Source organism: Anaerobacillus sp. QJM3NY_17, from assembly GCF_056173665.1.
Genome location: NZ_CM149685.1, coordinates 2,471,813 through 2,529,483 on the forward strand (window position 1 = coordinate 2,471,813; position 57,671 = coordinate 2,529,483).

Annotated in this window: 64 protein-coding genes (2 of these 64 running past the window's edge); 7 read left to right on the top strand and 57 right to left on the bottom strand. The window is 39.3% G+C overall.

Features of this window, described 5'->3' with window-relative positions:
• The 15 genes from AC0VYV_RS12940 to aroC form a co-directional block, all read right to left on the bottom strand.
• A protein-coding gene (locus tag AC0VYV_RS12940; protein ID WP_194221913.1) for a ReoY family proteolytic degradation factor crosses the window boundary here: on the bottom strand, positions 1-115 show its beginning. Its footprint begins 422 nt before the window's first position; the window shows 115 of its 537 coding nt (coding positions 1-115); it begins with the start codon at positions 113-115; its stop codon lies beyond the left edge, outside the window.
• Positions 116-182: 67 nt separating this feature from the next.
• On the bottom strand, positions 183-1,457 hold the full coding sequence (locus tag AC0VYV_RS12945) for a tetratricopeptide repeat protein (protein ID WP_303530994.1): 1,275 nt from the start codon (positions 1,455-1,457) through the stop codon (positions 183-185).
• Positions 1,427-2,386: a hypothetical protein gene (locus AC0VYV_RS12950; protein WP_475365375.1), complete on the bottom strand. Its 960-nt coding sequence runs from the start codon at positions 2,384-2,386 to the stop codon at positions 1,427-1,429. The genes AC0VYV_RS12945 and AC0VYV_RS12950 overlap by 31 nt, the downstream gene beginning before the upstream one ends.
• Positions 2,387-2,830: 444 nt before the next feature.
• Positions 2,831-4,117 carry a 3-phosphoshikimate 1-carboxyvinyltransferase gene (gene aroA / locus AC0VYV_RS12955; RefSeq protein ID WP_475365376.1) on the bottom strand — a complete coding sequence of 429 codons (1,287 nt, stop codon included), beginning with the start codon at positions 4,115-4,117 and terminating at the stop codon, positions 2,831-2,833.
• Positions 4,118-4,130: 13 nt separating this feature from the next.
• Positions 4,131-5,237, bottom strand: a complete 1,107-nt coding sequence (locus tag AC0VYV_RS12960; protein ID WP_430243068.1) for a prephenate dehydrogenase — start codon at positions 5,235-5,237, stop codon at positions 4,131-4,133.
• Complete coding sequence (gene hisC / locus AC0VYV_RS12965; protein WP_430243070.1) at positions 5,234-6,337, bottom strand: histidinol-phosphate transaminase; 1,104 nt, start codon at positions 6,335-6,337, stop codon at positions 5,234-5,236. The genes AC0VYV_RS12960 and hisC overlap by 4 nt, the downstream gene beginning before the upstream one ends.
• Positions 6,338-6,346: 9 nt before the next feature.
• Positions 6,347-7,174 (bottom strand): tryptophan synthase subunit alpha, encoded by an 828-nt coding sequence (gene trpA, locus AC0VYV_RS12970; protein ID WP_194221919.1) that lies wholly within the window; start codon positions 7,172-7,174, stop codon positions 6,347-6,349.
• The gene (gene trpB / locus AC0VYV_RS12975) at positions 7,167-8,354 is read right to left on the bottom strand and encodes a tryptophan synthase subunit beta (protein ID WP_430243072.1); all 1,188 of its coding nucleotides are present in this window, start codon (positions 8,352-8,354) and stop codon (positions 7,167-7,169) included. Before trpB ends, trpA begins: the two co-directional genes overlap by 8 nt.
• Positions 8,355-8,356: 2 nt before the next feature.
• Positions 8,357-8,995, bottom strand: coding sequence for a phosphoribosylanthranilate isomerase (locus tag AC0VYV_RS12980; RefSeq protein WP_194221921.1), 639 nt, complete (start codon positions 8,993-8,995; stop codon positions 8,357-8,359).
• Entirely contained in the window at positions 8,982-9,752 is a 771-nt protein-coding gene (gene trpC / locus AC0VYV_RS12985) for an indole-3-glycerol phosphate synthase TrpC (RefSeq protein ID WP_430243074.1), read from the bottom strand. The genes AC0VYV_RS12980 and trpC overlap by 14 nt, the downstream gene beginning before the upstream one ends.
• The gene (gene trpD / locus AC0VYV_RS12990) at positions 9,745-10,770 is read right to left on the bottom strand and encodes an anthranilate phosphoribosyltransferase (RefSeq protein ID WP_430243076.1); all 1,026 of its coding nucleotides are present in this window, start codon (positions 10,768-10,770) and stop codon (positions 9,745-9,747) included. Before trpD ends, trpC begins: the two co-directional genes overlap by 8 nt.
• Positions 10,763-12,214, bottom strand: coding sequence for an anthranilate synthase component I (trpE, locus tag AC0VYV_RS12995; protein WP_242057404.1), 1,452 nt, complete (start codon positions 12,212-12,214; stop codon positions 10,763-10,765). The genes trpD and trpE overlap by 8 nt, the downstream gene beginning before the upstream one ends.
• A 340-nt stretch (positions 12,215-12,554) precedes the next feature.
• Complete coding sequence (aroH, locus tag AC0VYV_RS13000) at positions 12,555-12,917, bottom strand: chorismate mutase (RefSeq protein ID WP_430246211.1); 363 nt, start codon at positions 12,915-12,917, stop codon at positions 12,555-12,557.
• Positions 12,914-13,990: a 3-dehydroquinate synthase gene (gene aroB, locus AC0VYV_RS13005; protein ID WP_430246209.1), complete on the bottom strand. Its 1,077-nt coding sequence runs from the start codon at positions 13,988-13,990 to the stop codon at positions 12,914-12,916. Before aroB ends, aroH begins: the two co-directional genes overlap by 4 nt.
• Before the next feature lie 2 nt (positions 13,991-13,992).
• On the bottom strand, positions 13,993-15,165 hold the full coding sequence (aroC, locus tag AC0VYV_RS13010; protein ID WP_194221926.1) for a chorismate synthase: 1,173 nt from the start codon (positions 15,163-15,165) through the stop codon (positions 13,993-13,995).
• Positions 15,166-15,445: 280 nt separating this feature from the next.
• On the opposite strand from aroC, the gene AC0VYV_RS13015 reads away from it, so the two are divergent.
• A complete protein-coding gene (locus AC0VYV_RS13015; RefSeq protein ID WP_430246207.1) occupies positions 15,446-16,864 on the top strand; it encodes an amidase in 1,419 nt (472 codons plus the stop codon).
• Positions 16,865-16,944: 80 nt separating this feature from the next.
• On the opposite strand, the gene ndk is transcribed toward AC0VYV_RS13015, so the two are convergent.
• The 17 genes from ndk to AC0VYV_RS13100 all read right to left on the bottom strand — a co-directional run bounded on the left by ndk (position 16,945) and on the right by AC0VYV_RS13100 (position 30,041).
• Positions 16,945-17,388, bottom strand: coding sequence for a nucleoside-diphosphate kinase (gene ndk, locus AC0VYV_RS13020; RefSeq protein WP_194221928.1), 444 nt, complete (start codon positions 17,386-17,388; stop codon positions 16,945-16,947).
• Between the two features lie 103 nt (positions 17,389-17,491).
• A complete protein-coding gene (gene hepT, locus AC0VYV_RS13025) occupies positions 17,492-18,460 on the bottom strand; it encodes a heptaprenyl diphosphate synthase component II (protein WP_430246204.1) in 969 nt (322 codons plus the stop codon).
• Positions 18,461-18,502: 42 nt separating this feature from the next.
• Positions 18,503-19,216, bottom strand: a complete 714-nt coding sequence (locus AC0VYV_RS13030; RefSeq protein ID WP_430246202.1) for a demethylmenaquinone methyltransferase — start codon at positions 19,214-19,216, stop codon at positions 18,503-18,505.
• Between the two features lie 3 nt (positions 19,217-19,219).
• Positions 19,220-20,047: a heptaprenyl diphosphate synthase component 1 gene (locus AC0VYV_RS13035; protein ID WP_430246200.1), complete on the bottom strand. Its 828-nt coding sequence runs from the start codon at positions 20,045-20,047 to the stop codon at positions 19,220-19,222.
• Positions 20,048-20,260: 213 nt separating this feature from the next.
• Entirely contained in the window at positions 20,261-20,482 is a 222-nt protein-coding gene (gene mtrB / locus AC0VYV_RS13040; RefSeq protein WP_098443979.1) for a trp RNA-binding attenuation protein MtrB, read from the bottom strand.
• Between the two features lie 23 nt (positions 20,483-20,505).
• Complete coding sequence (folE, locus tag AC0VYV_RS13045; RefSeq protein WP_194221932.1) at positions 20,506-21,072, bottom strand: GTP cyclohydrolase I FolE; 567 nt, start codon at positions 21,070-21,072, stop codon at positions 20,506-20,508.
• A 118-nt stretch (positions 21,073-21,190) separates the two neighbouring features.
• Entirely contained in the window at positions 21,191-21,463 is a 273-nt protein-coding gene (locus AC0VYV_RS13050; protein WP_048309232.1) for an HU family DNA-binding protein, read from the bottom strand.
• A gap of 390 nt (positions 21,464-21,853) precedes the next feature.
• A complete protein-coding gene (gene spoIVA / locus AC0VYV_RS13055; protein ID WP_194221933.1) occupies positions 21,854-23,332 on the bottom strand; it encodes a stage IV sporulation protein A in 1,479 nt (492 codons plus the stop codon).
• Positions 23,333-23,552: 220 nt separating this feature from the next.
• Positions 23,553-24,272 (bottom strand): hypothetical protein, encoded by a 720-nt coding sequence (locus AC0VYV_RS13060; protein WP_194221934.1) that lies wholly within the window; start codon positions 24,270-24,272, stop codon positions 23,553-23,555.
• Between the two features lie 32 nt (positions 24,273-24,304).
• The gene (locus AC0VYV_RS13065; RefSeq protein ID WP_194221935.1) at positions 24,305-24,502 is read right to left on the bottom strand and encodes a DUF2768 domain-containing protein; all 198 of its coding nucleotides are present in this window, start codon (positions 24,500-24,502) and stop codon (positions 24,305-24,307) included.
• A 319-nt stretch (positions 24,503-24,821) separates the two neighbouring features.
• The gene (locus AC0VYV_RS13070; RefSeq protein WP_194221936.1) at positions 24,822-25,073 is read right to left on the bottom strand and encodes a stage VI sporulation protein F; all 252 of its coding nucleotides are present in this window, start codon (positions 25,071-25,073) and stop codon (positions 24,822-24,824) included.
• Positions 25,074-25,142: 69 nt separating this feature from the next.
• A complete protein-coding gene (locus AC0VYV_RS13075) occupies positions 25,143-26,198 on the bottom strand; it encodes an NAD(P)H-dependent glycerol-3-phosphate dehydrogenase (RefSeq protein WP_475365381.1) in 1,056 nt (351 codons plus the stop codon).
• Between the two features lie 12 nt (positions 26,199-26,210).
• Positions 26,211-26,810, bottom strand: coding sequence for a glycerol-3-phosphate 1-O-acyltransferase PlsY (gene plsY / locus AC0VYV_RS13080; RefSeq protein ID WP_283154049.1), 600 nt, complete (start codon positions 26,808-26,810; stop codon positions 26,211-26,213).
• Positions 26,811-26,861: 51 nt separating this feature from the next.
• The gene (der, locus tag AC0VYV_RS13085; protein ID WP_430246194.1) at positions 26,862-28,175 is read right to left on the bottom strand and encodes a ribosome biogenesis GTPase Der; all 1,314 of its coding nucleotides are present in this window, start codon (positions 28,173-28,175) and stop codon (positions 26,862-26,864) included.
• Between the two features lie 197 nt (positions 28,176-28,372).
• Positions 28,373-28,558 (bottom strand): capping complex subunit for YIEGIA, encoded by a 186-nt coding sequence (locus AC0VYV_RS13090; RefSeq protein WP_226613787.1) that lies wholly within the window; start codon positions 28,556-28,558, stop codon positions 28,373-28,375.
• Positions 28,555-29,445, bottom strand: a complete 891-nt coding sequence (locus AC0VYV_RS13095; RefSeq protein WP_475365382.1) for a YIEGIA family protein — start codon at positions 29,443-29,445, stop codon at positions 28,555-28,557. Before AC0VYV_RS13095 ends, AC0VYV_RS13090 begins: the two co-directional genes overlap by 4 nt.
• A complete protein-coding gene (locus AC0VYV_RS13100) occupies positions 29,442-30,041 on the bottom strand; it encodes a YphA family membrane protein (protein WP_475373903.1) in 600 nt (199 codons plus the stop codon). Before AC0VYV_RS13100 ends, AC0VYV_RS13095 begins: the two co-directional genes overlap by 4 nt.
• Before the next feature lie 130 nt (positions 30,042-30,171).
• Here AC0VYV_RS13100 and AC0VYV_RS13105 point away from each other — a divergent pair, with 130 nt between their 5' ends.
• A complete protein-coding gene (locus tag AC0VYV_RS13105) occupies positions 30,172-30,309 on the top strand; it encodes a YpzI family protein (protein WP_430246187.1) in 138 nt (45 codons plus the stop codon).
• A 69-nt stretch (positions 30,310-30,378) separates the two neighbouring features.
• Here AC0VYV_RS13105 and rpsA read toward each other — a convergent pair whose 3' ends face one another.
• The 7 genes from rpsA to prsW all read right to left on the bottom strand — a co-directional run bounded on the left by rpsA (position 30,379) and on the right by prsW (position 36,255).
• Positions 30,379-31,524 carry a 30S ribosomal protein S1 gene (gene rpsA, locus AC0VYV_RS13110; protein WP_226613796.1) on the bottom strand — a complete coding sequence of 382 codons (1,146 nt, stop codon included), beginning with the start codon at positions 31,522-31,524 and terminating at the stop codon, positions 30,379-30,381.
• A gap of 182 nt (positions 31,525-31,706) precedes the next feature.
• Positions 31,707-32,291, bottom strand: coding sequence for a lysophospholipid acyltransferase family protein (locus AC0VYV_RS13115; protein WP_430246185.1), 585 nt, complete (start codon positions 32,289-32,291; stop codon positions 31,707-31,709).
• Between the two features lie 4 nt (positions 32,292-32,295).
• Complete coding sequence (gene cmk, locus AC0VYV_RS13120) at positions 32,296-32,967, bottom strand: (d)CMP kinase (RefSeq protein WP_194221946.1); 672 nt, start codon at positions 32,965-32,967, stop codon at positions 32,296-32,298.
• A gap of 151 nt (positions 32,968-33,118) precedes the next feature.
• Positions 33,119-33,286 carry a DUF5359 family protein gene (locus tag AC0VYV_RS13125; RefSeq protein ID WP_194221947.1) on the bottom strand — a complete coding sequence of 56 codons (168 nt, stop codon included), beginning with the start codon at positions 33,284-33,286 and terminating at the stop codon, positions 33,119-33,121.
• A 13-nt stretch (positions 33,287-33,299) separates the two neighbouring features.
• The gene (gene ypeB / locus AC0VYV_RS13130; RefSeq protein ID WP_475365383.1) at positions 33,300-34,649 is read right to left on the bottom strand and encodes a germination protein YpeB; all 1,350 of its coding nucleotides are present in this window, start codon (positions 34,647-34,649) and stop codon (positions 33,300-33,302) included.
• Positions 34,650-34,663: 14 nt separating this feature from the next.
• Positions 34,664-35,395 carry a spore cortex-lytic enzyme gene (gene sleB, locus AC0VYV_RS13135; protein ID WP_475367491.1) on the bottom strand — a complete coding sequence of 244 codons (732 nt, stop codon included), beginning with the start codon at positions 35,393-35,395 and terminating at the stop codon, positions 34,664-34,666.
• Between the two features lie 173 nt (positions 35,396-35,568).
• Positions 35,569-36,255, bottom strand: coding sequence for a glutamic-type intramembrane protease PrsW (prsW, locus tag AC0VYV_RS13140; RefSeq protein ID WP_475365384.1), 687 nt, complete (start codon positions 36,253-36,255; stop codon positions 35,569-35,571).
• A gap of 125 nt (positions 36,256-36,380) precedes the next feature.
• Between prsW and AC0VYV_RS13145 the strand changes: the two genes are divergently transcribed.
• Complete coding sequence (locus AC0VYV_RS13145) at positions 36,381-37,352, top strand: asparaginase (protein WP_226613812.1); 972 nt, start codon at positions 36,381-36,383, stop codon at positions 37,350-37,352.
• Between the two features lie 45 nt (positions 37,353-37,397).
• Here the strand turns inward: AC0VYV_RS13145 and AC0VYV_RS13150 are convergent, their stop codons facing one another.
• The 3 genes from AC0VYV_RS13150 to AC0VYV_RS13160 form a co-directional block, all read right to left on the bottom strand.
• The gene (locus AC0VYV_RS13150) at positions 37,398-38,393 is read right to left on the bottom strand and encodes a YpdA family putative bacillithiol disulfide reductase (RefSeq protein WP_475373904.1); all 996 of its coding nucleotides are present in this window, start codon (positions 38,391-38,393) and stop codon (positions 37,398-37,400) included.
• 119 nt (positions 38,394-38,512) lie between these two features.
• Positions 38,513-39,793 carry a Glu/Leu/Phe/Val family dehydrogenase gene (locus AC0VYV_RS13155; RefSeq protein WP_194221953.1) on the bottom strand — a complete coding sequence of 427 codons (1,281 nt, stop codon included), beginning with the start codon at positions 39,791-39,793 and terminating at the stop codon, positions 38,513-38,515.
• 285 nt (positions 39,794-40,078) lie between these two features.
• Positions 40,079-40,993 carry a D-alanine--D-alanine ligase family protein gene (locus tag AC0VYV_RS13160; RefSeq protein WP_475373905.1) on the bottom strand — a complete coding sequence of 305 codons (915 nt, stop codon included), beginning with the start codon at positions 40,991-40,993 and terminating at the stop codon, positions 40,079-40,081.
• 204 nt (positions 40,994-41,197) lie between these two features.
• Between AC0VYV_RS13160 and AC0VYV_RS13165 the strand changes: the two genes are divergently transcribed.
• Positions 41,198-41,911 carry a PIG-L deacetylase family protein gene (locus AC0VYV_RS13165; RefSeq protein ID WP_475373906.1) on the top strand — a complete coding sequence of 238 codons (714 nt, stop codon included), beginning with the start codon at positions 41,198-41,200 and terminating at the stop codon, positions 41,909-41,911.
• 103 nt (positions 41,912-42,014) lie between these two features.
• On the opposite strand, the gene AC0VYV_RS13170 is transcribed toward AC0VYV_RS13165, so the two are convergent.
• From AC0VYV_RS13170 to AC0VYV_RS13190, 5 genes are all read right to left on the bottom strand, one after another.
• A complete protein-coding gene (locus AC0VYV_RS13170; RefSeq protein ID WP_194221956.1) occupies positions 42,015-42,605 on the bottom strand; it encodes a genetic competence negative regulator in 591 nt (196 codons plus the stop codon).
• Positions 42,606-42,744: 139 nt separating this feature from the next.
• Complete coding sequence (locus AC0VYV_RS13175) at positions 42,745-43,668, bottom strand: MerR family transcriptional regulator (protein WP_194222323.1); 924 nt, start codon at positions 43,666-43,668, stop codon at positions 42,745-42,747.
• Positions 43,669-43,761: 93 nt separating this feature from the next.
• Entirely contained in the window at positions 43,762-44,520 is a 759-nt protein-coding gene (locus AC0VYV_RS13180; protein ID WP_430246174.1) for a metallophosphoesterase, read from the bottom strand.
• Complete coding sequence (locus AC0VYV_RS13185; RefSeq protein WP_430246172.1) at positions 44,517-44,915, bottom strand: hypothetical protein; 399 nt, start codon at positions 44,913-44,915, stop codon at positions 44,517-44,519. Before AC0VYV_RS13185 ends, AC0VYV_RS13180 begins: the two co-directional genes overlap by 4 nt.
• 58 nt (positions 44,916-44,973) lie before the next feature.
• The gene (locus AC0VYV_RS13190) at positions 44,974-45,609 is read right to left on the bottom strand and encodes a CBS domain-containing protein (RefSeq protein WP_430246170.1); all 636 of its coding nucleotides are present in this window, start codon (positions 45,607-45,609) and stop codon (positions 44,974-44,976) included.
• Between the two features lie 210 nt (positions 45,610-45,819).
• Between AC0VYV_RS13190 and AC0VYV_RS13195 the strand changes: the two genes are divergently transcribed.
• Positions 45,820-46,035 (top strand): hypothetical protein, encoded by a 216-nt coding sequence (locus AC0VYV_RS13195; RefSeq protein WP_226613832.1) that lies wholly within the window; start codon positions 45,820-45,822, stop codon positions 46,033-46,035.
• 3 nt (positions 46,036-46,038) lie between these two features.
• On the opposite strand, the gene AC0VYV_RS13200 is transcribed toward AC0VYV_RS13195, so the two are convergent.
• The 5 genes from AC0VYV_RS13200 to AC0VYV_RS13220 form a co-directional block, all read right to left on the bottom strand.
• On the bottom strand, positions 46,039-46,488 hold the full coding sequence (locus AC0VYV_RS13200; RefSeq protein ID WP_194221961.1) for a DUF2663 family protein: 450 nt from the start codon (positions 46,486-46,488) through the stop codon (positions 46,039-46,041).
• Between the two features lie 83 nt (positions 46,489-46,571).
• On the bottom strand, positions 46,572-46,757 hold the full coding sequence (locus AC0VYV_RS13205) for a hypothetical protein (protein ID WP_475365388.1): 186 nt from the start codon (positions 46,755-46,757) through the stop codon (positions 46,572-46,574).
• A 27-nt stretch (positions 46,758-46,784) separates the two neighbouring features.
• Positions 46,785-47,363 carry a lysostaphin resistance A-like protein gene (locus tag AC0VYV_RS13210; RefSeq protein WP_475365389.1) on the bottom strand — a complete coding sequence of 193 codons (579 nt, stop codon included), beginning with the start codon at positions 47,361-47,363 and terminating at the stop codon, positions 46,785-46,787.
• Entirely contained in the window at positions 47,344-48,882 is a 1,539-nt protein-coding gene (locus AC0VYV_RS13215; RefSeq protein ID WP_475365390.1) for a RecQ family ATP-dependent DNA helicase, read from the bottom strand. Before AC0VYV_RS13215 ends, AC0VYV_RS13210 begins: the two co-directional genes overlap by 20 nt.
• A complete protein-coding gene (locus tag AC0VYV_RS13220) occupies positions 48,882-49,931 on the bottom strand; it encodes a YpbB family protein (protein ID WP_475365391.1) in 1,050 nt (349 codons plus the stop codon). Before AC0VYV_RS13220 ends, AC0VYV_RS13215 begins: the two co-directional genes overlap by 1 nt.
• A gap of 217 nt (positions 49,932-50,148) precedes the next feature.
• Here AC0VYV_RS13220 and AC0VYV_RS13225 point away from each other — a divergent pair, with 217 nt between their 5' ends.
• Positions 50,149-50,397 (top strand): ferredoxin, encoded by a 249-nt coding sequence (locus AC0VYV_RS13225; protein WP_194221965.1) that lies wholly within the window; start codon positions 50,149-50,151, stop codon positions 50,395-50,397.
• A gap of 165 nt (positions 50,398-50,562) precedes the next feature.
• Complete coding sequence (serA, locus tag AC0VYV_RS13230) at positions 50,563-52,143, top strand: phosphoglycerate dehydrogenase (protein WP_475365392.1); 1,581 nt, start codon at positions 50,563-50,565, stop codon at positions 52,141-52,143.
• A gap of 112 nt (positions 52,144-52,255) precedes the next feature.
• On the opposite strand, the gene AC0VYV_RS13235 is transcribed toward serA, so the two are convergent.
• The 5 genes from AC0VYV_RS13235 to resB form a co-directional block, all read right to left on the bottom strand.
• Entirely contained in the window at positions 52,256-53,065 is an 810-nt protein-coding gene (locus tag AC0VYV_RS13235; protein ID WP_194222325.1) for a histidinol-phosphatase, read from the bottom strand.
• A gap of 176 nt (positions 53,066-53,241) precedes the next feature.
• Positions 53,242-55,032 (bottom strand): ATP-binding protein, encoded by a 1,791-nt coding sequence (locus AC0VYV_RS13240; RefSeq protein WP_430246158.1) that lies wholly within the window; start codon positions 55,030-55,032, stop codon positions 53,242-53,244.
• Entirely contained in the window at positions 55,032-55,748 is a 717-nt protein-coding gene (locus AC0VYV_RS13245) for a response regulator transcription factor (RefSeq protein ID WP_194221968.1), read from the bottom strand. The genes AC0VYV_RS13240 and AC0VYV_RS13245 overlap by 1 nt, the downstream gene beginning before the upstream one ends.
• A 131-nt stretch (positions 55,749-55,879) precedes the next feature.
• Positions 55,880-57,079: a c-type cytochrome biogenesis protein CcsB gene (gene ccsB, locus AC0VYV_RS13250; RefSeq protein ID WP_194221969.1), complete on the bottom strand. Its 1,200-nt coding sequence runs from the start codon at positions 57,077-57,079 to the stop codon at positions 55,880-55,882.
• Positions 57,080-57,108: 29 nt separating this feature from the next.
• Positions 57,109-57,671, bottom strand: the 3' end of a protein-coding gene (gene resB, locus AC0VYV_RS13255) for a cytochrome c biogenesis protein ResB (RefSeq protein ID WP_475365393.1). 1,063 nt of this gene lie beyond the right edge of the window; 563 of the gene's 1,626 nt are visible here — the last part of the coding sequence; its start codon lies beyond the right edge, outside the window — the gene reads right to left on this strand; its stop codon occupies positions 57,109-57,111.

Sequence of the window (57,671 nt, forward strand, 5' to 3'; positions counted from 1 at the left end):
CATCGCTTATTAAATAATTTAACAGCCAGACACATTCACGTTTCTTCACCTGGTATTTCTTCAAAAACCATTTCAGAAAGTCTTTCTTTTCAACGACAGAAACGGAGCTGCTCATAGCGATTCCTCCCTGAGATTTTCCTAATTTAACAATTCGTCATTGAACATAAATTTCCTTCTTCGCCTTACTCCTCTTTAAATGTTTCTTCTTCAAAGCGCAGTACTTCTTCCTCAAGATGAACGAGCGTTGGGTCCAACTCCAAAGCTAGCTTAAATGCATTAACAGCTTCTTCACGCCGACCCTCTTCAAACAAAAATCCTCCATACTCTTCTAAAAAGATCGGATCGTTTCTGAAATAAGTATATGCGTTTTCATAACGTTTTATGGCATCTTTATACTCTTCTACCTGCGCATAAGCAGTTGCAGCAGACCAATCTAAGTAAGGATCGCTTTGATCTCCTTCTTCAATATTACGTAGTAGATCAAGGATGTCTTCATATCTTTCTTCTGTTCTAAGATACGTTGCAAGCGTCTTCGCTGCTTCAATGTGCGTTGGATTAATAGCTAGTAATTCGCGTAAGTACTGTTCACCGCTTGCGTTATCATGAGTTTTATAACTTAACCTGCTCGCTTGCAAATAGAGCTCTTCGTTAAATTCATCCACCTTTATTCCGTCTGCTAGTACTTGAATTGCTTCACTAGTAGCGCCCTCTTCTTCATAGGCTTTTGCGAGGTATGGATAAAGCGTGCTGTATTGTGGATCAACTTCCTTCAGTTCGTTAAATGCGTTAATGGCTTTACGGTATTCACTTATTTGTAACGCTGTGAAAGCATATCCAAAGAGTGCATTAATTTCGCGAGCATTCTCAAGGCCTTTCTCATAGTAAGTAAGCGCCTCTTCAAATTGTCCGCTTCCACTTAGGGCTTCAGCTAACCTCAGTTCAATGTTCTCATTCGCAAGCTCTCCCTTAGTTCCGAGTACTGATTCATAGTAAGGTACAGCTTTTAAATGATGCCCTTGAGTGAGATAAAACTCACCTAGTCCAAAATCAATGATTGGCTCATCAGGTGAAAGACGCTTTGCTTCCATTAATTTTTGTTCCGCAACCTCTTCCAAGCCTTCTGTTTGATATAGATCCGCAAGCAAGAGAAGCGCCGGCGGATAAGCAGCATCACTTTCATCTATTTTATTTAATGCGGCAATAGCCTCCTGCTCTTGTTCAAGATCAACATAGCATTCAGCTGCCTGTACAAGTAATTCTCCTTCATTTGGATAGTGTATTAACAGTTCCTCTACTACATCTCTAGAATCTTCAATCAGTCCAAGACTATAGTAAATGTTTGACAGATCATATAATGTTTCATGATCTGCATCTTTTCGTACTTCTTTCAATTCTGTTAAACCTTTTTCAAAGTTCCCCGACTCAATTAATGAGACAGCCTGCTTAAGACGCTCCACGTTCCAAAACTCCTTCTAACACTACTTTTTTTATTTCGATGACTCGCAGTAAAAAACGATGGTCTGTGAATTTTCAAATGTTGACCATATCCTGGTTTTAGGAAAACATGATGATTCACTTTCAGTAATTCACCACGAAGTCCTGAAATGATTGGGTCTCTTCCATCATAATCAAGAAATAGTTCATCTTCAACTTGATTGCCTGAATTCGTTCGATAGAGATTAAAATCAAAATCCGTTCCTGTAAGGATTCCACCTTTTTGAGGATAAAAACCAATCCGCATTAATATTGGTTTAGGAAGCTGTCTCCTTCTCAATAATTCAGGATAGTGGAATGCGTCTAGCCCTTTGAGTACCGCTTCATCAAGCAATTGTGGAAGCTTAAGTTCTATAGCATCAGAATTCCACGTTTCGATAAATGAAAACAAAGGCACAAGCATGGCATGATAAGGAAAATTCGCTTGAACGATCCATTCAGATACGAATTCTTTCCATTCTTCCTCACGTTTAAAATCAATTACAATGAACGGAACCTGGTAACGTGCACACTTCCTAATAACATCTGGAGTCACTTTTGTGCTGTCCATTCGTAAACCAAGAGCATAGTCAATAGGAGAATTCACTAGGTATGATAACGAACGACTGATCTCTTCTTCAAATGTATAAGCATGTTTTATCTCGGTTAACGCTAGAATCGAAGTGACGCCTTGTAACATGTATTCTCTCATTAATTCGATAAATCCACTCTCTGGTTCTCTATTGTTTATTTCTGAAAGATAAACTTTCCCAGCCATCATTGAAAAACCGTTCAAGTTGCAACGGACTCCTTTATTAAGCTTTCCAACCTTCGTCTTATAAGATAACAATTCATCCGCAACCAACTTATAATCAGTGCCATCTATAGATGCATTTTCATAAAGACGTTTCAAACAAGCGCCCCCCTGCCATTTTGTTTATGACAGGCTATGTTTTAAAGAACTTGTTTATGTTATAAAAGCACCAATGAAAAAAATTCCCTGTGCCGAAAGCCTTTGTTAGCGCTTTCAAAACACAGGGACAAAATAAATATGGATAGGAGTGGAGAGAAACCATTACTATTCTTAGTATAACAGGGTATTCCAGAAAATCAACAGATTCTTTAGAAAATTTCGGTTTTTATCCAAAAAGCGTAAGCGCCCGTTTAGAGCCGACTAGCGCTGGAAACTTTCACTCTGAACACGCCCTTTGTGTTCAGAGTGAAAGGCGAAGCGTCTCGAGGCTCTGGGCGCTGAAGCTGGACACCGAATAGCGTAAGCGCCCGCTTAGAGCCGACTAGCGCTGGAGACTTTGTGCGCCAAAAGATGGGATGTGTTGTCACATAAAAAAGCAGGTTCCTAGGAACCTGCTCTTAGTTGTTTCAAATGTTCAAAGAAATCAGGATATGAAACTTTGATTGCTTCAGGTAATTCAAGCTGGACAGACCCCTCTGTAATGCAACCTGCGACTGCAAGCATCATTCCAATACGGTGATCACCTAAACTTGAAACCTGTCCACCATGGAGGCTTGTAGGGCCTTCTATAACCATTCCATCTGGTGTTCCTGTTACAGATGCTCCCAACGTTTGTAATGCTTCAACGACTGCATCGATACGGTTTGTTTCTTTTACTTTTAATTCTTCCGCATTTCGAATAACCGTTTTTCCATTAGCCTGCGTAGCAAGTAAAGCAATAACTGGAAGCTCATCAATCAATCTAGGGATCATCTCCCCTTCGATCGTTGTTCCCGAAAGATCGCTAGTACTAATTGTTAAATCAGCCACTTCTTCCTGATTCACAACCCGCTTGTTTTTAATGGACAAAGAAGCTCCCATCTGTTCAAGAACATCTAATATACCTGATCTTGTCTCGTTAATCCCTACGTTTAATAGGGTTAAGGTGCTATTAGGAACGATTGCTCCTGCTACTAGGAAAAATGCAGCTGAGGAGATATCACCTGGTACTTCTACATTTGTAGCGGTTAGATGCTGTCCCCCTTCAACGCTGACAGATAAACCGTCTCTCTTCACTTTGACACCAAAACTTTCTAACATATTTTCAGTGTGGTTTCGTGAACGATGAGTTTCTGTAACCGTTGTAACGCCATCAGCTTGAAGACCCGCAAGAAGAATACCTGATTTCACTTGGGCACTCGCTACAGGTGAATCATATGTAATACCACTAAGATTACCGCCTCTAATCGCTATCGGAGCAAACGTGCCATTCTCTCTCCCATCAATTGCTGCACCCATTTGACTTAATGGAACTGTTACGCGATTCATTGGTCGCTTTGCAATTGACTCATCTCCAGCTAATACAGAATGAAATGGTCTTCCAGCGAGTAAGCCCATCATTAAACGAAAGGTCGTTCCAGAATTCCCTACGTCGAGAAGCTCTGATGGCTCACGAAGACCTTCGATACCTTTCCCTTCTACCACTACTGAAGCTCCGTCTTGTTCAATCTGAACACCCATTTGTTTAAAGCAAGAAATCGTACTTAAACAATCTGCCCCAGGAAGAAAATTTGTAATTCGAGTTGTACCTTTTGCAATGGAACCAAACATAATGGCACGATGAGAAATTGATTTATCTCCAGGAATTGTAACTGTTCCTTTAAGACTTTGTGCTTGCACAATCGTTTCCATAGTCACTTACTCCTTATTTATCATCTACATACGTATCGAAGTCATGATCAAGGACCACTTTTGCATTGTCACGGTCTTTTTCTGAGCGAAAACTCACTCTAAGAACACCCATAATATCTTCTCGTGTCTCGATGATTCGAATATTTGTTATTGAAATTTCTTCAGTTGCAAGTTTTTGTGTAACGCTAGCGATGACACCAGGCTGGTCTTGAACGTCGAGAAACAAATCATAAAAAGCAGGGATAGCTCCTCTAGATCGAACAGGTAACCCATCTCGAAAGTCCTTAGCGTCTGAGAAGTAATCGTAAATACGATCTCCGTCTTCTTTTTTAATATAACCTTGAATTCGATCTAACTCGAGCTTCAAGTCTTCAGTCATCTGCAGTAAGACAGATTTGTTTCTTAGAAGAATATCACGCCACATCACAGGACTAGCTGATGCTATACGGGTAATATCCCGAAACCCTCCTGCCGCAAACCTCGCTACATTATAGCTCTGATTATTATTTCGATCACTAACAAAGTTAACCAGACTTGCTGCTAATATGTGAGGGAAATGACTAATTAATCCTACTAAATAATCGTGCTCTTCAGCGTCTAATTCAACAAATGTAGCATTAGTTGAACTTAGTAATGCTATTAGAGCATCTAATTTTGATTTGTTGACCGATTCATCAGGTGTCAAAATATAAAAAGCATTCTCAAACAAATGTGATTTTGCTGCTGTTACGCCGGTTTTGTGAGAACCAGCCATTGGGTGACCACCGATAAAGGTAACGGAAGGACTTAAGATTTTTTTAGCATGAGTTACAATCGAATGCTTCGTGCTACCCACGTCAGAAATAATCACATTGCTCTTCAAATTGATTTTGGCTAATTGTTCTAAAATTTGTTCTGTTTGAACAACCGGGGCAGCAATCATAATAAAATCAGCGGTTTGAACGGCTTCTTCAAGCGAAGAAGCCGTTTGATCTACAACCCGAAGTGCCATAGCTAGATCCAACTGATTCTGGTTTACATCATACCCCGTAATGACAGCATCGTGATGCCCTGCTTTTATGGCTAGAGCAATTGACCCTCCTATTAATCCAAGGCCAATAACCGCAACATGTTTACTCATGACTGTTCCTTTCTCTTTTCATCAAGAAATTGAGAAAGACAGCTAATGATTTCTTTGTTTTGCTCCTCTGATCCAACTGTTATTCTAGCTGAAGTTGGAAAACCAAGCGCAGAACCAGAACGGACGATGTATCCTTGTTTCATCAAGTATTCAAACACTTCGTCTGCAGGTATACCAAAATCAATTAATACAAAGTTCCCTTGAGAAGGATAAATGGATAAATCGTATTGCTCACAAAAAGCATAATAAAGCTCTCTGCCTTTTTCATTTTCTATTCGACACATATCAATAAACTGCTGATCCTTGAGAGCAGCAATTGCCGCAGCTTGCGCCACACGTGAAGTGTTAAACGGCTCTCGTGAAGGTTCAATTGAGGCGATTACTTCCGGGTTAGCTACTCCATAACCGACGCGAAGAGCAGCAATCCCATATGCTTTAGAAAACGTTCGTAAAACTACAAGGTTTTTATACTCTGAGAGCGCTGATAGCGTATCAGGAAAATTCTTCGCAGTAACATATTCTTTGTAAGCCTCATCCATGACAACTAGAACGTGATCTGGAACCTTTTTCAAAAATGAAAATAGTTCTTCTTCTGGAATATGCTCTCCTGTAGGGTTATTTGGTGAACACACCCAAATGATGCGCGTATTCTCATCAATGGCTTTTAGCATCTCTTCTAGTTGATGCTTTCCTTCAGTCAGTGGAACCTCACGAATTTCTGCATCTTCAATAACTGCGTTATGGCGATATTGCGGAAAAGTTGGTGTAGCCATCACTGTATTAGTTCCTTTTTCAAGATAAGTTCTGCAAAGGATTTGAACGACTTCGTCTGATCCATTACCGAAAACAAGCTGATCTTCATTTACATTAAGATGCTTTGCTACCTCAGTCCGAAGAGAAGCTGCATAGCCATCTGGATAAATGTGTAATTGCGACAGTTCCTTTTCAATGGCTTCTTTCACTGTTTGGGAGGAACCATATGGATTCTCGTTTGAAGCGAGTTTAATTACTTGTTTGAGACCAAGCTCTTTTTTTACTTCCTCAATTGGCTTACCTGGCTTGTAAGGGGTTAACCCTTTCATTTGTCTTTTTGGAATCATGCCTGCACCTCACGAATGGATTTTCACTTTCCCATATGGAGAAATCAAATTTCGTACATATGCCCGAATTTGATCTATCCCTTCTTTCTGGGATGCTTCTTTCTTCAACACTTCCACTTGTTCCTCAACTTGACGAATAATCGCACTACCAACAATAACGCCATCACAGTGCTCTTTTAGCTTTTCAACTTGTTCAGGAGCCGAGACTCCAAAGCCAACCGCAACTGGAATCATACTATGCTCTTTCACTCGATCGAGAAATGTAAAGACTGAGGAATGAAAGTCAGTCCTCGTTCCCGTAACACCGAGTGACGAGACGCAATAAAGAAATCCAGTAGCTTCTTTCGAAATGGCCTGCAGTCTTTTATCTGAAGTTGTTGGCGCAACAAGAGAAATCAGCGCAGTCTCATTAGCATTGCAACTTTCTCTCCACTCTTCACTTTCTTCAAAAGGAAGATCTGGAACTAATAGTCCGTCAATATCATTTTCTCGCACTAAAGCGAAGAAGCGTTCTTCTCCTAATTGTAACAAAAGATTGTAATAAGTAAATATCACAACTGGAATTTCAAGTCCTTTTTCTCGCATTTGTTTCACGAGACCCATCGCTTTCTCAAGGCTCATTCCGTGTTCTAATGCACGTAGTGACGCACGCTGAATCACTGGACCATCTGCTAGAGGATCAGAATATGGAATACCGAGTTCAATTGCATTAGCTCCTTCTTCTTGAAGCATCAATGCTAAATTAATAGTCGTTTCTTCTGTTGGATCACCAGCTACAACAAAAGGTATGAATAGATCGTTTCGTCCATCTACATGTTTCTCAAATCGTTTATTCATTAACGTCACCTCCAAGATGTTCCATTATCGTGTGCACATCCTTATCTCCTCTTCCTGAGAGGCATACAAGAATAACTTCATTTTCGTTCATGTCTGGCGCTTGCTTAATTGCTTCAGATAGCGCATGAGCACTTTCAATCGCCGGAATGATACCTTCCTCTTCAGATAGAACTTTTAATGCATCAAGTGCTTCATTATCAGTAATTCCTGTATATGTCACGCGACCCGTTTCATTTAAATAGGCATGCTCAGGTCCAATTCCAGGATAATCGAGTCCGGCAGAAATTGAATGTGGCTCTTGAATTTGTCCCGTTTCGTTTTGCAATAAGTAAGTAATTGAGCCATGAATAACACCGAGACGACCTTCAGAGAGCGTTGCGGCGTGTTCTCCAGTATGAATTCCCTTACCGGCAGCTTCTACGCCAATCAAGCGAACATCATCTTTAAGAAATGGATAGAACATGCCCATTGCATTACTACCACCTCCAACACAAGCGATTACCTTATCGGGTAATACTTCCATTTGTTCGCGTGATTCATCACCGATCACGCGCTGGAAATCCCTTACCATTTTCGGGTAAGGATGCGGGCCAACTACAGAACCAATTAAATAGAACGTATCTTCCACATTTGCTACCCAGTACCGAATCGCTTCATTCGTCGCATCTTTTAATGTTTTGCTACCAGAAGAGACTGGGACAACTTCAGCACCGAGAAGCTTCATTCTGAACACATTCAATTCCTGACGTCTAATATCCTCTTCTCCCATAAACACTTTACATTCTAATCCAAATCGAGCGGCTACAGTTGCAGCTGCAACACCATGCTGGCCAGCACCTGTTTCAGCAACAATTTTTTCTTTCCCCATACGAACGGCAAGAAGAGCCTGTCCAATTGCATTATTTAATTTATGTGCCCCTGTATGGTTAAGATCTTCACGCTTCAAATAAATTTGTGCCCCGCCAAGTCTTTTTGATAAGTTTTCTGCATGTGTAATCGGCGTTGGTCGACCTGAATATTTTTTCAGTTCCTCATGATAACTCGTCATAAATTGTTCGTCTGCCATTGCTTCGTTTAGCGATTGTTCTAATTCTTCTAACGCATACATCGCTGTTTCCGGAACATATTTACCGCCGTATCTTCCATATCTACCGCGTTGATCAGGTACAGTTGTTGACATTGTTATCCCAGCCTTTCGATTATGGTGTTCATTTTCGTTTTATCTTTCCTATCATCGGTTTCGATTCCACTTGATACATCTATTCCATCTGGATGGTAGCTTATCAATTCTTGAACATTATCTGGCTTTACTCCACCTGCTACAAATAAAGGCACCCTTTGCTCAGCCGCTTCAGCCTGATATGACGGGATAGAATCCCAATCAAATCGTTTTCCGGTTCCTCCCCATTGTCCAGGTAGTTTGGTGTCAACGATATATCCATCAGCGATACCTTCGTACCGTTTCATTTCATCTAGAGATCTTTTGCCATGATGAATCACTTTCCAAATCGTTTTCCCTGTCATTTGTTTAATCTTGGCCGCGAAAGCTGGTGTTTCATTACCATGGAGTTGGAGAATATCAAGCGGTACTTCACTTACCGTTTGCGCTAACTCTTCTAATTCCGGGTTCACAAACACCCCTACAATTTTCGTATCATTCAGCGGTGGATAATCACTTAACCAACCTTTAACTTGTTCATCCGTAACGCGACGTACGCTATTTGCAAAAATAAATCCTGCATATGGGACACCGCTCACTCTTACGCTCTCCCAATCCTCTAACGAGCGATTACCGCACAGCTTAAGTTCAGGCTTTCTCATGAACTGTTTCACCAAACAAATGCTTAATTCCCTTTTCATAAGTACCATCTCTCATAAGGGCCTCACCTACTAGTACGGCTTTCGCTCCCGCACTTTTCACGTCTTTAATATCCTCGTAAGTTGATATGCCGCTTTCGCTAATCATCAATGTTGACTGAGGAATATACTGGCTGAGTGAGTGTGTTTGTTTAGTAGACGTTTCAAATGTTGCGAGATTCCGATTGTTAATTCCTATGACTTCTGGAGTAAAGTGATCAGTAAGCGCTTCAAGCTCTTCTTTGGAATGTACTTCAACAAGGCATTCTAATCCTAAATTTGAAGCATAATCATAAAATTCCTTGGTCTTTGTTGCGCCAAGCGCTCGCACAATTAATAGAATAGCATCTGCACCAATACGTTTACTCTCTTCAATTTGTCTTTTATCAATAATAAAGTCTTTCCGTAAAACCGGTAAAGACACGTGCTTTTTAACTTCTATTAGGAAGGAATTTGCCCCCATAAAGAATGACTCATCCGTTAAAACAGAAATGGCATCCGCTCCTGCTTTTTCATAAGCTTTAGCTACTTCTACAGGATCAAAGTTGGCGTTGATAATACCTTTTGAAGGAGAGGCTTTTTTCACTTCTGCAATCAATCCTAATTCATGGGTTGGCTTACGCAAACTTCCTACAAATGAAACATTTGTCACTTTTTCATCATCCGGCATAATAAACCGTTCCATCTCTTCGTGCTTCACTTTAATAATTTGATCAAGCATGAACATTCAACTCCTTGTTTGCGCTTAATGCATTTAGTTGCTTTCGACCAGTTCCATTCGTAATGGCTTCTTTAGCCATCTGCACACCTTCTTTAATAGTTGCACACGCTCCTGCAAGGTAGAGAGCTGCTCCAGCATTATAGAGAACAATTCCAGTGCTAGCTTCATTTCCTTCATCGTTAAAAATTCGTTCAATTAAACTCGCACTTTCTTTTGAAGTGTTGACCACTAAATCCTGAGCGTTACCTGTTGATAGACCAACTTCTTCAGGTGTGTGGCGATAAGTCATGATCTCACCATTTCTTAATTCGACAAAATCAGTGTAAGTTGAAATAGAACACTCATCGATTCCTTCCCCACCAGTCACCAGTAAAGCGCGTTTTGTTCCTAGACGCTTTAATGCTTTCGCCATTTTCAATGCTTTGTCATGACTATAAACACCAATTAGCTGTGACTGACTACCGGCTGGATTTGCTAGCGGCCCCAGGCTATTAAAAACCGTTCTAAAACCAATCGCTTTTCGAGCACTTACAGCGTGCTTCATAGCTACATGGTAATTCGGAGCAAATAGGAAACACATGTTTCTTTCCTTCAGAGTTGCAACAGCTTCGCTACGACTTGATTGTGTAGGGATACCGAGCTCATCAAGAACATCTGCGCTACCACTCTTAGAGGAAACAGCTTTATTACCGTGTTTCGCAACTTTGACACCCAGACTAGATACGAGTATGGCTGAAGCAGTTGAAATATTGAAGGTAGAGTGGCCGTCCCCTCCTGTACCACAAGTATCGATTAGCGGCAGTCCGCCATGATCAAGCTGAACAACATGGTTTCGAAGGGAGCGAACAAACCCAGTCAATTCATCAACCGTTTCTCCCCTCATTTGGAGAATGGTTAGGAAGCTAGCAATTTGTGCATCATTCGCTCTTCCTTCCATAATAACATCCATGACCTGTTCTGCTATGGATTCAGCCAGCGTGTGCCCCTCCATCATTCTGCTTAATTGTTCTTTAAACATTTAGCTGCTCCTCCTTTTTGTCGAAAATGGCTTCCGCTACCTGAATCGCTTTAATAAGAGCACTCGCCTTATTTCGCGTCTCTTCCCATTCGCTCTCAGGTACGGAATCAGCTACGATCCCTGCTCCTGCTTGCACGTATGCTGTACCGTCTTTGATCACCATTGTTCGAATGGCGATACATGAATCAACATTGCCATCAAATCCTATATATCCAATAGCTCCTGAATAAATGGATCGCGAAGTTGGTTCAAGCTCGTTCAATATTTGCATCGCCCTTACTTTTGGCGCACCAGAAACTGTACCTGCAGGAAAGGAGGCTACTACCGCATCTAAACTAGTAAATCGAGGTGCCAAAACACCTGTTACTTTAGAAATAATGTGCATCACATGAGAGAAGCGTCCAATGTCCATTAACTGTGGTACTGAAACACTTCCGTATTCCGCTACTCTCCCAACGTCATTTCTTGCAAGATCGACGAGCATATAGTGTTCTGCTCGTTCCTTCTCATCTTCAAGCAACTCTTCAGCGAGCTCATTATCTTCTTGAGCTGTTTTTCCACGTTTTCTCGTCCCTGCTATTGGATCGATCTCAATTTTCCCATCTTGTACCTGAACTAATTTCTCAGGTGAACTACCGATGATTTCTACATCGTTCATTTTTAAATAAAACATATATGGTGATGGGTTAATAACTCGGAGAACTCGATAAAGATCTAATCCTCCAATGGTGACATCTTTTTCAAACCTTTGAGATAATACCGCCTGGAAGACATCCCCTTCTTCAATATAAGATTTTATTTTATTAACATCATTTAAAAATTGCTGCTTTTCATAGTTCGATTTAATTTCAGAGAAATCCACCTCATGTGAAGCATCTTCAGGAAGAAGCATCACTTCACCTTGATTAGGCTTTGATGCAAGAGAGACAAGTTCTTCCATAATCGAAAAAGCATCGGTATAAACTCGTTCAACATCTAAAGCCTCTTTTACCCTGGCGTGATGACAAACTGTTAATCGCTTTAAATGATGATCATAGATTAATAAATTCTCACAAACCATAAAATGAACTAACGGCATATCTTCGTCCCGGTCAGGATGAACTGGAATCTTGTCAAATTGACTAACGGCATCATAGCCAATATAGCCAACAGCTCCACCATAAAAAGGGAAGTCGTGATCTGGTAGCTTAGGATTTAAATATTCAAATAGCGCTTTTACTCCTGACTGGAAATCATTTCGTTGAAGGATTCTATTCCCATCCACATCATTAACAGAGAAAACACCTTTTTGTTCAACCAGGGAATAGACTGGATCTACTCCTATAAATGAATAGCGTGACCAGCTTGACTCTTGATCACTACTCTCTAATAGAAAGCTTGCTCGTTTACCTATATTTTGAAAAATCTGAATGGGTGTTGTCGTATCAAGGAAATACGACTTCATTAATGGGATCATCCCGTAAGTTTCGGAATCCCTTTGAAAAGAAGAATAATTTGAAGTCAACTTTCTCACCTCTCCATTGTTAGTCATGGAGAATGGAAAAGCTGAGTAATCCGAGGATAAAAATGTGGTATAACAAAGAACAGACTGCAATTGTCTGAATGTTACCAATATCGAAAAAGGGTATAATAAAACCCCCTAATAACCTTAGGGGGTGTATAAACGTATCCCTCTAAGCTCTCCTCAACTCAACTATCCTATTCTCTGCTCTCTCAACTCGTAATACCTAATCGTGCCTCTGCTCTAAAACTTATTTCTATCCTAGTATGATGAATCTCATTTGTCAACTCGCAAGATCTGGACGAAGTGACACAGCTTTCCCTAAGTAAATGTGATTAATTTCATCCTGGTCAATTGTTGTATTCACCGTCATTAACAGTCGAATACACATCGGTAACGCTCCTTGAACAGGGATTTCTGATGAGCAAAGCAACGGAACGTTAGACCACCCTTTAAATGCTCGAACTGCTTCTGCAGGGAATACAGCATCTAAATCCCCAGTCATCGTAAACTGAATGGACGCCACCATAGCAGGATCTATTTTATTATGTTCGATTAGTTGTTCTAGTAATGTCGTCGTTGCATGAATAATTTCATCTTTTTCATTAAGGTTAACTGTCGTTGCTCCTCTAATCCCGCGAATCAATGTGCTCCACTCCCTTCCATACTAGCTCGAAGCAGTTCAAGGGCAGATTCATCGTCTATCATCACCTTAACAGGCTGACCGATCTTCTTTAATAAAACAAATTGTAATGTTTTGTTTTCCGCTTTTTTGTCTTTCTTCATCCGGCCAACTAATTGGTGAATACTAAGCTCATTCGGAACTACAGTAGGAAGACCGATATCTTGAAACCATTTCGTTATTTCATCCATACGAAACGTTGTTTGAAAATATTCCTCACTTAATTTGAGGGCATAGATCATTCCGATAGCAACCGCTTCTCCGTGTGTCATTTTTCCATATCCAAGCTCTGATTCAATCGCGTGACCTAGTGTATGACCAAAATTCAAGTAAGCTCTGATTCCTTGTTCGCGCTCATCTTCCTTCACAATTGCGCCTTTGACACTAATACCCTTCTTGATAATGAATTGAAGCTCTTCATCTGTGTATTCCTGAACTTTCTTTCCTCTATCCATTAGCCATTGTAAAAACGATTCATCATGTATGAGCGCATGCTTGATCACTTCACTAAATCCTGAACGCCATTCACGATCTGGAAGGGTTCTTAGACACTCCGTATCAAAAATAACGGCTGACGGCTGATGAAAGGCACCAATTAAATTCTTACCTACTTCATGGTTAATTCCTGTTTTCCCACCAACGCTTGAGTCATGAGCTAGTAACGTAGTTGGAATCTGAATAAATTCAATTCCTCTCATGTATGTAGCGGCAGCAAAGCCGGCTAGATCACCTACTACCCCACCACCAAGAGCGATGATGCAGGCTTTTCGATCCAACTCAGCTTTAAGTAATGCCGTCATTACCTCATGGTACATAGCGAAAGATTTCGATTCTTCTCCAGAAGGAACAACGAAAGTCCGGATATTCTCATGTCCTTGAATTGAAGATAAATATTTTGCTTCAACTGCTTCATCTGTAATAATGAAAAAACTTGAATAAGAAGCGTAATCAATCAGATCTCTCCATTTGTTTCGAATCCCAGTTCCAATATGAACAGAATAACATCCCCCATTTGTATCAATCGTTATACTGTCCATCCTTAAAACTCCCGGCTATATGTCCTGAAGCGTTCAAGCGCATCTGCAATTTCTTCAATACGATCATGACCAAACTTATCAAGAATTGAACACGCTACTTCCCATGCGACAACATTCTCAGCAACAACGCTTGCGGCTGGAACCGCACAGCTATCAGATCGTTCTATACTCGCTTGGAATGGCTCTTTTGAATCGATATCTACACTTTGCAGTGGTTTGTATAATGTTGGAATAGGTTTCATAACCCCTTTCACAACGATAGGCATACCGGTTGTCATACCACCTTCAAAACCACCAAGGCGATTAGTTTTACGTGTGTATCCCTCTTCCTCAGACCATTGAATTTCATCATGGACTTCACTTCCAGGAATTTTTGCTGCATCAAAACCTATTCCAAATTCAACACCTTTGAATGCATTAATACTCATAACAGCTCCAGCAATTTTCGAATCAAGCTTTCGATCATAGTGAACATGACTTCCAAGACCTACAGGCAATCCTTCTACGATAACTTCGACGATTCCACCAATTGAGTCGCCATTTTTCTTTGCATCATCAATTGCTTCCATCATTTTCTGACCAGCTACTTCATCAAGACTTCGAACAGGCGATTCTTCTGAAACACGCTGAATTTCTTCAAGAGACATACCACCATCGTATTGACTCTCAATTCCTCCAATCATGCGCACGTGCCCAGCCACCTTAATACCAAGTGTCTTAAGTAGTTTTTTAGCTACAGCTCCAGCAGCAACTCTTACTGTTGTTTCTCTAGCAGATGATCGTTCTAACACGTTTCTCATATCTCGATGATTGTATTTAATAGCGCCGTTTAAATCTGCATGACCAGGTCGCGGACGTGAGATTTGACGCTTCATGTTTTCTTCTTGTTCTTTTGTTAATGGTTCAGCACCCATGTAATTTTTCCAATGTGTCCAGTCTTTATTTTCTACGACAAGTGCAACTGGAGCACCAGTTGATTTCGCGTGACGAACACCACTTAGAATTTGAACCTGATCCTTCTCAATTTGCATACGGCGACCTCTCCCGTATCCAAGTTGGCGCCTCGCAAGTTCTGTATTAATATCTTCTGCTACTAGCTCAAGACCAGAAGGAAGTCCTTCAAGTATTGTCGTTAGCTGTGGTCCGTGTGATTCTCCTGCTGTTAAGTATCTCATCTCTATCTCCTCCATTTTGCTTTGGCGCTTTTACGTACTACTATATCACACCATCTAAAATTCGTGTAATTATTTTTAACTTTTTCAATAATGGTTGGGCATATCCTAACATAATTTAACTAAAAAAACACAATTTTTTTATTCTTCCTCTCTGTTAAGACCCCCTATTTACTACTACTGTTAACCACGTTATGTTTATGGTTAAAAGCGATACTTGATTGCCTCATGAGCCATATTTCGTTACAGTTGACGGTATAGTTTAACTTAAGGAAGTGTACAGATGGAAATTACAAACCTAACCGCTCAATCCATGGCCAAAAAAATAATGACAAAAGAACTTTCACCTGTTGAAGTAGTGCAAAGTCATCTTGAACGAATAAAACAATTAAATCCTAAATTCAACTTATTTATCACTATTTTCGAAGAAGAAGCTTTAAAAGAAGCAAAAGGAGCTGAGGAAGAGCTGATGAAAAGTGGTGTGCGTGGTCCTTTACACGGAATCCCAATCGCCCTTAAAGACCTCACCCCCGTAACTGGTCGCCTTACTACCTTTGGCTCTCCAATCTTTAAAGATCACATTGCCCAATCAGAACCAACGATAGTTAAAAGGATTCGTGATGCTGGTGCAATCATCATTGGAAAAACGAACACTCCTGAATTTGGACATAAAGGTACGACAGATAACCTTTTAGCTGGGCCAGCAAAAAATCCGTGGGATTCATCTAGAACGGCCGGTGGCTCTAGTGGTGGATCTGCTGCTGCAGTAGCAAGCAAATGCGTTCCGTTGGCAGAGGGAAGTGACGGTGGCGGATCGATTCGAATTCCTTCGAGTCTTAATGGCATTATCGGCCTCAAACCAACATTTGGCCGCATTCCATTCGATAGTTCACCGATCAATCGCTTCGGAACCACACAGCCTTTTGTACATTATGGTCCAATGGCGAGATCTACCGAAGACGCGGCATTACTTCTATCGGTTATGGAAGGTTACGAACCAAATGACCCTTACTCTGTTCCAGTACCAGAAAGTAACCTACAACAAGAAATGCAGCTGGGAGTGAAAGGAAAGAAATTTGCCTATACAGAGGATTTCGGGTTATACCCGTATGACCCAATGATTCTAGGCCCAATTGAAGAAGCTATTTCCATATTACGTGATCAAGGGGCTATAGTAGAAAAAATTCCCTTCCAATTTGAGATGAAATTAGAAGAATTAATTTCTTTCTTTAATAAAATGTGGTTTGCGGGGTTAGCGTCTGCTTACGGATCCCTTTACGACCGTTTCCCATCTCAATTTAGCTCATCTGTCTCTGACATGATTGAAGCAGGCAGAAAGCTCAGTGCAGTAGAATTGAGAGAAACTGAAATGAAGAGAACACAAGTGTGGAACATCATCCAAAAAGAACTTAATCGTTTTGATGCCATACTCTCTCCTGTAGTTGGGGTAACCGCTTTTTCACACCAGATCGAAGGACCGGATCGTATTAACGGAAAAGCATCCGCCCCTATCTCTGACTGGATGATGACACAGCTTTATAATTGTACCGGGCACCCGGCTATATCAATACCCGTTGGTTTAGCACATTCCGGCTTACCAGTAGGTCTTCAAGCGGCATCTAAGAAATTTAACGATAGTTTATTGCTTCGAATTGCCCATACTATTGAAATCGAAAAAGGTTTCCAATTTCCAAACTTATAACTCAAGATTTCATGTAATAAAAGAATCCGGACTAGTTGTCCGGATTCTTTATATAAGCGCTTTCATTTTGTTGTAAAAAATCAAACCCACTTTGAGATCGTTTTCGCATACTCATTTAGTTCATTTTCATTAAAAAATAAAGCGATTTCTCTTTCAGCACTTTCTGGAGAATCTGAACCGTGAATGACATTCATACTTACTTGCACTCCATGGTCACCACGTATCGTTCCTGGACTTGCATCTTTCGGATTGGTTGCCCCCATCATTGTACGTGCTGTTGAGATGACGTTCTCACCTTCCCAAACCATCGCAAAGACAGGACCTGATGTAATGAAATCTACTAGTTCGCCGAAGAATGGACGCTCTTTATGTTCGCCATAGTGAGTTTCTGCAAGGTCTTTTGAAACCGTCATCAATTTTGCTCCCACTAAATTAAAGCCTTTATTCTCGAAGCGTGATACAATCCCACCAATTAAATTACGTTGAACCCCGTCAGGTTTTACCATTAGAAATGTTTTCTCCACAAAAATCTCCTCACTTTCAACACTTTATATGTATAGGGCAGAAAGCATTTTTCTGCCCTTCAAAATTCTATCAAATATTCGCAAAAATAACAACATTTCCTTTTTAATGTTTCCGTTTGCCTATATATTCTGCGATTTGTCTAAGTGAGGTTCTAGCAGAATGCGAAGGTAATTGATCCAATTCATGAAACGCCTTTTGAAGATAGCGATCACTAATGTCCCGTGCGTGCTCAATACCTCCAGAAGACTTTACAATGCTTATGACTTGATTGACTTGCTCCTGAGAAGCATAGAGTTCTTCTGAGAACACATTCATGATTTCTTCCTTGTTACCTTGATTCATGGCATAAAGCACCGGTAACGTAATATTCCCCTGTAATAAATCGCCACCAGCGGGCTTTCCAAGCTGCTTAACCGTTCCTGTGTAGTCCAAAATATCATCCGTGATTTGATAGGACATTCCTACGTAATAACCGAACTTTTTAAGATGAAGCTGTTCTGCTTTCGAAGCACCTGCTGCTACCGCACCAAGTTCACAAGAGGTAGCAATAAGTAGAGCGGTTTTCCGCTTGATTCTCCGAAAATAATCTCGTACATTTTGATTCCAGTTAAATTGATCACGAATTTGTTCAATTTCACCTATGCTCATCTCAAGAATCGCAGTAGATAAAATGGTATTGGCAGCTGGTTCTTTCAATTCTGTAACGAGCTCAATCGCTCGTGCAAAAATATAGTCACCAGTATACATCGCCACACGATTATCCCATTTGGCTTTAATCGTTTTAGCCCCTCTTCTCATTTCTGCATCATCGATCACATCGTCATGTACGAGAGAAGCCATATGAATAAGTTCAAGTGCCACTGCCACATTCTTCATAAGTGGCAAATTATAATCCCCGAATTTACCTGAGAGCAAAACGAAAACAGGACGGATTCGTTTCCCTCCAGCTTTTAATAGGTGGTTAGAAGCATCCCGGAGAACAGGATGGTGAGCATCTACCGTTTGCTCCAGTTCGGATTCAATAAAAGATAAATCTTTTTTTAAAGAAGCGTATATCGTTTTTAATTTCATGAGATCCACCTTACTGATTTTCACAAAATATCTGTTCTCTTTTTATGGTTTGATTGGCTTAAATCCTCTATGCATCGCTGCAACGCCACCTGAGTATGGCTTTATGTCTACACGGCTAAATCCATTTTGAAAGAAAAGATGCTTTAATTCATCGCGTCCAGGGAATGTGCTTGCTGATTCCTGTAACCATGAATACTCTTCGTAACTCTTCGCAAAAACTTTACCTAGCACCGGCATTACGTGTTTAAAGTAACCATAATATACCTGTCTGAATACTGGAATCGTTGGTTGACTTGTCTCTAGACAAACCACCTGACCACCCGGTTTTACTACCCGAAACATTTCTTTAATAACTTGATTGTAATCCGGTACATTACGGAGTCCAAAGCCAATTGTCACATAGTCAAAGGAATTATCTTCAAAAGGGAGATTCATCGCATTTCCATGAAGAAGTGTAACATTATCTTTTTTCTTTTCCTTGACTTTCACTTGACCTACTTCAAGCATATTTTCGCTAAAATCAAGTCCAATTGCCGTTCCGCTTTTACCGACGGCATCTGCCATAGCCAGTGTCCAGTCTGCAGTACCACAGCAAACGTCTAAAGCTGTTGTTCCCTTCTGAACGTCCATCAGTCGCATTGTATCTTTACGCCATGCTTTATGACGTTGAAAACTAATCACAGAATTCATGACATCATATCGCTTTGATATGGTTTGAAATACGTCGTGAACGCGTTCTTCTTTAGATGAAGCCATTCTTTATCCCTCTTCCGCCATTTTCTTTTCCTGTATGCCCAGTAAACCCCAATTATATTCAAATCGCTTCTGAAACAGATGATGAAGCTCTGAATGGTTATGAAGTAGCTGATCCATCTCTTTCTTCGCATGTGAAATATAAGAGTCCAGTACAATTTTCACTTTAGAAACTTGATTGGTTGTAAGCTTCGCATCTTTAACCGATAGAAGCGTAGCAGCAATCTTATAAAGGACATCGGACCCAGATTGAATGAGCCCCTTCTTACGTTCAACTAGAAGACGGTTCATATAAAAATAGTGAGTTCCAAAATTGCTCCAGTTATTTAAACCATAATGTTCAGCAACTTTCCGAACTAATATAGACTCAATCGTCTTTATGTTATCAAAGACAGATTCAATTGATGTATAGTCCGTTTGATAAAAAGCCATCTTTGCCTCATTTATTTCCTGAATGGCCTCTGAAAGAGTACGAATCAGACCATTATCTCCCCACTTAGAAAGAATATGATAATACATGCTACTAAAATAGTCACCAGCAAGCACCGTTAGCTGACGATTTTTTCGTTCACTTTCGTTCTCAATATTATCGAGTGAGATTAATTCATGCGTATCAAGTGCAATCTGCACAAGCATGATGGACAGGAGCGTATCCTGCTTTCTTTTATGTTCGAGCTTCGCTTGTTCTAATATGCCATAGAACACATATAGCTTCTCTTCATCAATAACTGGAAAATCAATAAATCGAAGCAAATATGAATGGGATAGGCGAGACTGAAGCATGTCTCGAACTCCTGCTATTTTTTTATGTGTACTTTCTTTCGGATTTGTCATATCCCATACCCCTTACATGTCTTCCAATTAGAAAAGTGAGCCAGCCGCGTCTTTTTGCGAAAGCTTACGTTTTCCATATACTTTATTTTGTCGGTTTTTTCATTGTTAAAGTATAAATTATGTATTCATTCCTAGTATAGCACAATAACCCTCTAGCTAAAACGAACGGCTAAGGTTTTGAAATGAAAGAAAAGCAGGTTATAATGTCCTGCTTTACTCTTCCGTACTTATTTCACCATGTTCTGTTTGAATGACAGCTTTTCCTCTCACCTTAACCGCAGATGTATGCTCCGTGAATTGGGCAATCATAACTTCGCCTTTATCTAGTTTCTCTGAATGATGAAATCTTGTATCAGATCCACGCGTCAACCCAATAACGTTCACACCATTTTCAAGTGCTTTAATTACAAAAAAATCGTTGCTATCACTCTTCATATCGATCACTCCGCTTAAAAGGATTAGCCCTTGATCAAACCAAGTACTTCAGATCGTGCAGCAGCGTCATTTTCAAACACGCCTCTTACTGCTGATGTAACGGTTGATGAACCAGGCTTCTTAACGCCTCTCATAGTCATACACATGTGTTCTGCCTCAACTACGACCATAACACCATGTGGATCTAATGTATCTACCATCGAATTTGCTATCGTAGATGTAATTCGCTCTTGAAGCTGTGGACGTTTCGTTACAGATTCAACAGCTCTTGCTAGCTTACTAAGTCCTGTTACCTTCCCGCCTTTTGGAATATAGGCAACATGCGCTTTTCCGAAGAAAGGAACAAGATGGTGCTCGCAAGTTGAGTAAAAAGGTATATCTTTAACTAGAACAAGCTCCTCGTGGTCTTCTCCAAAAATAGTCTGAAAATGCTCTTTTGGATCTTGATGCAGCCCCTGAAAGATTTCTTCGTACATTCTTGCTACACGTTTTGGAGTATCCAACAATCCTTCACGCTCAGGATCTTCACCGATCGCTTCAAGGATCATTTTCACTGCTTCTTGTATTTTTTCATGATTAACTTCGTACATTGTTCTTACTCCTCCATTCAGGGCCTTTATTACCTATCAAGATTCTAGCACATGGAGAAAAAGTTAGCAAAAAAGAAGAGCCGCAGAATGTGCGACTCTTCTTGGCCCTATGTATTTCTTACTTCACTGCATCCTTAAGGGCTTTACCAGGTTTAAATGCAGGAACCTTACTTGCAGCGATTTCGATTTCTTCGCCAGTTTGAGGGTTACGCCCTTTACGAGCAGAACGCTCACGGACTTCAAAGTTACCAAAACCAATTAGTTGAACTTTGTCACCCTCTTGCAAGGATTGCATAATGTTATCAAAAACTGAGTCAACAGCTTTTGTCGCTTCTTTTTTAGAAAGCTCTGCAGATTCTGCAACAGCATTGATTAGATCTGTCTTGTTCATTCTGTTCACCTCCTCTCAAGAGAGATGGATAAATACATTCATTTACTTAATGACCAATATTTATACGTTGCAATGCACGTTTAGTACGTTTGCAAGCCCTATATTATACGAAGATGCGAAAGAATTCAATACGTTTAGCTCGATTTCAACGATTTTTCAATGTTTTTTACCTATTATCTGCTAAATGAGCGTTTTGTAAACGCTCTAAAGGTGACTTTTCTATTGTCTGTTAATTCAAGCAATTCAACACTTTAGATGGACAAATGTTAGATATACTCAAGAGTTGCTAACTCAGCATAACAACTCACTAAAATAGATAATACCCCTTTTCTCGGTTTTTCTAAACCACTTAACGTAAAAAACCGACTCCAGGTATTGGAGTCGGTTTTGTTATAATATAATCGCAATTAAACCGCCGGATCCTTCGTTAATAATGCGTTCGAGCGTTTCTTTTAATTTATAACGAGCATTTTCAGGCATTAAACCAAGTTTTGCCTGAATCCCCTCTCTCACGATAGAATTCAGGGAACGACCGAAAATATCTGAATTCCATATTGAAAGCGGATCTTCTTCAAAATCTTGCATTAAATAACGAACAAGCTCTTCGCTCTGCTTTTCCGTTCCAATGATAGGTGCGAACTCCGATTCTACGTCTACTTTAATCATATGAATAGATGGGGCAACTGCTTTCAACCTGACACCAAACCTTGACCCTTGACGAATGATTTCAGGCTCATCGAGGCTCATATCTTCAATCGCTGGCGCTGCAATACCATAGCCAGTTTGTTTAACCATCCGAAGAGCGTCTGAGACGTGATCATACTCAGCTTTTGCAAATGCAAACTCCTGCATAAGTTGGAGGAGATGATCCTTTCCTCGAATTTCAACACCAACAACCTCTTTTAGAATTTGATCGTATAGATCTTCTGGAGCATAAAGATCAATTTCCGCTATTCCTTGCCCCATTTCAATTCCTGCTAAACGAGCATCCTGAATAAATTCAAATTCCTCAAACTGACCTACGACACGATCAACATCCCTTAGACGCTTAATATCTTTCACAGTCTCTCTAACGGATTCTTCATAACTCTGTCGCAACCAATGATCTTGGTGGAGAACCATTACCCAACTTGGTAAGTTCACATTAACTTCTAGAACTGGAAATTCGTAAAGCACTTCTCTCATGACATTGTTAATATCATGCTCCGTCATAGTCTCTACGCTAAGAGAAATAACAGGAATATCATATTTATTACAAAGGTCTCCTCTTAATGCCTCCGTTTGTGGATGGTGTGGGTGGGCAGAATTGACAATCATAATAAATGGCTTACCTACTTCTTTTAATTCCTCCACGACTCTTTCCTCAGATTCAAGGTAGTCGTGTCTTGGGATCTCCCCAATGGATCCATCAGTCGTTATCACGACGCCAAGCGTGGAATGTTCTTGAATTACTTTTCTTGTACCAATTTCAGCTGCTTCTTGAAACGGTATCGGCTCTTCATACCATGGTGTATTGATCATTCTTGGCCCATCTTCATCTTCGTATCCCTTAGCACCAGGCACTGCATATCCGACGCAATCGACAAGTCTAACATTAACATCAAGACCATCTTCCACATGAATTTGAACGGCGTGATTTGGTACAAATTTAGGCTCAGTCGTCATAATGGTACGGCCAGCAGAACTTTGGGGTAGTTCATCCAGTGCCCTCGTTCGATCAGAATCACTTTCCATATTGGGCAGGACGATTAGTTCCATGAACTTTTTAATAAATGTTGATTTCCCTGTTCGAACAGAACCTACGACTCCAAGGTATATATCTCCCCCTGTACGCTCTGCGATATCTTTGAAGATATCTACTCTCTCCACGTGATCGCCTCCTGAATTCCGCCTCATTGGACGAAATGATTCACTCCAGACCGCAGACTTTCTTGAACACTACCATTCTATGATGTTGTCCAATAAATATGACAGTTCACAGTAAAAGGATTTGATGCTTTAAGTAAACTTTTCGTCCTCTATTGAATAAGCCCATAATAAAGTCCCTCCTCTTTTTAATAGTTGTATTGCTAAAGAGGAGGGAAAATACCTATTTCACTAAAAAAACAGCTTTATCATTTTCAATTGTATACGCAACAGAAGCAACAGGAACATAAAACGAATTGTCTGCTAACAAATCTCGGATATCATCGCCCTTTTCATAGCTGTGATCTGGATTACTTTCGATTGCCTTCGTAAGGTCGCTAGAGTAATTAATATGTACATCACCTTTTTCATCTAAGAAAAATGGAAGTTGTTCATTTGTAAATGGACTTTTAACAGTCGGCTCTTCATCCATCCCCATCGCATCATAATCGATGGAATACCGGTCTTTTGCAAGAACATCTTTGAATGGTGGATAGTTCTTTTTCCTTCTATAATCATTAATACGTAGCTGAAGATCTTTTACTTTTTCAATAGTGACTAAATCAATTAATCTTACTGTAGGCTCTTCTTCTACATGGATAAGTACATATTGAAATACCCCACCACTTTCAAATGAATTCCCAGGTGCTTGCTGTAAGAAAGCGGGCACTAATTTCTTGAAGTCAACTGGATACTTCTGATAGATTGGTGTTTCCTGATCTCTTGTTTTGATAGGAAGAATGGACTTATTTTCTTGGAATTGCTCTACTGCTGTTTGAACAGATTGAATTTGGTCTGTATAAGGAATTTGATTCTCGTTTTTTTGACTCTCTGGATACAGGCATCCTGACAGTAGAGTAACAAGGCATGTCCATAATACAGCTTTAGTAGCTAAACGTTTCATTACACTCATTCCTTAGTTAGAAATTTACTCATTTAGTTAGTAGGTCCAGTAAACACGACGAGAAGCATGAGCACCCCCGCAACGAACATACACATATATGCAAAGGTTGACACAAGCACTCGGAAAATACCTTTAAGCTTCGTGCGACTTAACATGATCGCCATAACCGCTATAAACATTAGTCCTAGTGCCGAAAGTGCTACCCACATCTTAATTAACGCTGGTGACATTTTAATCCCCCTAATATGACAAATCTAGTTTGCACTGCCCACAATTATATCAAATCTTTACTGCATTTACCTCTAAAGGTTTCAACAATTTAATGGTTCTACTTAATTAAAGCTCTTCAAAACATTCCAGCGTACTTCATTTAAAAGGTAACGCTTCCATAAATGACAAATAAAAAGCTGAAGAAAGGGGCTTTTCTTCAGCTTTGACTATTCTAATTTCTTAAAGAAGTATGCTTCTGCACATTGATGGTTCATTATTAGTATATGGTCTTACATCGAAGGCGGTATCGTTGATTAGCCTAAGTTTCTACTAATTTCTTTATTTTTGACTGAAAATTTTTGCAATAGCAGACAAATCGAACGGCATATTCTTATTTACGATTGCCTTTACGATTCGATCTTCTTTTTCTTTTGTGACATTTACGTTAGCAACGCGTGCAACATTCGCAATTAATTTACGCACTGTTTTCTCATCAGTAAAATCTGCTCCCTGAACGGAATTAGCTAACTTAAAAATGTCTTCCTTTTTCACATTGGTTTTCTTTTCTATGTTATCGAACAGATCGCTCACGCAGTTTCCTCCTTACCATTAACGTTCAACATAGTGTATGCAAGGAGGAATACTTCGTGCTTCGCCTATTTAGAGTTCTTTTGGATTCAATTCAAAACGGTCCGCAAGCAATGACGTTAGATCTTCTGTTTCATGAGTTCGAAGCCTACCCATCAGTTGATCTACACCATCTTTCGCATCTTTGTTATTAAATAGCACTTCAAATAACACAGATGTTATAGGCATTTCTACGTTCTGTTTTTGTGCAAGATAATAAGCAGCCTTCGTAGTCCGAACACCTTCTACTACCATCCCCATATTTTCGAGAACCTCATCTAGATTATTTCCTTTTCCGAGAAGATTTCCGGCTCTCCAGTTACGACTATGTACACTTGTACACGTAACTACAAGGTCACCTATACCTGTCAATCCCATAAAGGTAAGTGGATTTGCACCCATAGCTGCACCAAGGCGAGCAATTTCAGCTAAGCCTCTTGTGATGAGGGCAGCTTTCGCATTATCACCATAGCCGAGGCCATCAGATAAACCTGCCCCTAGAGCAATGATATTCTTTAATGCACCACCAAGCTCAACACCAATGATGTCATGATTGGTATATACTCTAAAATTCGAGTTAATGAAAAGATCCTGAACATACTCAGCTTGAGTCATTGATTTAGAAGAGGCCGTTACTGTCGTCGGGTGACGAAGACTCACTTCTTCTGCATGACTCGGCCCAGATAAAACGACAACCGATTTTCTTAAATCCTCTGGGATTTCTTCTTCAATCACCTCTGAAATACGCTTGGATGTTTCTGGTTCAATTCCCTTACTAGCATGAATGAGCGTAACCGGTGTTGATAGGTATGTCTTAAGTTCAGGAAGAACCTCTCTAAGCGCTTTAGTTGGTGTAACCAGTAAGATAGCTTCAGCCTCTTTCACGCTCTCTTCAAGGGAACTGGTAGCCCTAATCCCCTCAGGTAATTCTATACCAGGAAGGTACTTCTCATTCGTATGCTTCTCATTCACTTCATTTGCAAGATCTGTTCTTCTTGCCCATAATGTCACATCATGTTGATTATCTGCTAGTACAATTGCAAGGGCTGTCCCCCAGCTCCCTGCACCTACAACTGATATTTTCGCCATTGAACTTCCTCCTTACTGCTCGACCTTTTGACCGAGCTTGCTTTCAGTACCAGAGAACAGTCGCTTTACATTTGTTCGATGTCTCCAGACAGAAAGAATCGCTAGAATCGTCCCTAACAAAATATATGAAGCTGGATTCCCTCCAAGTAAGAAAATAAACGCTGGAGTTAATACTACAAAAATCAATGAACCAAGAGAAACAAATCTCGTTACTACAATAGCAATAATAGCGATGATACCAGCATAAAGTGCTGGAAAAAACGCAATTGTTGCGAATACTCCTATCGTAGTAGCAACGCCTTTCCCTCCGCGAAATCCAAAAAAGATTGGCCAGTTATGACCTAAGATAGCACAAATTCCCGCAAGGAAAGGAACGATTGGTTCACTAGTGAACCAATACCCTAACCAGACGGCAAGTATGCCTTTTATTACATCAAGTGCAAGAACAGCAATCGCTGGGCCAGTCCCTAGCACTCGAAGTGTATTGGTCGCTCCTGCATTGCCACTTCCGTGATCTCTAATATCTATTTTCTTCACGACTTTTGCAATTAAATAACTAAAACTAATTGATCCTAGCAAGTAAGCAGCAATGCAAATCAGGATCGCGATCATCTCATTTCCCCCTTTGTATTAGCAAGGTTCCCCCGAATGAAACAAGCTTAATTATTCGCTTTTTCTACGTGCAAGAATTCGTAAAGGAGTCCCCTGGAAACCAAATGTTTCACGAATACGATTCTCTAAAAAGCGTTTGTAAGAGAAATGAAGCAGTTCCGGATCATTAACAAATAATACGATGGTAGGCGGCTTAACAGCCACTTGCGTCGCATAGTTAATTTTCAAGCGCTTCCCATTGTCTGTTGGTGTTGGATTCATTGCAACGGAATCCATAATTAATTCATTCAAAACATTCGTTTTCACACGAAGGGCATGGTTATCAGCTACAGTGTTAACAACTGGTAACAATGTATGAAGACGTTGCTTTGTTTTGGCAGATAAGAACACAATCGGTGCATAGCTAAGGAATAAGAAATGATCACGAATTTTTTGTTCAAATTCTCTCATCGTCTTATCGTTTTTCTCAACTGCGTCCCATTTGTTTACGACAATAACAATGGCTTTACCAGCTTCATGAGCATACCCCGCCACTTTTTTGTCTTGCTCGATAATGCCTTCTTCTCCATCAATCACAACTAAAACGACGTCAGATCGTTCAATCCCACGCATTGCACGAAGAACGCTGTACTTCTCAGTCGTTTCATAAATTTTTCCACGCTTTCTCATGCCAGCAGTATCAATAATGACATAATCCTGTTCATCACGAGTAAACATGGAGTCAATAGCATCGCGAGTTGTACCAGCAATATCACTTACAATCACTCGCTCTTCTCCTAAAATCGTATTAACAAGCGATGATTTTCCAACATTCGGACGACCAATTAATGAGAATTTAATCGTTCCTTCGTCATATTCTTCTTCTGCTACTTCAGGGAATGATTTAAAGACTTCATCTAAAAGATCACCTAATCCAAGACCATGTGAACCTGAAATACCAAATGGAGTTCCAAATCCTAAAGCATAGAAATCATAAATCAACGTTTGCTGTTCAGGATTATCTACTTTATTTACAGCTAATACAACAGGTTTATTGGAACGATAAAGAATTTTTGCAACCTCTTCATCCGCATTCGAGATGCCATCTCTTCCGTTAACCATGAAAATAATAACGTCCGCTTCGTCTATTGCAATTTCTGCCTGATAACGAATTTGAGAAAGAAATGGTTCGTCACCTATTTCAATACCACCTGTATCTATGATATTAAATTCACGATTCAGCCATTCACCTTTGCTATAAATACGATCTCTTGTTACTCCTGGAGTATCTTCTACAATCGATACTCTTTCTCCTACTATACGATTAAAAATGGTCGATTTCCCAACATTCGGTCGACCTACTATTGCGACAACTGGTTTTGTCATTTTATGCACGCCCTTTCTAAAAGACTATCTAAGCTTGAAACCAGAAAGTCGTGGACAAACTTTCCAGGAGTTCATTGTAAAAAACCCTCCTCTATAAGAAGGGCATAGTCTTCGATAGCTTTTATATCTTATCAAAAAAGCAACCAATGAACAACAGACGATCAAATGAAACTTGGTAACTTCTCTTCGAAAACTTGCTAATGCTTCACAATAATATAAACACCATTGCTCAATTTATGAGCAATTCCATCTAGTATAGCTTCAAGATCAGCGGCTACGCCGTCCATTTCATCTTGAGATTCACATACAAACACATTCGCTCCTACGGGGGCCTGAGCTAATGATAGTGTAACAGTTGCAAGTATCGCTTTCTCAATAGTCATGATGAGTCACTTCCTTTTTTCTTTGTTTCCGTAGGCATCCTTATCGCATTTTCAAGAGTTGGTACTTGTGAAATGACTTTCATGGCAAGATCCACGCTTTTATTTTGAGGTAGAATAAAAACTCCAATTCGACCATCGTCCAAATCTCGTTTAATTAATGGTACTAATGCAGGCGTTCCTGAATCCCGGTATACTCCAAGAGATATAGCAAGGTCATGAAGGATGGCTTGTCTTTGTCCGAGGTTACCAATCGTCATTCGCGCATCAAAATTCTTTGGAGAAATCGTAAATCCAAGTCCATGTTCTAAAATTTCTTTTTGTCTCGCTGGTATGCCAATATTCATAATATAGATGTTATCAACGTATAGCCCTGCACCTTCAAATTTAACTTCTTTTTGTTCAATATTCGCAATTTTTCCGAGTTTACTTCCAGTCATGTATTTTTTGGCTACTAAAAAAGCAAGAAATGCAGCAACTAAGCCAGCCCAAACATTTATTGCAAGATAAGCAAATGACGTGACAAATGAAATGAAAATGACTAAATAATTTCTCCCTTCAAAGGTTACAGCTATTCCTTCTATATAGGACGCTCCACGAGGGACAAGCTCTAGTGAATCCATTTCAGTTAATGTTTTTCTTTCCATATTGCGTACTTCCCGAAATTGCGATGCAGCTAGGGTTAGGAATGTCACCGCTGTAAATTCTTGCTCCATAATTGATGGAACGACGAGCGCCCCGAGTGAAGCTGCAATAAAACCAAGCGCGAGATGTATAATCATACCATGTGGATAAGTAGGGTATTGCCTATAATCTGTTCTAAACATATAAATTCTCGCAAGCGTACCAGCTATCACGCCAAATACAATTGGTATTGTATACTCATTCATGAATATCCCCGTCTTTCTTGATGTTTTTTGACAGTTTTCTCTAGAAGAACTGTTAATTTCACAAAGGAGGACCAGATCCATGTTGCCATAATCGAAATGGCCATTACATCGAAGGAAGCTAACTCGCCAGCAGTTCGCTCAAAACCCATTCCTCGAAAAATCATTGTTAAGATAACCTCACCATGAACGATACTAAGAATTAATAACGAACATCTCTCTGCAAAACCATTCAGTGTTAGATGAATAATAATAAAAAGAATTGCGGCAACCGACCACTTCGTATACAAGTAAGTAAAAACAGGATCATATATGGCAAATAACTGAATCGAAGTATAAGCTGCTGTTAACATAATGAGTAATATCATGGCGTATACCGTTCTTACACCGTTCCTTATCCAGAGGAGATATCCACAAACATAGGCAAGCAATAGTAAAACAGCTACAGAAAAACCCATTAGGATGACGGTTTTATTCACGACACATATTGCCACTAACATTAAGAACGCTGACCCAGTCCTTTCTAAAGATGGCTTTTGAAAAAAGACTGTGATGACAACTCCCATCCATACAAACCAAATAAAAATCGCCCCATCCACTCCGTTACCTCCTCTCATTATGATCAGTATGGGACGTTTTCATGAGAGATAGACTTAAAAAATGTAAATGAATAACTTTCGAAGCTTTTTTTCATGATAAGAAAAGGTTCAGTTGAAGGGAGGCTAAATGATGGGAAAAGATCGACAGGAAAGAAAACTTAAGAAATCGAAACGAGTTGAGTCTGATCGTGATCAGTCGCTTTCGCATAATGGAGCAGCAATGCTTGAAGGACCAGACCAAGCTCGAAAACGAAATGGACAGGATTAATACGTTTCCTTCTATCTAAAAAATCAAAAAAAATCCTCTCTGCATGAATGCAGAGAGGATTTTTTTTACTTATTTGTACTTTTTAAGCTGATCACCGATCATATCTCCAAGAGAGAATGGCGAGTTGCCGTCACTTTCTTTTTGATATTCTTCAACTTCATTTGATACTTGTTCAGTTTCGAGGACTTTAATGCTTAATGAGATTCTCTTTTCATCAAGATTAACATCCAAAATCTTCACTCGAACTGTTTCTCCCTCTGAAAGAACTTCTTGAGGAGTTCCTATATGCTTGTTCGAGATTTCTGAAATATGAACAAGGCCTTCTACACCCGGAGCAACTTCTACGAATGCACCGAAGCTAACTAAACGCTTCACTGTGCCTTCGATTTCATCTCCAGTACTAAGTTTTCCTTTTACTTCTTCCCACGGTCCCGGGAGTGTTTCTTTAATGGATAGTGAAATACGTTCGTTGTCACGATCAACAGAAAGAATTTTAACATTCACTTGTTGACCTTCTGTTACAACTTCAGATGGGGTTTCAACACGATGATGAGCCATCTGTGAAATATGAACGAGGCCATCCACTCCACCGATATCTACAAAAGCACCGAAATCGGTTAAACGTTGAACTGTCCCTTCGACAACTTGTCCTGCTTGAAGAGATGCTAGCGTTTCTTGTTTCTTATGATCCGCCTCTTGCTCAAGAACAGCACGATGTGACAGGATCACTTTTGCTTTCTCTGGATCAAATTCCACAATCTTAACGCTCAGGTTTTTGCCTTTGTAATCTGAGAAATCTTCAACATAATGTCTTTCTACAAGAGAAGCCGGGATAAATCCGCGAACACCAAGGTCAACCACAAGGCCGCCCTTAACTACGTCTGCAATTTCAACATCAAATGCAACGGAGTTTTCATACTTCTCCTGTAGAGCATCCCAAGCTTGATCAGCTTCGACTGCTTTCTTAGAAAGCACTAGCTCATCTTCAGAAACTTTGATTACTTTAACTTCTATTTCATCACCTTCTGAGAGCACGTCGCTAACCTTTTCGACGTGAAGGCTTGACAGTTCGCTGATTGGCAGCACTCCATCAACTTTAAAACCTACATCTACTGATGCATGTTTTTCTTCAACCTTGGAGATCTTACCTGTCACCACTTCTCCGATTTCGAATGATTTGAACTCAGTCATTTCCTGATTCATCTCTTCACCCATTGACAAACTCCTCCTTCAATCCAAAAGAAATAAAACTTTTCGATATGATTTATAAAAGTCTTCCACTTATAGCGAAAGAAATTTATTGAAAAGTTAAGCACCCTTTCCTCTAACTTTCACTAAAAATGACGGATTTGTCAAGTATCCTGACACATTTATTTAAATTTTTTAACAATATCGAATTATTTATGATGAATTTCAATAAGATCTTGAATTTCTTTCATGATAGCTTGAGTGGCTTTTTTAGCTGCTCCCTGTTCTTCACGAAGCGGCGATAAGTCAACTGGTTTTCCGTACACGATTTTCAAGCGGCCAAACGGTTTATAAGATCCTTTAATTGCGCACGGTACGACCATCACTTCTGGACGTAATGCAAAAAAACCTGCTCCAGAAAGCCCCTCGCCTAATTCGCCATCTTTGCTTCTCGTACCTTCCGGAAACAAGCCGACAACACCGCCATCTTTCAAAAATTTCATTCCACTTCTTAGAGCTTGTTTATCACTCATTCCTCGTTTTACCGGAAAAGCCCCAACCTTATGAATCAATTTACCTAGTACCGGAATGGTAAACAATTCTGATTTAGCCATAAAATGAACATCTCTAGGAAACATGGCACCTACTAGCGGCGGATCAAGGTTATTAATATGATTTGAGCAAAGAAGAATCCCTTTGTCTTTGGGTATATTCTCACGACCAACAACTGTTACACGATTGAATACCTTGAAATAAAAATGAAATAAGCCTTTTCCTACTCCGTATAAGCTCACTTGATCATGCCCTTTCTTTTGCTAATTGTAAAATTTGGTCCACTACTTCAGAAATTGTCATCTTCGTAGTATCAATTTCTATGGCATCGTCCGCTTTTACAAGAGGGGCTACTTCTCGCTCAGTGTCACGCTTATCTCTTAAAGCAATCTCATCCTTGATACGGTCATAATCCGCTTCAGTCCCGTTTCCAATAAGTTCATTATATCGTCGCGTGGCTCTTTCTTCTACAGAAGCACTTAAGAATACTTTAAGCTCTGACTCAGGAAGAACGTGTGTACCGATATCACGTCCATCCATTACAACGCCTCCACGATCAGCTAACATCTTTTGTCTCTTTACCATTTCTAATCTTACTTCACTTTGTCTTGCTACAAAGGAAACATTGTTCGTGACAGCATAAGAACGTATATCTGTTGTTACGTCCATGTTATCAACCAAGACAAGCTGTTCACTTTCACCAACTTGTAGGTCGATCACTGTATCATCTAGAAGGGCTTTAAGAAGAGGACCATTCTCTAAATCAATGTCCTTCTCAATAGCTTTATACGTTAATGCACGATACATTGCGCCTGTATCAATATAAAGGAAAGATAGGTTATCTGCTACTTTTCTTGCAACTGTACTCTTACCGGCCCCTGCTGGACCGTCAATTGCTATATTTATTCGCTTGTTCATATTATTATTGCCTCCAAATTCCATTCATCCATCCGAATTAGATCATATAAATGACAATTTAACGTACAAAAAAAGCAGGAGAACCTGCTTTCCTCAGTACGACCAAAATGTCATATTTATCATAACACAAGACATTTTATCGGTCTATTCACTATTGGCGTCTAATCAGGGGAGGCATATCCTTTAGCACACCTTCATAATAAATCGCTTTGCTTAGATAGATACGAAACTCTTCTTGAGTTAGAAGAACTTGAGAAATAATAAGAAAAACAAATTGAATGACGATGAGTTTTATTAATAATTGTTCCATTCTCGCCATACATTCGCTCCTCTCATAGGGTATCGTAATTCATTTCGGTACCGTCCATTTTTTCAACTCTTTCTTCTCTTTCGTTAGATGCGTTAATAAAAATGCGATACGTTTCATTATCAATCGTACCCATAAACTCATAGCATAATACTTCTTCTCCAAGATCGTTTTGAATGACACCTAATCCTTCTTCCATTATTTGAACATTTGGATTCACTTGTTCTAACGCTTGATCCCTGGAAATAGTTGGGGAGTCCAAAGTTCTTTCATGGTGATTTGTTAAATACTCTAAGGATTCATAGCCGGAAATATCACCATTATCAAGCGCAACTTTAATATGAACAGCATCTGGATAAATTAAAACGTCTTCCTGATTGTATACAAAAGTAAATACACCTACTCGATCATATTGACTACTTTCTGAAATGCTCATATTTGTTATATCATGCTCTTTTAGAAATGCTCTTGCTCGATCAGCGGCTTCATTTAGACTAAGCTTCTGATCTCCTATTTTTCTATCCATCAAAATCCAGATTGGTTTTGCCCCTTTTTTTGTAACATCTAGATTGATACTAGATTTCGAATCTGGCTCTTCAATTGATAAACTATAGGCTTTGTATTTTGACTTCTCCCCAGTAGTCGTTATATCAATGCTTGCTTTAGGATCAAGATCCAGAAAGTCAATTACATGTTCCTTTGCTTCTTTTTCAGTCAGTTTTTTCCCGACTATATTTTTGTCCAGGTTTTCTTTCTTTTCATTTAATTGAGTAATCTCAGGTCCCCAGTTTACTTCACTATACCCTTCCACTTGTTTATCAACTGTTTTAAATCCATCAATAATCGTGTTATCTTCAGCCTGTGTTTCTGAAGCTAGAGCAAGCTCCACATCCATCCAACGTAAGTTATGATCAATGACCATCGCCTGCACTTTTCTCAGTTCATTTTTAATATCTGTAGAATGACTATGCAATTCCTTCAATGTTTTATATTCTTCATCTGACAGAGGGTTTTCATCAAGATCACGTACAGCTACACGATAACTAAATGAACCTATGTTTGTTAAAAATTCTTCCGTTTTATTAAAAGGCATTAGCGTTAGCGGGAGTTGTCCAACATCATTTTGAGCTTCAGACGTTAAACGCCATACCTCTGCAAGGGCAGGTGATAGACTGCCACGGGAGTTCATCGCCAATGTCGACCCTATCTTCTCCTCTAGTGCATCCATATGAAAGTTTAAGTCATGGAAAGCACGCTGATACGTGTTTTCCGCATTAATTAACACGGCATTTTTTTCTTGATGTTCCTTGTACCCCCAGTAGCTAGTTCCAGCAACGCCTACTGCGAGCGCACCAATTAAAATCGAACGAATCATTTTAACCACCTCCACTATTCACAGAATATATGCTTACCAATTTGTTTGATTTGCGGCCTTGTCCAAATCCATCCAGAAGTTGCCGTGTTTGGATTGAAATAATACAATGCTTCCCCAGTTGGGTCCCATCCGTTTATTGCATCAATCACAGCTTCTTTCGCTCTTTCATTTGGAGTAAGCCATATTTGTCCATCTGAGACGGCCGTAAAAGCTCTCGGTTCAAAAATCACTCCTGAAACTGTGTTTGGAAATGAAGCACTTTGAACACGGTTTAGTATGACCGCGGCTACCGCAACCTGACCTTCGTAAGGTTCCCCCCTTGACTCACCATAGACTGCGTTTGCAAGCAGCTTAATGTCGTTCTGGGAATAACCGGACGGCACGTTTTTCGCCTGAGTAGTTGAGTCTTTTGGCTTATTCGTTTGATTATTTTGATTTGATTGTGAAACATTAGGACTTTTGCCACTATTCACCTGCTGTTGAATGGAAGGATCATACTTCGTAGACTTGTTTAACTTTGCTTTCATTTCAGGACCAACTAGTCCATCAACATCCATTCCAAATTCATACTGAAAGTTTCTAACCGCCCAATAAGTCCCCCATCCAAATACGCCGTCAATTGAGCCTGTATAGAACCCTATATGCTTTAAGCGTGCTTGAAGTTCAATGACATCATTGCCTGTTGCACCCTTCTGGATGATTTGGTTAGAAAATGCATCTGCTCGATTCTCCATATCAAATACCATGACAAGCGGTGCACAGACCAGACCAATTATTAGAGGGATTTTTAGAATAAGAACTGTCTTTCTCATGATGTGGACCTCCCTGATCATTCTGTTTTCATAGGTGTAGTTTTTGTATCAGAAGGTATTTTATACAAAACAAAAAAGATGCCTTTTCGGCATCTTTCAAACGGTTATCATATTGGCATGTTTTCTTTCGTTTCCATTAATTCTGCTTGATTAAGGTTTGCAGCCTTGATTTTCCTTACACCTATAAACCATAGAACAAGCACAAATGGAATCATTAAATAGATGGTATTGCTGTTCACCTGAAGAACTAAATAATTATATGTTCCGTGAAACAAAAATGGAACGAAAAGAGATAGAGAAATCCACTTTCCAATCTTATTTTGCAATGAGAATTTTCCCCTTCCAAGATAAGAACCCATAATTAAGCCAAATAAAGCGTGGCTTGAAACAGGAAGAAGCGCTCTCCACCATGCTTCTTGAATGCCATATGCAAAAAGATAAAAGACATTTTCAACAGATGCAAATCCTAGTGAGATAGCAACACCATAAACAATCCCATCATAAAACTCATGAAACTCTATATGGATGTATACAGTAAAATAGAAAATAAACCATTTTAGAAATTCTTCAAGCAGTCCAGACATCAAGTACGCTTGACTGAATGGTGATTGCAAGAAGTTTTCGACCTCAAAACCATGCTGAATCACCATTACTGGAAATACTAGCATAGCACCAAACACAAAACTTCGTACAACCGGGCCTATTGGCTCAGATTCATACTGATGTTGTTTCAAATAAAAAAAACAAAGAAGCGCAATGCCTGGTGCTATTCCAGCAGTTATTGCTGCTAACATAGGCTTTCCCCATTTCTATCCTGAACCTCATTTTTAAGCAGGATCAGTCATACCTATACTTTTATAATCGTATCATGTTACTTTATGTAAGGAAACAATTATTAGGAAAACAATGAGGTGACGCAATGAGCAAGCTATTGATCATTCATACTGGAGGAACTATCGCTATGGAGGAAAATAAGAACTCTGGTGCTGTTAGCCCAGGTAAAGAAAATCCTCTAAATGCAACACTGAGCGAATTACTAATTGGAAATGACGTTATTATTGATGATTACATTAACATTCCCTCCCCCCATATGACACCTGAGGTCATGTTTACAATTGCGGAAAGGATTGAAACGAGAATCAAACAAGAACACATCAGCGGAGTGGTCATAACGCATGGAACCGACACACTAGAAGAGACGGCTTACCTTCTAGATCTTGTTCTGCAAACAGATCTGCCTGTCGTCGTAACAGGTGCGATGCGCTCAAGCAATGAGCTTGGCTCTGATGGACCTTATAATCTTCTCTCATCCATAAAAGTAGCTTCTTGCCATGAAGCAAAAGGAAAAGGCGTGCTTGTTGTGTTGAACGATGAAATACATACGGCAAAAAATGTGACAAAAACGCATACGAGTAATGTTTCAACTTTTCAAAGTCCTCAATATGGCCCTATCGGGATCGTAACAAAACAACGTGTCTTCTTTCACCATACTTTAACGATGAGAGACCGCTATCATATTTCTGGACTAACGAAAAATGTCATGCTTCTAAAGGCTTATGCAGGGATGGATTCACAGCTACTATTTGCTGCTGGAGAAATTGGCATTAATGGCATCGTAATAGAAGCGCTTGGACAGGGGAATTTACCACCGGATATGATGGAGGGAATCAAACATCTAAGAGAAAAAGGAATCGCCATCGTCATGGTTTCTAGGTGTTTTAATGGCATTGTACAAGATGTTTATGGTTATAAAGGCGGTGGCAAGCATTTAAAAGAACATGGAGTAATTTTCTCTAACGGATTAAATGGACAAAAAGCGCGTTTGAAATTACTCGTTGCACTCGAAGCAACAGAAGACCCCAAGGAATTACACAATTTCTTTTTACGATGATGAAACAGAGACCTTCCCTGATTGTTAAAAGCACAAAAACCTACCTTAATTGGTAGGTTTTTGTGCTTTCCCTATAATTGACTGAGCTATTAATGCACCGTGTAGCCTGCCATTCTCAATAAAGATCTCATTGGCGTTATTTCCAGCGGCAATCACGCCAGCAATATAACAATTCTCTACATTTGTCTCCATCGTATCTTGATCAAAAGCAGGTCGCCCGCTTTGTTGATCGATTTCTATACCGATTTTTGTCAAAAATGAATGATCAGGATGATAACCGGTCATTGCGAATACAAAATCATTCGGTATGCTCTTCTGTTCACCCTTCACTTCATATACGACTTCTTTTTCTTTCACTTCCACTAATGAAGCATTAAACTCCATTGTCACTTTCTTATTTCTAACGAGAGCTTCAAATTCCGGTAAAATCCATGGTTTTACACTTTTTGAATATTCCGCTCCTCTATAAAGAATCGTAACCCTTGCCCCAGCTTTTTCAAGCTCTAATGCTGCGTCAACTGCTGAGTTTTTACCGCCTATCACGACAATATCCTGGTCAAAATAAGGGTGCGGCTCTTTAAAGTAGTGCAAAACCTTATCGAGGTCTTCTCCTTTAACACCCATAAAGTTAGGACTATCATAATATCCTGTTGCAATGATTAAATGCTGTGCGCGGTATGTTATTTTTTTGGATTCGTGCACTTTCTCCGTTTCAATAATAAATGCACCATTCTCCTTTGTTATCAAATTTGCTTTTTCAAAGGAATGAATACGAAGATCTTTTCTTTTAGCAACGTCCCGATAATAAGCAAGGGCCTGATTTCGTTTTGGCTTCCGTTCTTCAATTATGAAAGGTATTTCACCAATTTCAAGCTTTTCACTTGAACTAAAAAATGTTTGATGCGTTGGATAATGAAAAATAGCATTCACGATATTTCCTTTTTCGATAATTAGAGGATCGTATCCCTCATTCATTAATTCAATTGCCGCAGACATTCCACAAGGACCTGCGCCAATGACAACCACTTGTTCTTCTCTCATCTCACTCACTCCCGAACCTATCCATAAGAAATGGAACATTTCTTTTTATTATTCTACTCTTTGCAATAGAAAAATTCCCTACCTGAATGATAGGGAATTTTCATCGGATTGGCAACTATTTATATCCATCCTCTAAATCTAGAGGCTTCAGCCATTTTACGCACGCCGACCATATATGCTGATAGTCTCATATCAACACGACGCGTTTCAGAAGTTCGGTAAATTGAATTAAAAGCGTTTACCATTACTTTTTCAAGCTTCGCTTCTACCTCTTCTTCTGTCCAGTAGTAACCCTGGTTGTTTTGTACCCACTCAAAATAAGATACCGTTACACCACCAGAACTTGCAAGAACATCTGGTACGAGTAAAATACCACGATCCGTTAAAATTTTTGTAGCTTCAATCGTTGTAGGACCGTTCGCTGCTTCCACAACAATACTTGCTTTAATTTGATGTGCGTTGTCTTCCGTAATTTGATTCTCAATAGCAGCTGGAACAAGAATATCACAGTCAAGTTCAAGAAGCTCCTTGTTGCTAATTGTTTCTTTAAAGAGCTTTGTAACTGTTCCAAAACTATCACGTCGGTCTAATAAGTAGTCAATGTCAAGACCTTCAGGATCATGAAGAGCTCCATATGCATCTGATATTCCTACAATCTTAGCACCCGCATCGTGCATGAATTTCGCTAGAAAACTACCCGCATTTCCAAAACCTTGAATAACGACACGTGCACCTTCTATTTTGATATCCTTTTTCTTAGCAGCTTCGCGAATACAAATGGTAACGCCTTTCGCGGTGGCGGATTCACGACCATGAGAACCACCTAATACGAGAGGTTTACCAGTAATAAATCCAGGAGAATCAAATTCTCTAATTCGACTATACTCATCCATCATCCAGGCCATAATTTGAGAGTTCGTAAATACATCTGGTGCAGGTATATCTTTTGTTGGACCTACAATTTGACTAATTGCTCTTACATACCCTCGACTCAATCGTTCTAGTTCTCTAAAAGACATCTCACGCGGATCACAAATAATTCCACCTTTACCTCCTCCATAAGGAAGATCTACAATCCCTGCTTTAAGGCTCATCCAAACAGATAGCGCTTTAACTTCTGTTTCTGTCACATCTGGATGGAAGCGAACCCCACCTTTAGTGGGTCCAACAGAATCATTGTGCTGCGCACGATACCCAGTGAATATTTTTATAGAACCATCATCCATTCGAATTGGAATCCGAACTGTCATTAATCTCATTGGTTCCTTTAATAGTTCATAAACTTCGCTCGGATAGCCTAATTTGTCCAGCGCTTCGTGAATGACTGATTGCGTCGACTCTAATACGTTCCGTTTCTTCTTATTTCCTTGTCCATTATCTGTTTCGTTTTTGTCGACCATTGCTTTACCTCCCATTACTGTGCACTTACTTTGCTGTTTTTGTACTTTTTAGGCTAAATGAAGCATAGCCTATTCGATTTTAATTGTTAAAGTTCATATGTTGTTTATAGAATGTTCCATTGCTCTGCTTTCAAAACATAGTATACACGTTTAGGTAAGCTATGAGAAGGCATTCATGCTACATTTATGCAAATTGTTCCATAGTAATGAAAACGCTTACCAAGTAAGGGCGTAGTCATGTCAATTAAAAAGAAGACCTCACAATTTGTGAGGTCTCTCCTTTTACTATTTTTTTAATCCTAATTGAATAAGGTTTTCAATCATCTGTTCATAGGAATATCCAATCTCTTTAGCCGCGTCAGGAAACAAGCTTGTCGGTGTCATACCTGGCAATGTATTTACTTCGAGAAAAACAGGATTCGATCCATCATTCGGCACAATATAGTCTACTCGAGAATACGTCTCACAACCAAGCAGTTCATGTGCCACTATCGACTGCTCTTGGATAAGTGTCGTATAATCAGACGATATACGTGCAGGGACAATATGCTCGCTTCCACCTTCAGAATACTTCGATTCATAATCATAGTATTCATTTTTCGGAACAATCTCTACGACTGGAAGTGGCTTAACATCACCTTTAGCTCCCATTACGGCAACAGTCACTTCTGTGCCAGAAATAAATTCCTCAAGGATTACAGTATCATCAAATCGAAATGCCTCTTCAATCCCCTGCTGAAGCTCTGCTTCGTTCTTAGCAATTGTTAAGCCTATCGTTGAGCCCTCACTGTTTGGTTTTACAACAACTGGATATCCAAAAGGTAATTCCAAAGAACGGTGGTCATGCGATTTATGAAGAACGAAATCTTGAGCAAGGCGAATGCCTGAACCTCTTAGTACTTTCTTACTTTTTGCTTTGTCCATCGCAACGGCAGATCCAAGTACTCCGGATCCTACATAAGGAATTTGTAGCATATCGAGTAAACCTTGAATTCTACCATCTTCCCCATACTTACCATGAAGACCAATAAAAACAATGTCTACATCAAGTTCCATTACTTCAGCTAAGCGATCTGGATGGAAGTCAATTCCAACTACTTCATGACCGTTATTTTTTAGAGCTCTCATAATTCCTTTTCCGCTAGATAAAGAAACTTCTCTTTCTGCAGAGGTTCCTCCATAAAGTACTCCAACTTTCATTCTTTATACCTCCTGGGCTACATTTATGTATGTCATTATATTCGATAGTTAATCGAGTGGAACTAATCAAAACTTCTCTCATCATACCATGTTTTTCGAACACTATGTTATCCCTAATGACCATCGATAAATAATATTATTGGAAAAAAGTCTTTTACTTTTTGTATACTGGCAGTAATCTTATTTATGAAAGGAAATGCCCTTATGTCTCAAACATTTATGTTTGTCTTCGCTCACCCTGATGATGAGAGCTTTACTTGCGGAGGAACATTATTAGAGTTAGCGAACAAAAAAGATATTAAAACCGTTTTATATAGTGCAACACCTGGTGACGCTGGTAGATGCGGCGAACCAGCTATTTGTCGCCCCGAAGAACTCGCATCCGTTCGACGGAAAGAACTTGAAAAAGCTTCTAAGCTACTTGGCATCGATGAATTATATATCGGTGAATATCAGGACGGGAAGTTAAATTCTTTGCCTCCAAATGTGCTTAAAAATGATGTAATCAACCGAATCAAAGAAGTTAAACCTGACGTTGTCATCACCTTTCCACCCCATGGATTATCAGGGCATCCTGACCACAAAGCAATTCAAGCTGCAACGCTCCAGGCAGTACAAGAAACAAACATTGTGAAGGAATTATACTACACTACCTTCCCACAGTCATTAGCTGATGAAACAGGCCATCCTGCTTTTTCTGACCCTGATGATTCGATTACATTGATGAAATCATTCTCAAGTGACCATATAAATCCCGTAAGAGAAGCTCTTCTTGCGCATCGAACGCAACACCTCTCCGTTGAAAGAGCTTTTCCAACCATATATAATCAAGAAGGTTTCATGAAATACAACAATAAAGAATATTTCATTAAAGCGTGGGAAAACGCCGAATCTTCATCTAAATCCCTGCTCACCTAAAAAAACCTCCTTTGGGAGGTTTTTTCGTGTTCAAGAAAGCAATAACTGAATCATTTCGAATGTTAAGAATCAAATTGGAATGATACAGATAGCCTCCAGAACCTTATTTGAAATAATGATTTAACTGCTCGATTGCAGTTGTCTTCATAATCTGTTTGCCGTATTCCATCACCCGGTAGCTTGTAATTGTGGAAGGATTCCCAAATTCAGCCAGTAAAGCGACTAGAGAATCTAATTCATACTCTGCAAATTCCTCTTCATCAAACTTAAGATAAAAATGGTTTTGATAGGAATAAAGTGTTCCTCCTTGTATACCCACATTGATCAATCTTTTCGAAAGACCAATCACATCTTCAAAAGAACGAAACTCATAGAAAACTTCATCGCTTTCATCAAGGGTCACTTGCATTTCAATATACTCATCGTTGTAGTCCTCTTCAAATTCACTCTCACCGGAACCTTTTGTGACAATGACTACCATTCCCTGAGCAGGAAGTGAAAATACTTCTACAGCGATAGGACCATCGACTTTAAATCCAAGTTCATCATCAGCTTCCATGATCATCTCACGAAAAAGCCTATGAACTTTCGGTACGTCCTGCCAGAGCTCTTCTTTCGTAATTCCACGCTCATTTAAATCGTCATAAGTTAGAAATATTTTTATTTTATCATATGCTAAACGTTCAAGACGCATCTAATTCCCCCCTACCGTCTGTCACCCGCAAATCCTTTATTCATACTATATGTGATAATACAAAGATGGTTCTTGGTTGACGATATTCTTCTAGTTTACACTGTCAAAGGAAGCTTAGACAAGTCATGTCCACTTTCAACTAAGTAGTAAGCTTTTGAATTTTATCTTTGATCCAGGCATCCCATTCTTCTTTATTATTTCCAACTAAAAACGGTTCGTAAGCCTGTCTCTTTTCATCACGTAAATGTCCAATAGCTGAACCACCAACTCCAATGGTTAATTCAGAGAAACGTTGGTTCAATCGATCAATCATACCTAGACACCTTGGTAAATTAGTCATCAACGTGCATGATAGAAACAGAATTTTGGGGTCAGTATCTTCTACGACGATCTCAATATCCTCTTCTGGTATGCTCGATCCGAGGTAAATGACTTCGAACCCTTTCCGTCTAAGATACAGAGTGAAAATTAATAATCCAAGCTCATGGTATTCACCAGTTGAGCAAACAGCCATTACTTTTGGGAGGTACCCATCGACAGGAAGCGTATGGAAAATCATACCGATTCTAGAACGAAGGAAAGCGGTAGTAAAATGCTCATGCGCTATTGTTATTTTGTCATTTTCCCATAGGTCTCCAACCCTCACAAGTAGTTTAGCCAATATATCATGAACAACTTTATCTATACTGAAGACAGAGAAAGCCTGGTTCAACAAATCTTGCGCTTTATTCTCATCAAAAGCTAAAAGGGCTTCAAGGATTTCATCAGCTAAGATTTGAGCCCTATCCTGAACCATATCAGTGCCCATACTATCTGTATCTGATGAATCATTTCCATTCTCAAGCAATTCAACGGCCTGACTAATTGTAAAGCCTTGCGTTGTTTTTTGGACCAGCCATTTTAATATTGACATATGCTCTTCCGAATAAAGACGATGACCAGCTTCATTTCTTATTGGAGAAATAATATTATAACGCCTTTCCCATGCCCTCAAGGTCCCGGGTTGAATACCTAATTTTTTCGAGACCGCTTTAATATTATACTTACCTGCAGACATAGTCATCTTCCCCTCTAATACAGCCATTATCACACCTAGTATAAAGGGTGAATGATGTTTGTGTAAACTTTGTATAAGCGTCGCTTTGTTTTTTTGTATTTATTTCCTTTTTAATATAAAAATATGTGACTCAGCTGGCGCCATCAATCTTAACGGTAAAGTTGTAGTGCCATATCCATTGCTGATTACTACGGTTGTCCCATTAATATTCTTAATTCCACCTTTTTCTCTTATCCCCCATCCAAACAGTCGAATCTGACCTCCATGAGTATGTCCGGATAAAATCAATTGAATCCCACTCTCTTCTGGCCAACCTTGTTTAATGTCCGGGTTATGACTAACCAGGATCTTAAGGTCTTCTGACGCTCCATTAAGCGCTTCCTGAAGTGAAGCGTTTTCTGTTGAAAGGTCATCAATTCCTAATAAACTTATTCCATCATTATTTTTCATTACCGTTTCTGCCTGGTTTTTTAAGATGTGGATTCCGTGATCAACTAGAATTTTTTGTAGCTTTGCAGGATTTTCTTCATAATCGTTATTCCCCCAAACGAAATAACAAGGGGCGAGAGCGCTAAGATTCCTCATGTTTTTAGCAACCTTATCAAAAGATACCCCTTTTTCCATTACGTCTCCACCTATTATTACAATATCAACCTGATCTCTCACCTTTTCTAAAATTTTCTCAGAAACCAATCGATTGTGTAAATCTGAAATGAAAAAAATCCGAAATGATTCAAAGCTTTTTGGTAGTTGTTTAATGTAAAGTTCCTTCGTGTGGACTCGATTTAGATGAGCTTCAACCCACATATAAATTAATAACAGTACACCTGCCAAAAAGATCCCAATGATATAGTTCATGTTTCATTGCTCCTCTGAAAGCGTTTCACTTCTCTTGCAGCCCTTATATTAGCAGACAAACCACCATATATAAATGCCATCACGAGGGAAGCTAGAGATAACCACTTATTATTTTGAAACAATACCCAGTATACGCCAATTAACAAACTAGCTTCAATGCAGAACGTTATAAGGTGAGCTTTGTTTTTGATTCCGAATGCAAGAAAGCTCTCTACATGCTCCCTGATTACTCTTGCCACGACTAAAAATCCAAATAAAAAACAAATCGCCCCAAAACCATAGCGCGCACTGTTTAACATTAAATCAGTGAAGGTCATACTTTTTAAATTCAAGTTACTTTCAGCTAAATACAGTAAACAAAATATTGTCATAACCCTTATCAAGAGAAGCGGCATAGTAAAACCCCCCACTCTAACGTATGTAAGAGTAGGAGGCTTTATGGGTACTAATCTCTCATACTTCTTTAATATCGAGTACTTTAAATCCATTCTGTTCAAGTTTTGCAATAAATTGATCGATATTTTCTTTTTTCTCGATCTTCATTACAATCCTTCGTACATTTTGGTTTGACTCGTCAAAAGTAGAGAGGGAAATAATATTTTCATGAAAACTCTTTGCTATTTTAGCTAGTCTTGCAATTCTTCCCTCTGTTTCAGAAGATGCAAAGGCAATTCGAATTCCAGGCTTTCTCATACCAAAAGCACTTTGGAATTGATCAAGTATATCTGATCTAGTAATGATTCCAATGAAATCTTCCTTTTGATCAACCACGGCTACAAGTGGTGCATTTTTTGCTAAAAGGAGCGTATTCTCAAACACTTCCTCTTGATCAACCGTAACATTTTTTTGGAAAGCAATATCCCCTGCATTGGTTTCCTTAAGAAACATTTCTTTATCTGTTGCATCACTTTTGAAAAACGCTTTGTAAATGCGATTAAAAGTAACGATACCAACATATTTCGTTCCCTGGATAACGGGGACACCATCAATTTCACGTTCCTTCAATAATTTCAGGGTTTCATCCAACTTTGTGTCATGATTCACATAAACAGTTTCTCTAATTGGTTTCATTGCACTACGTACATACACTGCTATCACCTCTTTGTAAGATCATTACTCTTAATTAATACCACATTTCAAAGATAATATCCTTCTAATTGAGAAATTCATGTGATATTGAGGCGATTTCTTCCGTAAATTGGGCTTTTTAATTGCTTGAAGATTCAGTCTTTTTGAGGTAAGATTAAAGCATAACCAGACCAATTGGGACGGAAACAATAAAACGGAGATGATGGATCTATGATAAACAAACTTAAAACCAAATCATTGTTACGTAATGAAGATTTGGATTTCAACCGTCGTTTAGGTATGCCCGTAGAAGTTTTCTGCCCAAAACTTAAAGATACTGTTGCCTTCGGTAAAATTGAAATGTTTGCAGAAGATGCGCTTTCTATTAACGGAAATCATTTCCAAATTGAACAATATTTATTTTTCGGTTGTCCTGAACAAAGATAAAGTTCACTTGTAATAAAGGTTAATTCCATGTTGATCTTTCAAATACTTAAAAACAGCATGACGATTTTGCCACTGTAATTGTCCTTCAAACAGTTCATCACTTCGGTCTAATATCTCCAATCTTAAAGATTCAAATTCTTCCTCGGCCTTTTTGCATTTTTTTGCAATCTTTCTTAATTGAAAATATGCTACTATACTCAAACTAACCATCAACATAAAAAATGGCATCAATGACGGGGAGAACCCATTTACAAATAAAGATGAGTTCTTTTCTAGCTCGTACCAGAATAGGCCGCCTATACCTAAAAGTAAACATGAAAGAACATACCCATAAAATTGAGATTTTCCATTAAACTGTATTTCAGCATTTTTTCTTTCCACTAACTCTTCTAACAAGACGTTTGTCATTTTAGATTGTGGCTGTGGAAGATTCCATTGTTTGAACGCATCCACTCTAGTCCCCCCTTTTATAGAAACTAGTTTATGCAACATATACGCCAGATAATACAGGGGGGGCATTGAATAAGGAAAACATATTAAGAAAAATAAGAATATAAAAGAAATATGGCAACCATGCTTATAAATAGCAGCGCGAGCACTCGGATTAGCGCAAGAGATGGAAGTTCATTCTCTTCACTACCTTTGCTTCGTGACTGCTTTTTTTGTTTTTCCTTTTTCCGATGGAATTCCTTCCTAGAGGGTAGCGGACGATCGTTTTTCATAAGACTCACCTTTCATGATGTAGTTACTCACAGACGTGTTTTCCTTTTTATCAAACAACCCATAATAAAATCAATAAAAAAATGAGCTGACATCGTGACAAGAACATTACCTGTCACCTCATATAAAATACCTAGCAAAAAACTGATTCCTACAACAGATGTGAATAATACTGGCTTAGCAAGATACCTAACATGTATCATTGCAAATAATACACTTGAAAGTATTAGTCCGAAGTGTGTTTGAATGACTCCTCGAAACATCAGTTCCTCACTAAAAGATATAAGAAATGACAAAAAGAAAATATGATGCACAGAAAGCTTGGAAAATATCCGTTCGTTAATCCCTCCATCATCTAATTTCTCATCCGGAAGAGATTTCATCAAAAGAAGATCAGCTAGAACAACGAGTAAGCCTGCACCACCTCCTAGGTAGACTATGTCACTCCAATTAAATTCTACAATTTTAGGAAGAAACCATACCTCCCCAAATAGAAAAGCTCCCAGTACAAAGGCTAGAATAAGCATGATCGCCTGTGTTAAGTAAACATTTAATACCAGCTCACGATCAGTTAATTGTTTTACTATTTCAGCCTGTCGGTTTCTCACTGGTATCCTCCCCGCACACTGTCAGCATCCGTTTCAGTTCAGCATCCCAGTCAAATTCTTCTTGTGGTGAGGAATCACTGTGATCATGACTAGCCGCATAATCTTCAAGGTTTAAACCACAATAATCACAACATGGGTTAATAATATGATTCGTTTCACCGAACCTAGCTAATAAACCTTTTCTTCGACAATGCTCTTCTTCTAACCAGCTTTTGAATCCAAACCACTTAACAAGTTTTTCTTTACGCCGGATTTCTGTTTCATCTATTATTTTCATTAAAGTAGAATCGACCTCAAAAGAGCGAATAACTTTATCCTCTATCACTCCTTCAACTTCTAGACGGTGGAACAAATAACGCCACGCCGTTTCATTCAACCCAAACTTCGCGCCTTCATTTTCTATTTGGCTACTTGAATATGTTTCACCTGACCGGCTAGATAAGTCTCTCATAACTTCTTTAATTTGCACCTCTTTAGGCAGTTCTCCATCAATAAATGAAAGGGGTAGAAATTCATCTTCTTCTGTATACAAGTGAATAGCTATCGCTTGATTTTGATCCCTTCCCGCTCGACCAATTTCTTGCAAATAGCTTTCGATTGTAGCTGGGGGATGAAAATGAATCACAAATCGAATGTTGCTCTTGTTAATGCCCATTCCAAAAGCATTTGTCGAGCAAACAATGGATAGCTCATCATTTAGAAACTGCTGCTGTATTAATAACCGATCTTCCTGCTCCATTCCTGCGTGATAAGATGCTACGGTTTTCACGTCATCATTTAATTCTTTTGCAATTCTATCTGCCCAGTTCCTGCTTGAGAAATAGATGATTCCAGGCCCTTCTAACTCATTAGCATACCGCTTTAACGCTTGGATTTTCGTTTCAAGTGAAGGCAATTTATCTAGCTTAATAGCAATGTTAGGTCGATCGACGCTGTGTATATGAATAGCGGGTATCTTCATGTGCAATTGATCCATAACATCATTCCGCACTTCATCTGTAGCTGTAGCTGTTAACGCAAGAACCGGAGGTTTACCAAGCTTGTCTCTAATCACACCAAGTTTTAAATAGTCTGTTCGAAAATCATGGCCCCATTGAGAAATACAATGTGCTTCATCCACGACCATTAACCCTAAATCCAATTGAGTTAAAGCATCTTGCACAAACTTATTTTGAAGAATTTCTGGTGATACGTAAATAAAGGTGTAACGCGATAAGTTTTTTAGAATCGAGATTCGTTTCTCAAAGGGAAGAAAACCATTTAACGCAACGACTCGCTTTTCTCCTTGTGCTTTTAATTGCTGTACTTGATCTTCCATTAACGATATGAGAGGCGAAACAATAAGAATATGTGCCAGGCCTGCATATGCTGGAAGTTGATAACATAGCGATTTACCTGCACCTGTAGGAAGCATTGCAAAAACGTCTTTTCCTTCTAGCACATCCAAAATGATTTCCTGCTGTCCTTGACGAAATTCGCGGTATCCAAAATGCTTGTATAACAAGTCTGTTAAAGCCATTAAATCCCTTCCTTACAAAGTGTTAATCGGATTTCAAAGTATGAATAATTATCATCTAAATACTGTTTGATTGTTTTTAAACGCTGACTGTTTAATTTCTCGCTCGCTAATCGTATTTCCCTCTGTGCATCTTGAGATACAAAAGGATCAATTGAGAAGCCAGGTACATTTATTGCAATTTCTACGAGGTGATCCTCGATCGTGCTTCTCTTTAATCGACGCCTTTGAGCTATTTGTTCTAGTGACACTCCCGATTGAAGAATGGTATACGTCTGCCTCGTTGAAGACGTCAACGGCCACTCGCCCTCATACCCTTTCGCCACTGTTCCCAATATAGGGAATTTAAGAGGATTATTTTGAATATACGTAAGAAAAGCATGAATTACATTCTGAAATTGTACTGTAGCTTCTTCCACACTAATCTTGTTCGATGTACTCATTTGAGCAAAAGTAAGTCCTGTCCTTCCTTTACCACTTAGCCGATTGACAAATAATGCCGCATTATGTGATGGGAGGTGGAGTAAAATAGCTGAGATTTCTTTGTACAAATCATTTGCTAAAATGGCTCGCTGTTCTTTCACGCTTGGAAAGTGAAGCCTGACCCAGTTTTGAATATTCTCTTCTTTGCTTATAGGATAAAAATTCATGTTTCCATGGATTGAATAAGATAGCGTTTGAACGTATAAACTAAGCCGCTGCCAGAATAAATCACTAATAGAATGATACTTCCATCCTTCTAAGTATGTGGGAATAGGATTATCCACCAGGAAAGCGCCCAATTTTTCTTTGCCTTTTAATGTGACCTTAAACCCATCATGTTGGTTAGGCTCAATCAATTTAACTTTTTGAAGCTTAGCGGAATGATCTACGAGTTGAGATCGTTTGATTTGATTCAAAACACCAAAAAAATTTGAAACGTTAAATAGTTTTGCATCCTGAATCGTTTGTGAAGATTTTTTCCCAGTAAGGAGATGGAAAACGGCTGATAGTGAACGCTCTCCTCTAAAACGGTCAAAAATATATAATAGCACACCATCTAAATATTGCATGTATCAATCACCCAATTCCTTCTTCTTTATATTGTATCAAATTTTTTCATCTGTTTACTTATTTTAAAACCGGGTAACATTCAATTAGGCGGTAATAAAAGGATTAAACTATTGAAAAGTCAAGGCGCGACCTTTACAATAAGGTTATTAAATACTTTCATTTACGCATAAAATGACGATGAAAGGCATATAGAAGTATTGAATAGGAGGTTAAATCATGGCTAAGTATACTATTGTAGATAAAGACACATGTATTGCTTGTGGTGCCTGCGGCGCCGCTGCACCTGATATTTATGATTACGACGACGAAGGTATCGCATTTGTAACCCTCGATGACAACGAAGGTATCGTTGAAATTCCAGATGTACTTCATGAAGATATGATGGATGCGTTTGAAGGCTGTCCTACTGATTCTATTAAGATTGCTGATGAGTCATTTGACGGAGACGCTACAAAATTCGAATAATAAAGAATGGAATCCCCGGTTTAAATACCGGGGATTTTTTATTTTCGCATCTTTTTCACTAAAAAATGTTCCTAATGAAATTGACACTTTAGTGCTTTCATGATAAAAAGTAAGTTATTAAGTTTTCTAAAAAATGAGAAGAGAGAGACAAAGGGAGTGGAGAAGTTGGCTTACGTTTTAGTAACTGATGGTATTAAGGAAGATGGCTTACAGCCGCTTTTAAATGAAAGCACGATAACATGTGACATTGGATCATTAAATGACTTCACTGATCGTCTGGATCGGTATGAAGCCCTGCTTGTAAGAAGCGCGACAAAAGTAACAGCAGAAGTGCTCGATCTAATGCCTTCGCTTAAGATTGTTGCAAGAGCAGGTGTCGGTGTTGATAACATCGATATTGATGCCGCAACGAAACGAGGCGTCATTGTAGTTAATGCACCTGATGGCAATACTATCTCAACAACAGAACATACTTTTGCTATGATGGCTTCACTCGTTCGAAATATACCTCAGGGAACATCGTCATTGAAAAATGGACAATGGATGAGAAAACAGTATGTCGGAACAGAGTTAAGTGGAAAAACCCTTGGTATTGTAGGAATGGGACGTATCGGTACAGAGCTTTCTAGACGCTCTAGAGCGTTTGGTATGGATGTCGTCGTATTTGATCCATTCCTAACAAATGATCGAGCGGAAAAACTCGATGTAGAGTCCGTTGATTTGGATCAGCTGCTTCAAACGGCAGATATTATCACTGTTCATACTCCTTTAACTGATAAAACACGTGGACTCTTAAATAAAGAAACGCTAGCAAAAACTAAAAAAGGTGTTTTCTTAATTAACTGTGCTCGTGGAGGAATTATTGATGAAGAATCACTCATTCCTTACCTCGAATCAGGTCACATTGGCGGCGTAGCACTTGATGTGTTTGTGGCAGAACCACCAGAGGCTGACCACCCTCTCTTAAGCTTTGATCAAGTTATTGCAACTCCACACCTTGGGGCTTCTACAAAAGAAGCTCAACTTAATGTTGCTGCACAGGTAGCAGACGAAGTACTACACTTCCTGAAAGAGAAACCAATTCGAAATGCGATCAACCTCCCAGGTTTTTCAAAAGAAGAATACGAAAAAATCAAACCATATTACGAACTAACTCGTAAGATGGGAAGTATACTCTCACAATGTATGAAATCAGCAGTAAATCTCGTAGAAGTCACTTATGCCGGAAAGCTAACTGAATTAGATACAGCAATCTTGACAAGGAATTTAATGGCTTCCTTCCTTAAATCAAGACTGGACACTACCGTTAATGAAGTAAACGCCCCTTCTATCGCAAGAGAAAGAGGGATCACTTACGGTGAGAAACATAGTTCTGAAACACAGGGATACTCAAATCTTATTTCTGTAACAGTAAAAGGGGATAAAGAGGCCTTCTCACTTCAAGGAACATATATTAAAGAATATGGAGATCGCATTACTCAGTTAAATGGATTTGATATTGACTTCCATCCTCAAGGTCACCTGCTCTATATTCAGCACAATGACCGTCCTGGTGTCATTGGAAACGTAGGAAAGGTTCTAGGGGAACATAAGATTAACATCGCCACCATGCAAGTTGGAAGAAAGACAGCAGGTGGGGAAGCGATTATGATGTTATCTTTTGATAATGCATTACCAAAAAATATTGAAGAAACTCTCGAAGAAGTGCAAGATATCGTAAAAGTAGAACAAATCGGCGGCGTTTAATTCATCTAAAAAGGAACGGGAGCAATTAGCTCCCGTTCCTTTTTTTGTTGCATTTTTATCCCTCTGATTTGTGCGCCCATTTGAGCAACAACTTATCTTCACTCACCTATATTTATAACGATATCGACTTCCGCTCTCCTTTTTCGAACGTCATTAATTTAGAATATCCAACTGATTTAGCAAGCTCAACTGCCTTATCATAGTCTGCACCAACGTCTCCCGGAACGTGCGCATCTGATGAGAGGACAATTGGAATATCTTTTTCGTAACACATTTTAAGAAGTTCAGGATCAGGATACAATTCTCCTACTGGCTTACGCAACCCCGCTGTACTAATTTCCACGCATGTTTTGGAATGAGATAAAGCATTTGTCGCTCGGTCATATTGTTCAAGTAGAAAATCACGGCTTTCAGGTTTGTATTTAAATATCTTTACAAGGTCGAGATGACCTACGATATCAAACAAATTTGATTCTGCCAGTGTGACAACTTGATCAAAATATTTGCGGTAAACCGTATTAATATCACGTTCATCCCAAAGATGACGATATTCTGCTAGATCAATCCCAAAGTCTTCAACCCAATGAATGGATCCAATGACATAATCAAATCGATAGCTAGAAATAAAATCTTTCATTTCTTGATGTTTACCTGGGGTATAATCCATTTCAATGGACATCTTAACGTCCATCCCCTGTTTTTCCGCTTCCTGAAAAAGACGAACGTAATCATCCATGTTGTACCATCTTCTTTCGTTAACCCACGGATTGCTTAAAATATTTTCTGTTTCATAAAAATGATAAGCATGTTCGGAAATCCCAAAATGGCTTACATTTTTGCGCTTTGCTTCTTCAACAAACTGAGATAAATAATCAAGAGTTAATGTACCTTTTTCTAAGTGATTGTGATAGTCAGTATACATAGCTTCAGCTCCTTTTATCGAACTAGTTTGACTCTTCCACTTGTTATTGTAACGCATTAACGGGAAACAAGGATACCTATTCGTTACTCTTTTTCTTCGGTATAAAATGTCACAAATCAAAACAAAGAGCTTCCGGTTAATTCGGAAACTCTTTGAGTATATCGACGGAGTGCCTGTCACTCTTTCCCTTTATCAGGTATATAGAAAGAAAACGTTGTTCCTTCTCCGCTCTTGCTGTGAACGGAAATGTGGCCATGGTGAGATTCCACAATGTTACGAGCAATGGCAAGCCCTAGACCCGTACCTGACCTTCCTCTTGTACGAGCTTTGTCGGCTTTGTAGAAACGCTCAAACACGAATGGAAGATCATCTTCAGGAATGCCAGAACCAGTATCTTTCACATCGAACTGAACGCCTTTCTCAAGGGAAGTAATTAATAATCTTACTTCCCCTCCTCCTGGTGTATGTCTCACAGCGTTGTCTATTAAATTCGTTAATACCTGTTCAATTCTATCAGGATCAATCTTTAACATTCTTTCATCATTTGAAACATGGAAATTTAATTCCACTTGTCGATCTCGAGCAAGTCCGGAAAATTTCCTTACTATTCTTTGTCCAAAATCTTGCATATGAATACTGCTATAATGCAATTCGTTGTGACCGGCTTCCATTCTAGCTAAATCGAGCAGTTCATTCACTAGCCTTCCCATCCGCAAGGATTCATCGTAAATGATTTGAGCGACCTCTTTCTTTTCCTCGTCACTACTTGCGATATCATCTACGATCGCTTCACTATATCCTTGGAGCATCGCAATTGGGGTTCTAAGCTCATGAGACACATTCGCGATAAAATCCTTCCTAAGCTTATCCAAACGACGTTCTTCTGTCATATCCCTAAAGACAGCAACCGCTCCCCGAATAGCAGATTGGTTATAAAGTGGCGTCATTACAACAACCCAGCTCCGCCCCTGTAGTTCAACTTCTGTTAACTGTTCCCGCTCAAGTGTTACAACAAGACTAAACAATTCATTGATATCCTCAGGTACTTCATTACCAGGCTTTTCTTCCATTCCCTGCTCGTAATACCAGGCTTTCAAAAAACGTTCAGCAGGGGGATTCGTGCTTAATATGGCACCAGTTTTATCAAAGGTAATAACGCCATCCGCCATACTGCTTAAAATACTAGAAAGCTGTTCCTTCTCTTGATTCAACGCTGTAACATAGTTATTGAGTTGGCGCCCCATACGGTTAAACGCAACAGAAAGTTCGCCAATTTCATCGTGGGTCACCATCGGAACTTTTGTATCGAACTTCCCTTTTGCAACCTCTGTAGCTGCTTCTCTCATTTTCAGAAGTGGAGCGGTAATACGAGTAGATAAGAAGAAGGCAAAGATTGTCGTTAAAACAATGGCAATCCCGGCAGCTATGTAAATTAAATTTCTAGCCTGACTCGTTGTCTTTGCTATAACGTCAAGGGATTGGTAAAGAAATACCTCTCCGTTATCTTCTCCATCAAGTTCCATGGGCACACCGACGATTAGAAGTTCATTATGCGATGCGGCCGCTTCATCTGTAACGAAATCTCCCTTTTTAACAACCGTTTCCCGATCAGTAAATACCCCTTTTAAGATAGGGTCTTTTTTAAACACATCCAATGACAGCTCTGGTAACCCATGGGCATTGGGCGAATACCTACTATCCCCCTGGCTGTCATTTTCAACGATCATAACCCTAGTAGGATAAAAATCTGTGATTTCCCAGGCTGTGTCAAGCGCCTGCTCTCGATCATCATATCGTTCAATAACAGAAGCCACTTTATTAGCGAGTCGCTCCATTTGCTCTGCTTCTTTTTCAACATGAAAGTCTTCAAAAAATTGAAGCAATAGAATTGTTAAGATGGATAGCACAAATGCTACAAGTAAGATGATTGTAAGCCACAGCTTACCAACAACGCTTCTCCAAATCATTATTCTTTAACTGCCTCGAATTTATAACCCACTCCCCATACTGTTGAAATCATTGCAGCAGCATTTGGTGATACTTTATTTAGCTTCTCTCTTAGTCTCTTCACGTGCGTATCAACTGTTCGGAGATCTCCAAAAAATTCATAATTCCAGACATCTTTTAACAGCTCTTCTCTCGAAAACACTTTATCTGGAGCTTTTGCAAGATAATACAATAGCTCATATTCTTTCGGTGTTAAATTAATAATTTGTTCCTCCGCTAACACCCTATGAGCGTCATGATCGATTGTTAAATACGGAAATACAATTACGTTTTTAGTTGTGGTTTCGGTTTGTAAAAATTTCGTCGTCGATGATCTTCTTAAAAGTGCTTTAACGCGAAGAACGACTTCTCTTGGACTAAATGGTTTTGTAATATAGTCATCAGCCCCTACTTCAAACCCCTGTACGCGATTAGCCTCTTCCCCTTTTGCTGTAAGCATGATCACAGGAGTGGCTTTTTGTTCACGCATTTGCTGACAAACTTCTGTACCATCCATTCCCGGAAGCATTAAATCAAGTAAAATAAGATCGAAATCATCCTCAATTGCCATTTCCAGGGCTTGTTCTCCATTTTCAGCTTCTTCTATTTCATAATTCTCTCTCTCAAGATACATGCGCAATAGCTTTCTAATACGCTCTTCATCATCTACTACTAATATTCGTGCATCTTTTTCCAAGAAGATTCCCTCCTACATGAGCTCATGTGTTCTATTCTACCATGCCTATAGCAATCCAGACCAGTGATGAGAAACCGCATTCACCTCTCACCTTATAAGAAAACCTTCACAAATCGTGAAGGTTTTCGAAGTTATGCATAAGAATGAAGTCCAGAAATAACAAGGTTGACGACAACAAGGTTGAGCATAATGATGACAAAACCTACTACAGCAAGCCAGGCTGATTTCTCACCTTGCCATCCTCTTGAAAGACGAAGGTGAAGATATGCAGCATAAAAAAGGAATGTAACAAGAGCCCAAACCTCTTTTGGATCCCAACCCCAGAAGCGTGTCCAAGCAGCCTGCGCCCAGATCATGGCGAAAATAAGTGCTCCTAATGTAAACACTGGGAAACCAATCGCTACTGCACGGTACTGTATTTCATCTACCAATTCTTCATTCACATTTTTAAGTGCTGGTTGAATGGCAGCTCCAATTCGTTTCCTTAAAATTAATCGGACCAGACCATACAAGATCAGACCACCAAATATCGACCAGATTAACGTATTTAACTTATGTGCAGCTTTTTCCCCTTTCATCCATCCGGGTGCTTCAAAAAGAGGTCCAAATTCGTTTCCACTAACATATTGACCGTCTGTCGGCCCTGCTATGGCTGGCAATGTATAATCCACTGTTATCTGCTGCTCATTTTGATCAACAAATTGATAAGTAGAAGAATACCCAGCAGCTTCAAATCCAAGTGATAGGACAACAAATGCAATCGTGCTAATGAGAGAGTACATGACAAACTCAAGCCAGAAAGTTGATTTGCTCGCTTTAGATTGATTGACTGTTTTAACTAGATAAACAAGTCCTGCTGCAAAGCTAATGGATAGAATCCCCTCACCAAGAGCAGCTGTTGTAACATGAATTTTGAGCCAGTTACTTTGTAAAGCTGGAATAAGTGGCTGAATATCTGATGGGAATACACTTGCATAAGCAATCACAATAATTGCAACAGGCATTGCAAATACTCCGATAACATTGCTCTTATATATCAGATAAATGATTAAGAAAGCGAATACCATCGCCATCCCAAAGAATGTTGTAAATTCAAACAAGTTACTAACTGGTGCATGCCCTGCAGCAATCCACCTTGTAATAAAATAGCTCAGCTGAAAAAGAAATCCCACTGTGGAAAGAGCAAATCCCCACATTCCCCATTTTTTTGAATGGGTCACTTCATCCGACTTTCTCCACTTCTTACCAAACAAAGAAATAGCGAATACAATACTTGCTGCAAAGTAGATAAAGAAAGCAACATAAAGCAAGTTACTGCTTAATTGAGCCATCTTATCTTGCCTCCTTTCGTGCTAAACATCTATTTCTTTTCTTCCGACTGATCAAGTGGCATATCCAGACCAGTCTCTTTTGTAATGCTTTCTAGCTCTCGTTTCAAACCATACCAGTTTTTATTCGTGTGACAGGATAACCACATTTCGTCATTCCCTTTTCGAATCCAAATTCTTCGATGGTTCCAATACATCCCTTGAATAACACCAATCATGAAGATTGCGCCGCCGATCGCTAAAATCCATAATGTATTGTCTTTCCTTACGACTAAACCGGAAACATTTTTTGTATCTACATTTTGAAACGACATTTTGTAATCATTTTCTCCAAGAGGCTCTAAGTTCTGCTTAATCGCAACAAAAGCTACTTCTCCGTCAGGATGTTCTGGAGAAACCATATTAAGTATAAATGCAGGATTATTCGGAACTTTAGATTTAGTTGTTGGCTCACCCTTGTCATTAAATTCAAAATCTGGGAAGTAGTCCATTACTTCAACGCTGTAGCCGTTTTCAAGGTTGTATTCTTTCTCAGGATTATAAAGATCAATAGTAAGGTCACCTATAGACTCTCCGGACTCTTTATTGTCCATAG

Excerpts from the sequence above, each read along its gene's own strand:
- aroA (WP_475365376.1), bottom strand. The coding sequence starts at position 4,117 with ATGGAAACGATTGTGCAAGCACAAAGTCTTAAAGGAACAGTTACAATT.
- AC0VYV_RS12960 (WP_430243068.1), bottom strand. The coding sequence starts at position 5,237 with ATGAGTAAACATGTTGCGGTTATTGGCCTTGGATTAATAGGAGGGTCA.
- hisC (WP_430243070.1), bottom strand. The coding sequence starts at position 6,337 with ATGATTCCAAAAAGACAAATGAAAGGGTTAACCCCTTACAAGCCAGGT.
- trpA (WP_194221919.1), bottom strand. The coding sequence starts at position 7,174 with ATGAATAAACGATTTGAGAAACATGTAGATGGACGAAACGATCTATTC.
- trpB (WP_430243072.1), bottom strand. The coding sequence starts at position 8,354 with ATGTCAACAACTGTACCTGATCAACGCGGTAGATATGGAAGATACGGC.
- AC0VYV_RS12980 (WP_194221921.1), bottom strand. The coding sequence starts at position 8,995 with ATGAGAAAGCCTGAACTTAAGCTGTGCGGTAATCGCTCGTTAGAGGAT.
- trpC (WP_430243074.1), bottom strand. The coding sequence starts at position 9,752 with ATGCTTGATCAAATTATTAAAGTGAAGCACGAAGAGATGGAACGGTTT.
- trpD (WP_430243076.1), bottom strand. The coding sequence starts at position 10,770 with ATGTTTAAAGAACAATTAAGCAGAATGATGGAGGGGCACACGCTGGCT.
- trpE (WP_242057404.1), bottom strand. The coding sequence starts at position 12,214 with ATGAAGTCGTATTTCCTTGATACGACAACACCCATTCAGATTTTTCAA.
- aroB (WP_430246209.1), bottom strand. The coding sequence starts at position 13,990 with ATGGACAGTATAACGATTGATACAAATGGGGGATGTTATTCTGTTCAT.
- aroC (WP_194221926.1), bottom strand. The coding sequence starts at position 15,165 with ATGAGATACTTAACAGCAGGAGAATCACACGGACCACAGCTAACGACA.
- AC0VYV_RS13015 (WP_430246207.1), top strand. The coding sequence starts at position 15,446 with ATGGAAATTACAAACCTAACCGCTCAATCCATGGCCAAAAAAATAATG.
- hepT (WP_430246204.1), bottom strand. The coding sequence starts at position 18,460 with ATGAAATTAAAAACGATATACGCTTCTTTAAAAAAAGATTTATCTTTT.
- AC0VYV_RS13030 (WP_430246202.1), bottom strand. The coding sequence starts at position 19,216 with ATGGCTTCATCTAAAGAAGAACGCGTTCACGACGTATTTCAAACCATA.
- AC0VYV_RS13035 (WP_430246200.1), bottom strand. The coding sequence starts at position 20,047 with ATGACAAATCCGAAAGAAAGTACACATAAAAAAATAGCAGGAGTTCGA.
- mtrB (WP_098443979.1), bottom strand. The coding sequence starts at position 20,482 with ATGAAGAGTGATAGCAACGATTTTTTTGTAATTAAAGCACTTGAAAAT.
- folE (WP_194221932.1), bottom strand. The coding sequence starts at position 21,072 with ATGTACGAAGTTAATCATGAAAAAATACAAGAAGCAGTGAAAATGATC.
- AC0VYV_RS13050 (WP_048309232.1), bottom strand. The coding sequence starts at position 21,463 with ATGAACAAGACAGATCTAATCAATGCTGTTGCAGAATCTGCAGAGCTT.
- AC0VYV_RS13060 (WP_194221934.1), bottom strand. The coding sequence starts at position 24,272 with ATGAAACGTTTAGCTACTAAAGCTGTATTATGGACATGCCTTGTTACT.
- AC0VYV_RS13065 (WP_194221935.1), bottom strand. The coding sequence starts at position 24,502 with ATGTCACCAGCGTTAATTAAGATGTGGGTAGCACTTTCGGCACTAGGA.
- AC0VYV_RS13075 (WP_475365381.1), bottom strand. The coding sequence starts at position 26,198 with ATGGCGAAAATATCAGTTGTAGGTGCAGGGAGCTGGGGGACAGCCCTT.
- plsY (WP_283154049.1), bottom strand. The coding sequence starts at position 26,810 with ATGATCGCGATCCTGATTTGCATTGCTGCTTACTTGCTAGGATCAATT.
- der (WP_430246194.1), bottom strand. The coding sequence starts at position 28,175 with ATGACAAAACCAGTTGTCGCAATAGTAGGTCGACCGAATGTTGGGAAA.
- AC0VYV_RS13090 (WP_226613787.1), bottom strand. The coding sequence starts at position 28,558 with ATGACTATTGAGAAAGCGATACTTGCAACTGTTACACTATCATTAGCT.
- AC0VYV_RS13095 (WP_475365382.1), bottom strand. The coding sequence starts at position 29,445 with ATGAATGAGTATACAATACCAATTGTATTTGGCGTGATAGCTGGTACG.
- AC0VYV_RS13105 (WP_430246187.1), top strand. The coding sequence starts at position 30,172 with ATGGGAAAAGATCGACAGGAAAGAAAACTTAAGAAATCGAAACGAGTT.
- rpsA (WP_226613796.1), bottom strand. The coding sequence starts at position 31,524 with ATGGGTGAAGAGATGAATCAGGAAATGACTGAGTTCAAATCATTCGAA.
- cmk (WP_194221946.1), bottom strand. The coding sequence starts at position 32,967 with ATGAACAAGCGAATAAATATAGCAATTGACGGTCCAGCAGGGGCCGGT.
- AC0VYV_RS13125 (WP_194221947.1), bottom strand. The coding sequence starts at position 33,286 with ATGGCGAGAATGGAACAATTATTAATAAAACTCATCGTCATTCAATTT.
- ypeB (WP_475365383.1), bottom strand. The coding sequence starts at position 34,649 with ATGATTCGTTCGATTTTAATTGGTGCGCTCGCAGTAGGCGTTGCTGGA.
- sleB (WP_475367491.1), bottom strand. The coding sequence starts at position 35,395 with ATGGTATTTGATATGGAGAATCGAGCAGATGCATTTTCTAACCAAATC.
- prsW (WP_475365384.1), bottom strand. The coding sequence starts at position 36,255 with ATGTTAGCAGCAATAACTGCTGGAATAGCACCAGGCATTGCGCTTCTT.
- AC0VYV_RS13145 (WP_226613812.1), top strand. The coding sequence starts at position 36,381 with ATGAGCAAGCTATTGATCATTCATACTGGAGGAACTATCGCTATGGAG.
- AC0VYV_RS13150 (WP_475373904.1), bottom strand. The coding sequence starts at position 38,393 with ATGAGAGAAGAACAAGTGGTTGTCATTGGCGCAGGTCCTTGTGGAATG.
- AC0VYV_RS13155 (WP_194221953.1), bottom strand. The coding sequence starts at position 39,793 with ATGGTCGACAAAAACGAAACAGATAATGGACAAGGAAATAAGAAGAAA.
- AC0VYV_RS13160 (WP_475373905.1), bottom strand. The coding sequence starts at position 40,993 with ATGAAAGTTGGAGTACTTTATGGAGGAACCTCTGCAGAAAGAGAAGTT.
- AC0VYV_RS13165 (WP_475373906.1), top strand. The coding sequence starts at position 41,198 with ATGTCTCAAACATTTATGTTTGTCTTCGCTCACCCTGATGATGAGAGC.
- AC0VYV_RS13170 (WP_194221956.1), bottom strand. The coding sequence starts at position 42,605 with ATGCGTCTTGAACGTTTAGCATATGATAAAATAAAAATATTTCTAACT.
- AC0VYV_RS13175 (WP_194222323.1), bottom strand. The coding sequence starts at position 43,668 with ATGACTATGTCTGCAGGTAAGTATAATATTAAAGCGGTCTCGAAAAAA.
- AC0VYV_RS13180 (WP_430246174.1), bottom strand. The coding sequence starts at position 44,520 with ATGAACTATATCATTGGGATCTTTTTGGCAGGTGTACTGTTATTAATT.
- AC0VYV_RS13185 (WP_430246172.1), bottom strand. The coding sequence starts at position 44,915 with ATGCCGCTTCTCTTGATAAGGGTTATGACAATATTTTGTTTACTGTAT.
- AC0VYV_RS13195 (WP_226613832.1), top strand. The coding sequence starts at position 45,820 with ATGATAAACAAACTTAAAACCAAATCATTGTTACGTAATGAAGATTTG.
- AC0VYV_RS13205 (WP_475365388.1), bottom strand. The coding sequence starts at position 46,757 with ATGAAAAACGATCGTCCGCTACCCTCTAGGAAGGAATTCCATCGGAAA.
- AC0VYV_RS13215 (WP_475365390.1), bottom strand. The coding sequence starts at position 48,882 with ATGGCTTTAACAGACTTGTTATACAAGCATTTTGGATACCGCGAATTT.
- AC0VYV_RS13220 (WP_475365391.1), bottom strand. The coding sequence starts at position 49,931 with ATGCAATATTTAGATGGTGTGCTATTATATATTTTTGACCGTTTTAGA.
- AC0VYV_RS13225 (WP_194221965.1), top strand. The coding sequence starts at position 50,149 with ATGGCTAAGTATACTATTGTAGATAAAGACACATGTATTGCTTGTGGT.
- AC0VYV_RS13235 (WP_194222325.1), bottom strand. The coding sequence starts at position 53,065 with ATGTATACTGACTATCACAATCACTTAGAAAAAGGTACATTAACTCTT.
- AC0VYV_RS13240 (WP_430246158.1), bottom strand. The coding sequence starts at position 55,032 with ATGATTTGGAGAAGCGTTGTTGGTAAGCTGTGGCTTACAATCATCTTA.
- ccsB (WP_194221969.1), bottom strand. The coding sequence starts at position 57,079 with ATGGCTCAATTAAGCAGTAACTTGCTTTATGTTGCTTTCTTTATCTAC.